This is a genomic window from Pseudomonas agarici, from assembly GCF_900109755.1.
Classification (GTDB): Bacteria; Pseudomonadota; Gammaproteobacteria; order Pseudomonadales; family Pseudomonadaceae; genus Aquipseudomonas; species Aquipseudomonas agarici.
In genome coordinates this window covers 115343-173013 of record NZ_FOAR01000002.1, presented here as the reverse complement: position 1 = coordinate 173013, position 57671 = coordinate 115343, and the positions used below count along the sequence as shown (strand labels likewise).

Annotated in this window: 56 protein-coding genes (2 of these 56 running past the window's edge); 11 read left to right on the top strand and 45 right to left on the bottom strand. The window is 60.0% G+C overall.

Features of this window, described 5'->3' with window-relative positions; genetic code table 11:
- The 25 genes from BMX68_RS02450 to ppsA form a co-directional block, all read right to left on the bottom strand.
- Positions 1-377, bottom strand: partial view of an IpaD/SipD/SspD family type III secretion system needle tip protein gene (locus tag BMX68_RS02450; protein ID WP_074861820.1) — the beginning only. It extends 703 nt beyond the left edge of the window; 377 of the gene's 1080 nt are visible here — the first part of the coding sequence; it begins with the start codon at positions 375-377; its stop codon lies beyond the left edge, outside the window.
- An 8-nt stretch (positions 378-385) separates the two neighbouring features.
- Positions 386-1378 (bottom strand): protein IpaC, encoded by a 993-nt coding sequence (locus BMX68_RS02445; protein ID WP_143063222.1) that lies wholly within the window; start codon positions 1376-1378, stop codon positions 386-388.
- Positions 1379-1400: 22 nt separating this feature from the next.
- Positions 1401-3179: a type III secretion system translocon subunit SseC family protein gene (sctE, locus tag BMX68_RS02440; protein ID WP_026013443.1), complete on the bottom strand. Its 1779-nt coding sequence runs from the start codon at positions 3177-3179 to the stop codon at positions 1401-1403.
- Positions 3176-3667 (bottom strand): type III secretion system translocator chaperone SicA, encoded by a 492-nt coding sequence (gene sicA, locus BMX68_RS02435; protein ID WP_017134222.1) that lies wholly within the window; start codon positions 3665-3667, stop codon positions 3176-3178. The genes sctE and sicA overlap by 4 nt, the downstream gene beginning before the upstream one ends.
- A 113-nt stretch (positions 3668-3780) precedes the next feature.
- A complete protein-coding gene (locus BMX68_RS02430; protein WP_017134223.1) occupies positions 3781-4815 on the bottom strand; it encodes an EscU/YscU/HrcU family type III secretion system export apparatus switch protein in 1035 nt (344 codons plus the stop codon).
- Position 4816: 1 nt separating this feature from the next.
- Positions 4817-5590, bottom strand: coding sequence for a type III secretion system export apparatus subunit SctT (gene sctT / locus BMX68_RS02425; RefSeq protein WP_017134224.1), 774 nt, complete (start codon positions 5588-5590; stop codon positions 4817-4819).
- 7 nt (positions 5591-5597) lie between these two features.
- The gene (locus BMX68_RS02420) at positions 5598-5852 is read right to left on the bottom strand and encodes an EscS/YscS/HrcS family type III secretion system export apparatus protein (RefSeq protein WP_017134225.1); all 255 of its coding nucleotides are present in this window, start codon (positions 5850-5852) and stop codon (positions 5598-5600) included.
- A 10-nt stretch (positions 5853-5862) separates the two neighbouring features.
- Positions 5863-6522: an EscR/YscR/HrcR family type III secretion system export apparatus protein gene (locus tag BMX68_RS02415; protein ID WP_017134226.1), complete on the bottom strand. Its 660-nt coding sequence runs from the start codon at positions 6520-6522 to the stop codon at positions 5863-5865.
- Entirely contained in the window at positions 6512-7465 is a 954-nt protein-coding gene (locus tag BMX68_RS02410; RefSeq protein WP_218165377.1) for a FliM/FliN family flagellar motor switch protein, read from the bottom strand. The genes BMX68_RS02415 and BMX68_RS02410 overlap by 11 nt, the downstream gene beginning before the upstream one ends.
- On the bottom strand, positions 7462-8364 hold the full coding sequence (locus tag BMX68_RS02405) for a hypothetical protein (RefSeq protein ID WP_017134228.1): 903 nt from the start codon (positions 8362-8364) through the stop codon (positions 7462-7464). The genes BMX68_RS02410 and BMX68_RS02405 overlap by 4 nt, the downstream gene beginning before the upstream one ends.
- Complete coding sequence (locus BMX68_RS02400; protein ID WP_017134229.1) at positions 8361-8816, bottom strand: SpaM family type III secretion system protein; 456 nt, start codon at positions 8814-8816, stop codon at positions 8361-8363. Before BMX68_RS02400 ends, BMX68_RS02405 begins: the two co-directional genes overlap by 4 nt.
- Positions 8800-10089: a type III secretion system ATPase SctN gene (gene sctN, locus BMX68_RS02395; protein WP_017134230.1), complete on the bottom strand. Its 1290-nt coding sequence runs from the start codon at positions 10087-10089 to the stop codon at positions 8800-8802. Before sctN ends, BMX68_RS02400 begins: the two co-directional genes overlap by 17 nt.
- Positions 10086-10493, bottom strand: a complete 408-nt coding sequence (locus BMX68_RS02390) for an InvB/SpaK family type III secretion system chaperone (protein WP_017134231.1) — start codon at positions 10491-10493, stop codon at positions 10086-10088. The genes sctN and BMX68_RS02390 overlap by 4 nt, the downstream gene beginning before the upstream one ends.
- Positions 10494-10505: 12 nt before the next feature.
- The gene (locus tag BMX68_RS02385; RefSeq protein ID WP_017134232.1) at positions 10506-12560 is read right to left on the bottom strand and encodes an EscV/YscV/HrcV family type III secretion system export apparatus protein; all 2055 of its coding nucleotides are present in this window, start codon (positions 12558-12560) and stop codon (positions 10506-10508) included.
- A gap of 9 nt (positions 12561-12569) precedes the next feature.
- Positions 12570-13679, bottom strand: coding sequence for a type III secretion system gatekeeper subunit SctW (gene sctW, locus BMX68_RS02380; RefSeq protein ID WP_017134233.1), 1110 nt, complete (start codon positions 13677-13679; stop codon positions 12570-12572).
- 1 nt (position 13680) lies between these two features.
- Positions 13681-15345 carry a type III secretion system outer membrane ring subunit SctC gene (gene sctC / locus BMX68_RS02375; protein ID WP_083400853.1) on the bottom strand — a complete coding sequence of 555 codons (1665 nt, stop codon included), beginning with the start codon at positions 15343-15345 and terminating at the stop codon, positions 13681-13683.
- Positions 15342-16016, bottom strand: coding sequence for a helix-turn-helix domain-containing protein (locus BMX68_RS02370; RefSeq protein WP_017134234.1), 675 nt, complete (start codon positions 16014-16016; stop codon positions 15342-15344). The genes sctC and BMX68_RS02370 overlap by 4 nt, the downstream gene beginning before the upstream one ends.
- A gap of 361 nt (positions 16017-16377) precedes the next feature.
- The gene (locus BMX68_RS02365) at positions 16378-17361 is read right to left on the bottom strand and encodes an OmpA family protein (protein ID WP_017134235.1); all 984 of its coding nucleotides are present in this window, start codon (positions 17359-17361) and stop codon (positions 16378-16380) included.
- Positions 17362-17467: 106 nt separating this feature from the next.
- Positions 17468-18058: an RNA polymerase sigma factor SigX gene (sigX, locus tag BMX68_RS02360; RefSeq protein ID WP_026013444.1), complete on the bottom strand. Its 591-nt coding sequence runs from the start codon at positions 18056-18058 to the stop codon at positions 17468-17470.
- Positions 18059-18149: 91 nt separating this feature from the next.
- Positions 18150-18974 (bottom strand): mechanosensitive ion channel family protein, encoded by an 825-nt coding sequence (locus BMX68_RS02355; RefSeq protein ID WP_017134237.1) that lies wholly within the window; start codon positions 18972-18974, stop codon positions 18150-18152.
- A 2-nt stretch (positions 18975-18976) separates the two neighbouring features.
- Entirely contained in the window at positions 18977-19222 is a 246-nt protein-coding gene (locus tag BMX68_RS02350; RefSeq protein WP_017134238.1) for a hypothetical protein, read from the bottom strand.
- A gap of 64 nt (positions 19223-19286) precedes the next feature.
- Positions 19287-20282 (bottom strand): divalent cation transporter CmaX, encoded by a 996-nt coding sequence (gene cmaX, locus BMX68_RS02345; protein WP_017134239.1) that lies wholly within the window; start codon positions 20280-20282, stop codon positions 19287-19289.
- Positions 20283-20311: 29 nt separating this feature from the next.
- The gene (gene rraA, locus BMX68_RS02340; protein WP_017134240.1) at positions 20312-20803 is read right to left on the bottom strand and encodes a ribonuclease E activity regulator RraA; all 492 of its coding nucleotides are present in this window, start codon (positions 20801-20803) and stop codon (positions 20312-20314) included.
- 414 nt (positions 20804-21217) lie between these two features.
- The gene (locus BMX68_RS02335) at positions 21218-22189 is read right to left on the bottom strand and encodes an alpha/beta fold hydrolase (protein WP_017134241.1); all 972 of its coding nucleotides are present in this window, start codon (positions 22187-22189) and stop codon (positions 21218-21220) included.
- Between the two features lie 103 nt (positions 22190-22292).
- Positions 22293-24668 (bottom strand): phosphoenolpyruvate synthase, encoded by a 2376-nt coding sequence (gene ppsA, locus BMX68_RS02330; RefSeq protein WP_060783854.1) that lies wholly within the window; start codon positions 24666-24668, stop codon positions 22293-22295.
- A 294-nt stretch (positions 24669-24962) separates the two neighbouring features.
- Here ppsA and ppsR point away from each other — a divergent pair, with 294 nt between their 5' ends.
- Entirely contained in the window at positions 24963-25781 is an 819-nt protein-coding gene (gene ppsR, locus BMX68_RS02325) for a posphoenolpyruvate synthetase regulatory kinase/phosphorylase PpsR (RefSeq protein WP_017134242.1), read from the top strand.
- A gap of 45 nt (positions 25782-25826) precedes the next feature.
- On the opposite strand, the gene prpF is transcribed toward ppsR, so the two are convergent.
- The 5 genes from prpF to BMX68_RS02300 form a co-directional block, all read right to left on the bottom strand.
- The gene (prpF, locus tag BMX68_RS02320; protein ID WP_017134243.1) at positions 25827-27017 is read right to left on the bottom strand and encodes a 2-methylaconitate cis-trans isomerase PrpF; all 1191 of its coding nucleotides are present in this window, start codon (positions 27015-27017) and stop codon (positions 25827-25829) included.
- Positions 27018-27088: 71 nt separating this feature from the next.
- On the bottom strand, positions 27089-29671 hold the full coding sequence (gene acnD / locus BMX68_RS02315) for a Fe/S-dependent 2-methylisocitrate dehydratase AcnD (protein WP_017134244.1): 2583 nt from the start codon (positions 29669-29671) through the stop codon (positions 27089-27091).
- A 243-nt stretch (positions 29672-29914) separates the two neighbouring features.
- Positions 29915-31042, bottom strand: a complete 1128-nt coding sequence (gene prpC, locus BMX68_RS02310) for a bifunctional 2-methylcitrate synthase/citrate synthase (RefSeq protein WP_017134245.1) — start codon at positions 31040-31042, stop codon at positions 29915-29917.
- Between the two features lie 57 nt (positions 31043-31099).
- Positions 31100-31999: a methylisocitrate lyase gene (gene prpB, locus BMX68_RS02305; RefSeq protein ID WP_017134246.1), complete on the bottom strand. Its 900-nt coding sequence runs from the start codon at positions 31997-31999 to the stop codon at positions 31100-31102.
- A complete protein-coding gene (locus BMX68_RS02300; RefSeq protein ID WP_017134247.1) occupies positions 31996-32718 on the bottom strand; it encodes a GntR family transcriptional regulator in 723 nt (240 codons plus the stop codon). The genes prpB and BMX68_RS02300 overlap by 4 nt, the downstream gene beginning before the upstream one ends.
- Before the next feature lie 300 nt (positions 32719-33018).
- Here BMX68_RS02300 and rloA point away from each other — a divergent pair, with 300 nt between their 5' ends.
- The 5 genes from rloA (at position 33019) to BMX68_RS02275 (ending at position 38412) form a co-directional block, all read left to right on the top strand.
- Positions 33019-33558: a retropepsin-like aspartic peptidase RloA gene (rloA, locus tag BMX68_RS02295; RefSeq protein WP_017134248.1), complete on the top strand. Its 540-nt coding sequence runs from the start codon at positions 33019-33021 to the stop codon at positions 33556-33558.
- Between the two features lie 5 nt (positions 33559-33563).
- A complete protein-coding gene (rloB, locus tag BMX68_RS02290; protein ID WP_017134249.1) occupies positions 33564-35096 on the top strand; it encodes an osmotic stress tolerance membrane protein RloB in 1533 nt (510 codons plus the stop codon).
- Positions 35096-36082, top strand: a complete 987-nt coding sequence (locus BMX68_RS02285; RefSeq protein ID WP_017134250.1) for an alpha-L-glutamate ligase-like protein — start codon at positions 35096-35098, stop codon at positions 36080-36082. The genes rloB and BMX68_RS02285 overlap by 1 nt, the downstream gene beginning before the upstream one ends.
- A 97-nt stretch (positions 36083-36179) precedes the next feature.
- A complete protein-coding gene (gene pabB, locus BMX68_RS02280; protein ID WP_017134251.1) occupies positions 36180-37523 on the top strand; it encodes an aminodeoxychorismate synthase component I in 1344 nt (447 codons plus the stop codon).
- 154 nt (positions 37524-37677) lie between these two features.
- On the top strand, positions 37678-38412 hold the full coding sequence (locus tag BMX68_RS02275) for a phosphoadenylyl-sulfate reductase (protein WP_017134252.1): 735 nt from the start codon (positions 37678-37680) through the stop codon (positions 38410-38412).
- Positions 38413-38559: 147 nt separating this feature from the next.
- Here the strand turns inward: BMX68_RS02275 and cysB are convergent, their stop codons facing one another.
- The 6 genes from cysB to BMX68_RS02245 all read right to left on the bottom strand — a co-directional run bounded on the left by cysB (position 38560) and on the right by BMX68_RS02245 (position 43422).
- On the bottom strand, positions 38560-39534 hold the full coding sequence (gene cysB, locus BMX68_RS02270) for an HTH-type transcriptional regulator CysB (RefSeq protein ID WP_017134253.1): 975 nt from the start codon (positions 39532-39534) through the stop codon (positions 38560-38562).
- 112 nt (positions 39535-39646) lie between these two features.
- Positions 39647-40147, bottom strand: a complete 501-nt coding sequence (locus tag BMX68_RS02265; protein WP_017134254.1) for a universal stress protein — start codon at positions 40145-40147, stop codon at positions 39647-39649.
- A gap of 81 nt (positions 40148-40228) precedes the next feature.
- The gene (locus BMX68_RS02260; RefSeq protein ID WP_017134255.1) at positions 40229-41140 is read right to left on the bottom strand and encodes a 5'-nucleotidase; all 912 of its coding nucleotides are present in this window, start codon (positions 41138-41140) and stop codon (positions 40229-40231) included.
- Position 41141: 1 nt separating this feature from the next.
- Positions 41142-42119 (bottom strand): putative 2-dehydropantoate 2-reductase, encoded by a 978-nt coding sequence (locus tag BMX68_RS02255; protein WP_017134256.1) that lies wholly within the window; start codon positions 42117-42119, stop codon positions 41142-41144.
- Positions 42116-43090: a putative 2-dehydropantoate 2-reductase gene (locus tag BMX68_RS02250; RefSeq protein ID WP_017134257.1), complete on the bottom strand. Its 975-nt coding sequence runs from the start codon at positions 43088-43090 to the stop codon at positions 42116-42118. Before BMX68_RS02250 ends, BMX68_RS02255 begins: the two co-directional genes overlap by 4 nt.
- Positions 43087-43422, bottom strand: a complete 336-nt coding sequence (locus tag BMX68_RS02245; protein ID WP_060783863.1) for a thioredoxin family protein — start codon at positions 43420-43422, stop codon at positions 43087-43089. The genes BMX68_RS02250 and BMX68_RS02245 overlap by 4 nt, the downstream gene beginning before the upstream one ends.
- A 337-nt stretch (positions 43423-43759) precedes the next feature.
- On the opposite strand from BMX68_RS02245, the gene BMX68_RS02240 reads away from it, so the two are divergent.
- Positions 43760-44836: a 3-deoxy-7-phosphoheptulonate synthase gene (locus BMX68_RS02240; RefSeq protein ID WP_017134259.1), complete on the top strand. Its 1077-nt coding sequence runs from the start codon at positions 43760-43762 to the stop codon at positions 44834-44836.
- 69 nt (positions 44837-44905) lie between these two features.
- Here BMX68_RS02240 and BMX68_RS02235 read toward each other — a convergent pair whose 3' ends face one another.
- Positions 44906-45187 carry a GNAT family N-acetyltransferase gene (locus tag BMX68_RS02235; protein WP_017134260.1) on the bottom strand — a complete coding sequence of 94 codons (282 nt, stop codon included), beginning with the start codon at positions 45185-45187 and terminating at the stop codon, positions 44906-44908.
- 638 nt (positions 45188-45825) lie between these two features.
- On the opposite strand from BMX68_RS02235, the gene oprI reads away from it, so the two are divergent.
- Positions 45826-46077 carry an outer membrane lipoprotei OprI gene (oprI, locus tag BMX68_RS02230; RefSeq protein WP_003172710.1) on the top strand — a complete coding sequence of 84 codons (252 nt, stop codon included), beginning with the start codon at positions 45826-45828 and terminating at the stop codon, positions 46075-46077.
- Between the two features lie 120 nt (positions 46078-46197).
- Here oprI and BMX68_RS02225 read toward each other — a convergent pair whose 3' ends face one another.
- From BMX68_RS02225 to BMX68_RS02215, 3 genes are all read right to left on the bottom strand, one after another.
- Positions 46198-47166 (bottom strand): L,D-transpeptidase family protein, encoded by a 969-nt coding sequence (locus tag BMX68_RS02225; protein WP_017134261.1) that lies wholly within the window; start codon positions 47164-47166, stop codon positions 46198-46200.
- A gap of 121 nt (positions 47167-47287) precedes the next feature.
- Complete coding sequence (locus tag BMX68_RS02220) at positions 47288-47581, bottom strand: hypothetical protein (protein WP_017134262.1); 294 nt, start codon at positions 47579-47581, stop codon at positions 47288-47290.
- Positions 47582-47636: 55 nt separating this feature from the next.
- Positions 47637-48242 (bottom strand): arylesterase, encoded by a 606-nt coding sequence (locus BMX68_RS02215; protein WP_017134263.1) that lies wholly within the window; start codon positions 48240-48242, stop codon positions 47637-47639.
- Between the two features lie 10 nt (positions 48243-48252).
- Here BMX68_RS02215 and BMX68_RS02210 point away from each other — a divergent pair, with 10 nt between their 5' ends.
- Together BMX68_RS02210 and BMX68_RS02205 are read left to right on the top strand one after the other, a co-directional pair.
- Positions 48253-48936, top strand: a complete 684-nt coding sequence (locus BMX68_RS02210) for an ABC transporter ATP-binding protein (protein ID WP_017134264.1) — start codon at positions 48253-48255, stop codon at positions 48934-48936.
- Entirely contained in the window at positions 48936-51440 is a 2505-nt protein-coding gene (locus BMX68_RS02205) for an ABC transporter permease (RefSeq protein WP_017134265.1), read from the top strand. Before BMX68_RS02210 ends, BMX68_RS02205 begins: the two co-directional genes overlap by 1 nt.
- Before the next feature lie 202 nt (positions 51441-51642).
- On the opposite strand, the gene BMX68_RS02200 is transcribed toward BMX68_RS02205, so the two are convergent.
- Positions 51643-52947, bottom strand: a complete 1305-nt coding sequence (locus BMX68_RS02200; protein ID WP_017134266.1) for an MFS transporter — start codon at positions 52945-52947, stop codon at positions 51643-51645.
- Positions 52948-53078: 131 nt separating this feature from the next.
- The gene (locus BMX68_RS02195; protein ID WP_017134267.1) at positions 53079-53591 is read right to left on the bottom strand and encodes a RidA family protein; all 513 of its coding nucleotides are present in this window, start codon (positions 53589-53591) and stop codon (positions 53079-53081) included.
- Positions 53592-53914: 323 nt separating this feature from the next.
- On the opposite strand from BMX68_RS02195, the gene BMX68_RS02190 reads away from it, so the two are divergent.
- Positions 53915-54979 carry a LacI family DNA-binding transcriptional regulator gene (locus BMX68_RS02190; RefSeq protein ID WP_017134268.1) on the top strand — a complete coding sequence of 355 codons (1065 nt, stop codon included), beginning with the start codon at positions 53915-53917 and terminating at the stop codon, positions 54977-54979.
- Positions 54980-55141: 162 nt separating this feature from the next.
- Here the strand turns inward: BMX68_RS02190 and BMX68_RS02185 are convergent, their stop codons facing one another.
- From BMX68_RS02185 to BMX68_RS02175, 3 genes are all read right to left on the bottom strand, one after another.
- On the bottom strand, positions 55142-56074 hold the full coding sequence (locus tag BMX68_RS02185) for an electron transfer flavoprotein subunit alpha/FixB family protein (protein ID WP_026013445.1): 933 nt from the start codon (positions 56072-56074) through the stop codon (positions 55142-55144).
- A 13-nt stretch (positions 56075-56087) separates the two neighbouring features.
- Positions 56088-56834 (bottom strand): electron transfer flavoprotein subunit beta/FixA family protein, encoded by a 747-nt coding sequence (locus BMX68_RS02180; RefSeq protein WP_026013446.1) that lies wholly within the window; start codon positions 56832-56834, stop codon positions 56088-56090.
- A 214-nt stretch (positions 56835-57048) separates the two neighbouring features.
- Positions 57049-57671 carry the 3' portion of an enoyl-CoA hydratase/isomerase family protein gene (locus BMX68_RS02175; RefSeq protein WP_143063221.1) on the bottom strand. It continues 163 nt past the right edge of the window, so 623 of the gene's 786 nt are visible here — the last part of the coding sequence; its start codon lies beyond the right edge, outside the window; its stop codon occupies positions 57049-57051.

Below are 57671 nucleotides of genomic sequence, written 5' to 3'. Positions count from 1 at the left end.
TCGATCAATGCCGTGATTGCCTGCCCTTGCCACTGGCGCAGCTCCTCGTTACGGGGCAAATCGGCTACCTGCTCCGACAACCTGATCCACCCCCTGATCTGTTGCTGCTCCTTGCGCCACGCCTGCTGAGCCATGTCTTTAAGGGCCAGGTCGTACTTGTATTGCCTGAACTCACGCTCCTCTTGATCCGTGGCATTGATCAGCTCTTCGACAGCCCCCTCCAGCCTTTTGCGCATATCCTCGGGCGACCCGGCGAGCGTTTGCCCGCCATGTGCCGTCAACGCCGACTCATGCCGCACGGGTGTCTGCGGACTCTCGACATCCTCAAGGTGCAAGAAGCTCGAAGCCGCATAATGCCTGATACCCAAATCGTTCATCGTTCACCTCACACCCTGCCACCCGTGGCTTCGATCACACGGCCACGCAATTCATCGATCTGCCGCATGATCTCGAATATTTTCTGCAGCAGAGCGGCGGTACTCGCATCGATCTGCGCCTCTTCGTCGCCCAGGCTCTTCTGCACGCTCTGGTTACTCTGCTGCAGGACCTCCCGCTCTTTTTGCGCAACCTCAAGGAGACGGACAGCACTGCTCACCATGCTGCTGAAGACAATCGCCAGTGAACTCAAGCTCCCCCCCGCCGAGATCAACCGATCCCACTGCAGCGAGTTCAGTTGATTATCGAGCGAGGCCAACTCACGGCGTTGCCGGGCATCGTTGATAATATCCATCACCACGTTGGGCTCGCCCGGCGCCACATGTGCCAGGTGGTTGTCGCGCATGTCCCTTTCCAGCTCCATGGCCTCCACCGTCTGTTGCTTCTGGCTAGTCAGGCCGGCGTGCTTCTGCCGGTAGCCATCAATGGTCATGACGGTACCGGCCAATGCCATCGAGCCGGCAATCGCCGCCCCTGCGAAGGCGCCGTACAACGCCGCGTCTCCGCCCTCGCGAATCGCCTTGCCCTGCTCTACCGCAGCATTGGCCGTCATCACGCTGAAATGCCCACGCAACTCGGCGGTGGCTATCCTGGCCATATTCAAGGCAATGATCGCGGCAATCAGCACGCCGGTGTGCTTTTCCCAGGCTGACGGATTGAAGGCCAGCTCCCTGACGTCCTCATCGCTGAGCAGTTTCTTCGCTTCGCCCAGCACCGCCCTCCATTCGGCCTCACTGAAGTCACTGGGATCGAGCAGCCTGGCCAGCTCCTGCGACGTGGGTCGGCGCAGGTCCCAGGTAGCAATGACCTGATCCTCGACGATTCGGCTTAAATCCTCCCCACTGAGAGGCCCCAGGCTTTGCCGAATGGCCTGACCGGCCTCCAACTCGGACAGGGAAGAGGGAGTCGATATCGATGTTGCATGACGAGAAATCTCTACCATCGGAACTACATCCTCTCAACGTTCAGATATGACGGGCGATATGCAGGCTGGCCCCATGGCGATGCTGCATATCGGCCATAAGTTGCTTGAGCTGGTTATCCTTCTGTTCGATCGCCTTGACGAACGTCTCCAGCGACTCCTTGAGGTAGTCGCCCAGCGAATCGACAATCGCCATGCTTACCCGGACATCGGCCAGGTGCTCGGCGCCTTTTTTCTGGTGCACGCCGCTCTGGATCTGCAACCCCGACTGCGTACCGACCCCCGCCACCGAGACGCCAGCCAGGAGTATTTCCAGGCGGTTTTTCAACTGGGCCATGGCGATATCATCGCTCTTCGATCCCACCAGGCCACGCAGTTGCTCCACCAGCTTGGCCAGAGTCTTGCCAATCGCTCCCACCATCTGCTTGAGCAGCGACGGCAGGATCTTGGCAAACACCTCGCCGAGCTTTTCCATGACCTTGTTCAGCACCGAACCGAGTATCGGTCCTGCGGTATGGACGCCGACCACCGCCGCAGCGATAACCACTGCCACGGCGGCGATAGCACCACTGACCGAACCGATGATCTTGGCTATGTCCTCGGACACCTTCAGTACCTCCGTCAGGAACTTGGTGGTCAGGTCACCCAGCAACTTGACCAGCTTCTGGAACTCTTCCATCAGCGGTTTCATGGCCTTTTCCATGTAGGAGGTTCCGGTCGCCTCCTTAACGATCATGTCTGTCAGGGAGGCCAGTACCCCGACAATGCCGACGGCCGCGGACACCAACGCACCGGCGGCGGGAGCGGCAGCCCCCAGGGTCGCGACCGTGCCGACCACCGCCACCACCGCACTGACCGCCATCACCAGCCACCCGAAGATCTTGCCGATGCACCCCATGACCTTCTGGGCCGCCTCAGCCTTGCGCACCTCCTCTTGGTATTCTTCTGACTTGACCTTCATGAATTCCTGGCGCGCGGTCTGCATCGAGAGAAACAACTCCTGATCGGCCTGCATTTGCTTGTCGGCCGCCTCTCCCAGTAACGCAATCAATTGCGCCATCGCCAACGCCAGGGCACCGGCAGCGTTCAAATGCTCCTGGCCGAGTTGATCGACGACCTTGCCATCGATGCCGGCAGCCTGGACCTGCCTGGCCAACGCCTCGGTCCTGATGGCCACGGACTTGGCCGTGGCCAATAGCCCGAGGTGCGCTTTGAGCGCCGCCTCGAAACCCTGTTGCAGACCACCAAGTGCGGCCTTGGCGGCATCGCGCCGGGCCAAGGCATCGGCGTACTCGGGCGAAGACGGATCCAGGGACGCCAGGTGCGATTCGGCGGCTTCGAGTTCGATCTGGGCCTGATCGAGCCTGTCCTTCAACAGTTGCAACTGCTCCTGGCTGGTATCCACCGCCCCCTGGGCCGCCACCAGTTCGCCCAAGGCCTGCTTATAATCGGCGGACAATCTATCCAGCCCCTGCTGGGACGATTGGGTCACTGCCCGCAGCATCGACAAACGGTTTTTCAGGCTTTCCAGGTTGGCATTGCCGAGCAGCTCGATCAGCGAGGCGATCAGGCGCACGAACTCGCCCTCGGCACTTGACTGATCGCCATTGACCCGTGGTGGTGGCGGTTGCAGTCGGGGCCGGCCATCGTTCCTGACGCCATCGACAGATTCATACCCCACCGACTCGATACCGGTCAGCACCTCATGGCTGATCCGCTGAAAATCGGCGGTCCGGGCGGCGGTCCGGGCAGCCTCGGTATAGAGGTTGTCAGTGGTCGCGGCCATCGCCGCGGCGCCTGGAACACTATTGATTGTTGTCATTGTTGATCCTCCGAACCTTGGCTATCGATATGGCGCAAGGCGTCCAGATACACTTGGGCCTGCCTGCGTAAATCGTCATGGGTGACCCGCTCGAGCACATACTCGAAACACAACTTGGCCTTGGCACCCTGCCCCAAGGCGAGTTGGCATTGGCCGGTGTAGAACATCGGACGGCAATCGTCCTTGCCCTGGGCAAAGGCAACGGCATACAACTCGATGGCCTTCTGGTGGTTGTTCCTGAGCTGATGCACCGCCGCCAAGCCCATCCAGTACTGGCTGTTGTAGAAGTCGTAAATGCACAGGAAGTGGAAAAACTTCTCGGCGTCGTCCAGTCGACCCTGTTCGTAAAACTCGTAAGCGTAGGCGTAAAGGCCGTCCATCTGCTCATCGCTGATCCCGCGCACATCCTTGAGCGGCATGCCTTCGAGGACGGCTTGCACCGCCTCGAACGCTATCTGTTCGTCCTCTTGCGTGTCTCTGCGACTCATCGGCCACACTCCTGAAGATGGCGCCAGACTGGCTGACGCGTTGCATTGAGCCAAAATCCCGGATGGCCCACCGCAAAAATGCGCTCATGCGGGCCCCGGCAAACCGGCCAAATTCAGGCCTGCTCGACCTGTTCGAGCCAGATCAGCAGGCGCAAGACATCCTCGATCTCTTGCAACTTGATAAAGCTGTAACGCTGGTGCGTCGTGAAGATCCGTCGGGCCAGGCGGATATCACTGACCACCGCGACCCCGACTTCACGCGCATAGGCGCGTACCGCCAGGGCGCGCTGGTTGGTCTCGATCACGCTGATCAGGGGAATGAAGCTGATGTCCGGGCGAAAGTAGATGCCAATGGCGATATGAGTCGGGTTGGCGATAATCACCCGTGAGCCGCGAATATCGGAGCGCACCTGCTCGGACAGCAGCTCCAGGTGCAGATCGCGACGTTTTTGCTTGATATGCGGGTCGCCGTCCTGCTCCTTGTACTCGCGCTTGACCGAGTGCAAATCCATCTTCAAGTCCTTGATGTAGAGCCAGTACTCACACAAGGCATCGAGCAGCACGATCAATAACGCACACGCCATGAAGGTCAGCAGCAAGGTCAACAACATCCGCCCCCACGCCGGGAACAGATCCAGCGGTTGGGCGAACAATTGCGCGAACAGCAACTGGCGCTCGGACTGCCAGACCATCCATAACGCCACGCCAAAGCTACCCAGGTAGAGCAGCGCCTTCACGCTGTCCTTGACTGTGCGCAGGCTGAACAGCTTCTTGAACCCGTTGATCGGATTCAAGGCGTCCAGATTCAACTTCAAGGCCTCGCTGGCCAGCGCAAAACCGCTCTGCAACAACGCCGGCAGCGCGCTGCTCAACACACAGACCAGCAACAACGGCAGCACGCACAACAGCGCCAGCTTGAGCAAGAGTGCGAAATAACGCTGAGCGTTGTCCTCGAAACCGGCAGCGACGATCCGTCGGTAGACTTCCATGACCTCCAGCAGCGAAAAGCTGTTGACCAGAAATATAATCGCGCACAGGGTCATGCAACTGACCACCAGGTCCTTGGCCTTGAACGTCTGCCCCTTGCGCGCCGAATCGCGCAGACGCTTGGGGGTGGGATCTTCGGTTTTCGAAGCACTGGAAGACATTTCAGAGTGGCCCCGAACGATGCAAATGGGTCGCCGGATCAACCTGTCCCATGCGCCACACTTCATGCGGGAGATGAGCGCCGAAGTACACCATCAGCACCATCAGGGCGACCAGGCTCTTGACCGTCAGCGAGACGGAAAAGGCGTTCATCTGCGGTGCATAACGCGACAACAACCCCAGCAGCGCTTCGCTGATCAGCAAGGCCGCCACCACCGGCGCACTGATCACCAGGATCTTGCCAACCAGCGCGTCCAGTAGCGGCAACAGCGCCGCCAGGCTTATCTCGCAGGCCGACGTCGGTGGGCACAACTGGTAACTGCGGGCGACGGTTTCGACCATCAACAGCATGCCACCGCCTTCCAGATACACCGCCGCCGCGAACAACTGGAGAAAGTTCGCCAGCTCCGAGGTGTCCACGCCGTTGGCCGGGTCGACCGTGTTGCTGAGCATCGCCCCGCGCTGGTTGTCGATCAGGTTGCCCATGCCATGCAATACCCAGAACGGCCAGCACAACAGGCTGCCCAGCAGGACGCCGATCCCGGCCTCGCGCAATAACAGGCCGAAGAACGCCAGACTGTCCAATGCCGGCAGCGGCAAGCCGACGCTGGGCCAAAAACCCAGCGCAACGAGAAGGATCACCGCCTGACGAGGTGCTCCCGTCAATACGCTACTGTTGAGAAACGGCAGCATGAAAAAAATCGGCGCCAGACGGGCGAACGCCATGATCGCCGCCACCAGCCAGGTGTGTAGCTCGAAAAACAGCGCAATCGACATCCGCCCCTCAATCCAGCGCCAGGCGCATGATTTCCCGGCTGAAATCGAGCAGCGTCTCGCCATACCAGCCCGACAGCAGGAACAGGCAGACGGACACCGCCAGCAGCTTGAAACCGAACGGCAGGGTCTGCTCCTGCAATTGGGTCACCGTCTGGATCAGGCCAACCAGCAGGCCCACCACGGTCGCCACAATGATCGGCCAGGCCACCATCAGCAAAATCAGGTACAGGGTCTTGTTGCCGGCATACACCAGGTCGTTCATCCCACTGCCCTCATTCCAGCAGCGTCAGGTATTGCCTGACCAGCCCGGTGGATAGCAAGGCCCAACCATCGAGGGCGACAAACAGCACCAGCTTGATCGGCACGGAAATGATCACCGGACTCATCATCATCATGCCCAGGGCCAACAGGATGCTGGAGATCACCAGATCGACGATGACGAACGGCAGGTAAAGATAGAAGCCGATCTTGAAGGCGCTCTTGATTTCGCTCAGCGCGTAAGCCGGCAACAGCGCGAACAACGACGGCTCGACCTCCTCCCGAGCCAGGGGGTCCGCCTCGTCCGCAGCGACCTGCTGGGCACGTTCGAAAAAGAATGCCAGTTCAGGATCGGTGTAACGCCGCAGGTAATCCTTGTAGCTGCCCAAGCCGTTTTCACTGAACTCGACGACTGCTTCGATGTTGTCGAAACGCACCTGGTTGTCCTGGTAGTAGCCATACCCCTGCTTCACCACCGGGGTCATGACAAAAAGCGCCAGCAACAGGGCAATCGCGTTGAGCGTCATGTTCGACGGCACCTGCTGCAAGCCCAGGGCATTGCGCACGATCACAAAGACGATCGAAAACTTGATGTAGCAGGTGCCCGCCGCCACTAGGAATGGCAGCAACGAAGCAAACGCCAGCAAGGCGATCAGCGAGACGTCATTGTTCATCGATACTGCCTCGGCGGACCTGCAGCAACTCCACGCCCAGCTCGTCACCCCACTGCACCAGTTCGCCCCGCGCGACCGTTTGACCGTTGGCGCGCACTTCGATATCGCGCAGCACCGTCGGCGCAAGCGTCAGGACTTGCCCTTCGATCAGCGCCGCCAGCTCGGCCAGGCTGATCGCCTGCTCCGACAAGACAAACTCCAGGCGCACGGGCAACCGCCCGAGTGAGGGGCCGGGCTCGGAGTCATGCTCAGGCGGTCTATCCGGTGCAGCGGGAGACAAGGTCATCTGCAAGCCTTCTTCGATAAAGGTGAACTCACCGACCGGTTGGCCCGCGAGATGCCACTGCCGCGTAGGCTGGCTGATTCGCAGCACATCGCCCTCGGCGAAGGTACGCAAGGCCGTCCTGGCCAATTCGCTGTAGCCGAGCGTCGCCCGCACACACTGCGGCAGGCTCGACAACCAGGCGCTCGGCAGCAAAGGCGCCTGCGGTGCCGGTGTCTCGGGCAGACCGACCACCCACAGCGAACCCTGCGCCGTGGCAATCCGTGGCAACGGGCGCAGCTCCAGCGCCGGCGGGGCGATCAGCTCGACCGATAACAGCCGCTCGTAGTGCAACTCCTCCAACGTGATGTTCAAAGGCCGTGGCACCGCCTGGAACAACTCGGCAATGTGCTCAATGGCACACGGTGCTTTCAGTAACGAGCGCAGTTGCGGGAACAAGCCATCCAGCCACTCGCGGGCCTCGACCAGCCCCTGCCAGCCAACGCCCCGGCCCAGGGCGCAAAAACTCAGGTAATCACCGGGAACAACCGGGGGACTCAGTTCGGCCTGATATCCCGCGCGCCGCCAACGTTCGATCGCACACTGGCATGCGTAGCGCTGCGGATCGACCCGACGCAGTCCCAGGGACGATCCCGTCACGCGCACAGAGGCCCGGTTCAAGATCGCCGCCCCCCATCATTCGGAGCCCCCGGTGCCGGCCACTCATCCAGCCACCAGTGCGGTTGCCGGCTTTTATCGAAATGCGCCTGAAGCTGTTCGAACACCTGCTCATCACTGGCGCGAATCAGCACGTCGGACGACCCGCTGCCTTCGCGGGTAATCAGGACTTCACCCTGAGCACGCTCATTATTGAAGGGTACCTGCAGGAAAGGTCGTCCCGTGTCATCGCCATCCTCGCCGGCTGGCTCAGGTGGCGCACCATCATGCTGCTCGGACGTCGATCCCGGCTCAGTGCCCTCCCCGGCAGACGGGGCTTGTGCAGCCGGGAGCTGGAACTCCGGCCTGGCCGGCAGGGTAGCAGGCGAGCCATCGGCAGTAGCTCGATGCTCCGCCGCCGGGACAGGCTCTCCCACCTCCGGGCACACAGACGTAGCGTCCACGTCCGTTTCTGCCGCCCGTCTTTCGCCACTGATAAACAGCGCCGGCGGTGCGACGCCCATGCCCTCTCTGAGCGGACCGTCGAACCCGGCGCTTACCCTGTCCCGTCCAGCCCTGTCGTCTCCGATCGCGACAGCGCGTATCCGCACGCCCTCGGAATCGCCCTTTTTCAGCGACCGATTTGCCGGCTCGACGCCAGGTGTCGCGCTTTCCCTGGGAGGTTCTGCCGGCGAATCGGCGCCTGCCGCCATCCCGCGCAATCCATCCGGATTCGCGGTTATCTTGCCCGGTCCGCTACCCACCGGCTCCACTCGTTGAAGCACCGCGAGCAACGTCGCGGCACCGGCGGGCAGCACTTCATCCTCGACGACTCCAAGACGCTGCTCGAACTTGTCCGGCCTTTCATCCTGGAAATCCGATACGGGCTCAAGAGCGGGTGATACGCGGGAAATATCATTCATCCGTTCATTCCAATCAGATCCTCGATTTCACCTTCATCGCGGCGCAAACGCTCAAGTCGGTGCTCGCGACCGAGGCGCTGGCGCAATCCGACGTACTTCGCATGCTTGCGCCGTAACACCAGCATTTTCCGCTGCCAGCGATGCACGTCCTGATCCATCTGTGTCCGTTGCTCATGCAGCGGACCACGCTCAAGCACCAACAGCTGAATCTGCCGACGAATCACCGCCTGTCGCCGCAGTGTCTCGAGTAACTGCCAGTGATCGAGCACACAGTTCTCGGCGCGATGGCTGCCGAGCAAGGCCCGTAGCGAAGCCTCATGCTCGTCCAGCGCGCACAGCTCCCGTTGCACCTGTACCAAGCGCTGACGGGCCGACTGCAAGTTGCGCTCGCCCTGGCGCTGGCGCCAGACACTCAAGTCCAACAGGCGATCGATATCAGCCAATGAGCTCATGCAGGCTCCGCAGGGTTTCATCGGGCCGGCTCATCTCGTCGGCATTCTGGCGCAGCCAGTGGGTCAGTTCATCCCGGCAGGCCATGGCGCGATCATTGGCCGGATCGATGCCTGGGGTGTACTCGCCAAGATCGAGAAAAACCTGCAATGCCTCCAGGCGCGCCAGCACCTCGCGGGTCCTGGCCGCCAACTGTCGGGCCGCGGCACCGGTTACCTGATGCGCCACCCGACTGGCGCTGCGCAGCACGTCGATTGCCGGGAAATGCCCTTTGGCGGCAAGGCTGCGACTCAAGTAGATATGCCCGTCGAGAATCGAGCGAATCTCCTCGGCGATCGGGTCCGGTTCGTCATCACTCTCGAGCAATACGGTGTAACAGGCGGTGATACTGCCCCGCGCCGTGATGCCGGGACGCTCCAGCAAACGCGGTAGTGCATCGAATACGGACGCCGGATAACCGCGCCGCGCCGGCGTTTCGCCCGCTGCCAGGGCCAAGTCACGACGGGCGCGGGCGTAGCGGGTCAGTGAGTCGAGCAGCAGCACCACGCACTGCCCTTGATCGCGAAAGTACTCGGCGATGGCCGTCGCCTGCAGCGCCGCGTTGCAGCGATCCACCGACGACACATCGGAGGTGGCATAAACCACCACGCAACTCGACCGTTTATGCGAGCGGCGCAGATGATCGATAAACTCAGTCACCTCGCGCCCGCGCTCACCGATCAGACCAATGACAAAGACGTCGGCATCGGTATGGTTGATCAGCATGTTGAGCAGCGAAGTCTTGCCCGCCCCTGCGCTGGCAAAAATGCCCAGGCGCTGGCCGATACCGAAGGTCAGCAAACCGTCGATGGCACGGATACCGGTCATCAGCGGCTCGACCACCGGACGCCGTTGTTGATAGGACGGCGGATCGGCATCCACCGGATACTCCCTGCCGTCGAATCCCGGTGCCGGCGCCAGGCGCTCGACGATAGCCCCGCGCGGATCGACCACACTGCCGAGCATCTCGGCACTGCAATACAATCGTAGCGCCGAGCCGGTCGGCACGATCATCGACTCACGCGACAGCCCGCGAGCCTCCCCCAAGAGACTGAGCACCACCGTATCGGGCTTGAAGCCGATCACCTGGGCCCTGGCCAGCAGCTCAGCCGCTGCCCAGTGCCGGCGGATCTCGCAGACCTCGCCAATGGACACGCCCTCCAGCGCCGCCTCGATCAACGGCCCACTCAGGCGGCGAGGATGGGCACCGCGCCGTTCGAGCCGCAGCGCATTCATTGGCGAATGATGCCGCAGAGCTCTTCGATGGCCTCCATAAACCCATCGATAGCCTCGGCAAAGGCCCGGTCGCTGGCCAGCGCCGGCTCGCCGAGCATCAGCCGCACTTCCAACTGCCCTTCATTCTTGAACAACTGCAATTGTCCGGTACGGGCATGAGCATTGCCCTTGAGCAGAAACTGCATCAGGTTCTCGGCGCAGTAGGCGAATGTAGAAGGCGTCATCTGCGCCACAACGCTCCATAGCCAGACATCTTCGTCGACGACGTTGAGGCTGATGTTCGGTTGCTCGATCATCTCCATTTCGATCGTACTGTGGCTGTCGAACTGTCCCAGTTGCGCCGGGGTGCAGCCGCTGTACAACAGCGCGCCGCGCAAGCGTTCGGCAATATCCATATTCCGCATGGGTGTTTTTCCTTATAGCGTCTTGATGACATTGACTGAAATGGTCTCGCTGAGCTCGCCAAAGGACATCACGTCCAGTTCGCGAAAGCGCCCTTCAACCAGCTTTTTGATGTAGCGCCGCACGTCCACCGAACACAGCAGCACCAGGTCTTTTTGTGGCACATGCAGGCTCTCCAGACCCAGGCTCAAGCGGTCGATCAGGTCCTCGGACTGCGCCGGCTCCAGGTTGAGAAAACTGCCGCCGGAGGTCTGGCGGACACCATTGCGCACCACCTCCTCGAACTCCGGCGACAGCAGCAGTACACGCAGGTCGTTGCCATAGGCAAACTTATTGCTGATGTAACGCCCCAGGCCACCCCGTACATGCTCGACCAGGGCAATCGTGTCCTTCTCCCGAGAGGCCCAGTGGGCCAGGGACTCGAGAATCAGCTTCATGTTGCGCACGGAGATCCGCTCGCCAACCAGCCGTTGCAGGACTTCGGCAATCTTCTGCACCGTGACGTGGCGATAGACCTCCTTGAGCAGGTCCGGGTAGCGCCCCTCCATTTCATCGAGCAGCGCCTTGGTTTCCTGCACGCCGAAAAACTCATTGATATTGCGCGCCAGCAAGACCACCAGGCAGCAGTAGCATTCGTCGTAGGCCGCACGTAGCCGATACCCCAGCTTTAGCGCGGTAGCCTTGCCCTCGGCACCGATCCAGACACTTTCGAGCTTGTTGCTGTCACGCCCGCGCACCAGCGACAAGCCCATGGCGGCCAGTTCCGGCGAATAGTCAAGTACCCGCCAGTGATCGAAATGGATATCGAACTGGTCGGCCCGTACCTCGTTGATCAGCACTGCCACCTGATGCCCCGGCAACGCTTCGGAACCGCGCAACTGCGGCAGCGGGATTTTCAATCCATAGTCGACGAAAAACTGGCTGCGAAAACGCTCGGCGAGCTTGGCGACGCGCAACTCCTGCAGCCGTGATGCGGGCACCAGGAACATCAGGGCGACCGTTTCGGTGGCGATATCATCAAGGTTGTCGAGCATCCCCAGCTCGCTATCGGTTGCCGTATCGGGCGGTGCTTCTGGCGCGACCTCCCGTGACTGCGGCGCCGCCACACGACTCTTGCGCCAACCCATGAACACCACCAGGGCCAATGCACCGGCAATCAGCACGAAAGTCGGCAACGGAAACCCCGGCAGCGTCCCCACCGCCACCGCCAACAACGCGGTCACCCCGATCACGAATGGATTGCCGAACATCTGAGTGAGCATGTTACGCCCCAGGTTGGCTTCGTCGCCGTTGACCCGGGTGACAATGAAACCGGCACCGATGGCGATCAGCAGCGCCGGGATCTGCGCGACCAAGCCATCGCCGATGGTCAACAGGGTGTAGGTGGACAGGGCCGTGGCGAAATCCATGCCCAACTGCCCAACGCCAATAGCGATTCCTCCCAGGAAGTTGACGAAGATGATAATGATCCCGGCGATGGCATCGCCTTTGATAAACTTCATCGCCCCATCGAAGGAACCATAGAGCTGGCTCTCACGCTCCAGCACGCTGCGTTTCTCGCGTGCCTGCGCAGCGTCGATGGCCCCTGCCTTGAGATCGCCATCGATACTCATCTGTTTGCCCGGCATCCCGTCCAGGGAAAACCGCGCCGCGACCTCGGCCACCCGCTCCGAGCCCTTGGTGATGACGATAAACTGGACGATGGTGACAATCGCGAAGATCACAAACCCCACCACCAGGTTCTCACCGATCACAAACTCGCCGAACGAGGCAATGATCTCGCCGGCATCGGCCTGGGTCAGGATCAGTCGGCTGGTACTGATGGACAACGCCAACCGGAACAGCGTGGTCAACAACAGCAAGGCCGGGAATGTCGAGAACGCCAAAATGCTCTCGATATAGAACGACCCCATAAAGATCAGCAACGAAATCACGATGTTCAGGCCGATCAAAAAGTCGACCAAGAGCGTGGGCAAGGGAATGATCAACATCGCGATGATCATCACCATTAAGGACAAGATCAACAGCTCGGGGCGGGCCGAGACACTACGCAGAAGTTGATTGAGCATGGCCGGCCCTTAGTCCCCAAACCCATCAGCGGACACCCTGGCGCGCCGTCGCTCGATCTGCTCGTGGGCGTAGGCGATATCCGCCAAGGCAGCGAACTGCTCGGCCAATTGTTCCCTGGCAGCGCACTCGGCGAACAGCTCGGTGGGCAACTGCAGGCACCTGCGACGGACTGCCTGTAGCAGCATCGAACGCTCGCGATGCAACGCCAGCCACACCTGTTCGCCGAGAACGCCGGATAACAGTTGGTCGAGTTCTTCGGGGTGCTTCAACACACCGAAGAAGAACACCAGCCAGTCGAGTTCCTCCGGGTTGTATTGGCGGATCAGCGCATCGTCCAGCAGGCCACCGACAAACATCGCATCCGCCGAGCGCAAGCGTTTCAGATCAGCCAGCCGGGCCAACAACGCGCCAAATTCGCCGCGTGAACAACTAGGGTCCTGGGCATCGATATCGGTCAGCAAAGCGGCCTCGATAAAGGCCAACACCGCTGCCCGCCGGCTTGGCCCGAACAGTGCCACCCAGTCCTCATAGCAGCAGGTTGCGCGGTCATCGCTTTCGAGAAAGTCGCGATAGGCCTCGCGCAGAAAACTCGCCCGCAAGGCCATCGCGCGACCAAACAGCCGGGCTTTCAGGGCACTATTGATACCGGCCTTCAGCCGCCTGGGCGAAGCCTGGGCGATCACCTGTTCCAGCAGGCTCTCAAGCCGCTGACGGACAGGGGCTTGCAGTTGCCGGCGACGTAGCAGTTCGCGCAGCACCAGCGCCAGATCGCTGTCATCGGGAAACAGGCTGCGGGCCATCTGCAACAGCCATTCGACCGGTTTGTCGGTGACCTTGCTCAGCGCCAACAGCTGGCGGGCCTTGGGTACCACGTCTTCGTCGAGCACCGACTCGAAACTCTCGGGCCGACTGTCGGTCTTGAGTTCGAACAGGCGCCGATTGCGAAACTGCGTCAGGGCCGCCGACATCTCATCGCTGCTCTGGATAAAGCGCTGGAGCGCCGCCGCCGGGCTGGCATCCTGGTCGGTGGAGTCGGCATCGGGCTGTGCCTGCGCCTCCTGCCTGGCAAGGTCGAGGCGGGCCATGGAGGCACGGGTGGCAGGATTGAGCAACACCATGTCAGTGCTGCGCCGCCCGCATGAAGGCCCGACGCACCGCTTCCTGTTGCTGCGCGGTCATCAAGCCTTTGCCCAGGTGCTCAGTGCTCTCCTGCAAGGCACCGAGAATTTCCTTGGGCTGGATCAGGAACACTCGCGCCGTGTTGGCCGAACTGCTGACCCGGTAACGGAACAATCCACCTATCAGTGGAATCGAACCCAGCAGAGGGACACGCGCCACCTGTTCCCGGTAATCGTCACGGGTGAAACCGCCGACCAGCAGACTCTTGCCCTGCGGCACCCGGGCGACAGTGCTGATCCGGGTGCGTCCCACGGTCGGGATCGGCTGCACCTTGCCGTCATCCCCGCCACGTTCCACCTCGCTGCCGTCCTCGATATTCAACGACATTTCGATTTCATCGGCCATGGCAAAGCGCGGCAGCACGCTGATCAGTGTACCGTAGGTCACGCTTTGCAGGTCCACACTGCGTTCCCCCAACAACTGCGTATAGAAGGTCCGGTTATTGTCGAACAGTGCCGGGACGTTTTCCTGGGTCAGGATCACCGGACGCGCCACCACATTGGCACGGTTTTTCTGCGCCAGGGCCATGACCTGGGCAATAAAGGACACGCCATCCAGGGTCGTCGCCGATCCGCTGTTAAGCGACACACCCAACTGGCCGCCCGCATTGATCCCACCTTGCCAGTTCACGCCGAGCTGATTCAGTTCATCTTTGTTCAAATCAATGATCCATAGCGACAACTCGACATGCCGCTTGGGGATATCAAGCGCCGCCACCAGGTTTTCGATGAAGCGCACCTGCTCGGGCAGGCCCTTGACCAGCAAGCTGTTGGTATCCGGATAGGCCACCACGCGAATATTCCCGGCGGCAGTTTCCCGTGCCAGCACCCGGGGAGCGGTGGGATCATCCGGGGCAATCGGCGTGGCCAGCCCTTCAAGGGGAAACTGCGGCATACGCAGCGGATTGCCCGCCACGGTCGAGACCTCCACCCGTGGCTCGACACCGCTCTGCTCGCCCTTGAGCAGGCTCTCGATCACCGTGGCCATACCTGGGATCGAGACCTTTTGTTCCCGTTGCTCATAATTGCGGTCGCCGACAAAGGTGTTGAGCAGGTGAATCACACCGATCCGTTGTTGCCCGAGCAACAGCTCGGAGGGCTGGTTGTCCATCAACTGAGCCGCCTGCATCACCAGATCGACATAGATCGGTGGGCCGGAAATATAAAAGGTCCGGCGACCGTCATTACGCAACGGGTAACGCGAGTCCTCCAGGCCCGACTGGCGCAGAAACTGCTTGAGGGTCTCGACGCTGATCACCCGCAGCGCTACCACCGAACTTTTCACCTCGCCAGCGTCATACAGATAGATGGCCTGTCCGTCGCTGTACCAGATCAGCCCCATCTGGGCGACGATGCGGTCGAATGTCTGGCGCGCCGAATGCAGCGGGAACTCACCACTGATGCGTTTGCCGGCGGCGGCTTTGCTAACGATGATCGGTTTGCCCAGAGGCGCCGATAACGCCGAGAAAAAGCTGCGCAGACCTTCTTCGCGCGCCACGTAGTCTTCTGTTTTCGCCGGTGCGCCAGCCGCCAGCGGGACCGTCAGGCAGGCCAGCAGCAGCACGCCGAACCAACGACGCGAGGCGCGTGCCGGCGCCGCTTTCAACCTCGCTGCTCCATGAGATCGAGCAACCGGCTCGGCGCAACGCCCAGCAGCTCGCGCACCTCCTTGGAGAAATGCGACGAGGAGGCATAACCGTACTCCAGTGCCACATCGGTGAGCGAGCCCCCACCGCGAATCATCCGCAGCAGTGCCTTGGCCGTGCGCCAATCACGCAGTTCCGGCTTGGCTGCGCCGCCCAGAGCCTGGTGGCACAGGCGGCGAAAATGCGAGACCGAGACGCCATAACGCCGGGCCAGGCCGATCAGCTTTTCACTGGCGGTTCCCTGCTCCAGCAGAAACAGCACCAGCCAGTAGCTCGCACTCTGGCGCAACACGCCGGCAAACCGACGATAATCGGCGCCACCGCGCAATGCGCGCTCGATATACCACCGCTCCAAGCCCTCCTTGCTGGTGGTGGCTGCCGCGCTCACCGGCAAGGCTGCCCAGGATTCGGCGGACGAGCGGCGCCGTTCGAAACAACCGCCCATATCGATGAACACCTGCAACTTCATCAGGCAGGTCCCCGACAACGTCTCGCAGGCCAACCCGCCGGAGACGACTTTCATCGCACCACGCCCAACCACCAGGCCCTGCCAGCCGGCGGGCAAATACCAGCAAACCTGCAGGTCATCGTGGGACAGGCACACACCGGTGTCGCCGGCCCGTACATACAAGACCCGCTCTGCGGATAGAACCCCCGGACACGTTATCGCGAAGCGTTCGTCAACCTGCACCCTGCATCCCACCCGTCTGTCGATGAATCGTCAGCGATCATCGCGTGCTCCCAGCGACAGATCATGATGAGAAGTTGATGATTCGTGCGCGACAATAAGGGCTACCGGCATATGACCTTGCCCCATCACTGAAAACCCTTACCAACGGTGGTTCAGGTACAACGGCAATCTACGCCGCAACGCCAGCAGCTGTATTAGCTGAGCGGCTGATAATCCACGCCCTTGAGCTGCAGAACTTCAGGCAAATCGCGGACAAAGAAAAGCCCGGCATGAGCCGGGCTTCTCGGTACGACCAGGCTAATTACTTAGCTTGGGCTTCAACTTCAGCTTCTACGCGACGGTTGATAGCTTGGCCTTCTTTGGTGGCGTTGCTGGCAGCCGGATTGTTCTTACCGTAGCCCAGCGAGCTAACGCGAGATTGCTCAACGCCATACTGATTGGTCAGCACTTGTGCGACAGCATGAGCACGACGCTCGGACAGCTTCTGGTTGTAGGCATCGGTACCGACGTTATCGGTATAGCCTTTAACCACGGTGCTGGTCTGAGGGTACTGCTTCATGAAGTCAGCCAGGTTCTTGATGTCGGCATAGCTGTTAGGCTTGACGACCGACTTGTCGAAGTCGAACTTCACGTCCAACTGAACCTTGACCATTTCAGCGACTGGAGCTTCTGCAACCGGTGCTGGCTCTTCGGCAACTGGAGCTGGAGCAGGTGCTGCAGCAACCTTGCCACCGCTACCACCGAAGTTCACGCCCAGACCAATGCTAGGGATGTAGTCCCACTGACCGTTGTCCAGCTTGTAGTCGGCTTCAACACCGGCACGAGCGTACAGATTGTCGGTGATGTACCACTTGGCGCCAGCGCCAGCGGTCAGGAAGGTCGACTGGTCACGACCGGTGTGGCCGGTAGCAGCCACGTTGGTCAGGGTGCCGTACTTCACGCCACCTTGAACGTATGGACGGATCGCATCGCCAACGCTACCGAAGTGGTACTGGCTGTTCAGACCGAACTGATCGCCACGGATCTTCTGATTGCCAGTGCCGTCGTTCGAACGAGTGTGGTTGTCCTTGCCGTAGGTCAGGTTGACGGAAACGTCGTCGGTCAAGAAGTAGCCAATGCTCGCGCCTGGCTGATAGCCGTCTTCAACGTGGTTGACGCTGTCGTTGTACTTCTTGCCGTAGAACAGCTCACCCTCGACCGCGCCTTGGCCTTGTGCCAGGACGCCGAACGAAGTTGCGGCTACAAGTGTACCAACGGCAATGCCCAAGGTGTTTTTCAGTTTCATCCGTTAAATCCCCATCTGGTGATTGTGAATCAGTCCCCAAACCGGGGGACAACTCGGCGACAAGTCTAGCAGAACTTGCCTGAACGTAAGAGATATTTGCGTCGAACTAAGTTTCAGCAATACCCGCAAATTTCTCACGCAATTTATCTAGCGCCCTTTTGTAGCGCATTTTCGTAGCACTCAACCCCATGTGCATGATGTCCGCGATCTCCTGAAACTCGAGCTCTGCGACAAAACGTAGCACCAGGATTTCCCGGTCGATCGGGTTTACATGCCCCAACCAGCGATCAAGTCCGGCCTTTTCCTCAGGTACCGGCGCCTTCTCTTCCGACGCCTCCTCGAGCGGGTCGAGACTCAAGGCGTCCATCAAGCGACGCTTTCGCCGTTCTTTTCGATATTGCGTAATGCACTCGTTGTACGTGATGCTATAAAGCCATGTCTTGAACTTCGATTTACCCTCAAAGTTCTTGAGGCCATACAAGACCTTCAACATCACTTCCTGACAGACATCGTCCGCATCACGATCGTTCCCTAAATACCTTGAACAAACGCTGAACAAAGTTCGTTGATAGCGACGCATTAACTCTTCGTAGGCACGCGTCACGTGAAAAAGCTCCGCATGCGAACGCGCAACAAGCTCCTCATCGGAGAGCTCGCGGGGATCGTAGCGCATGGATAGCGATTGGGTTTTATTCAAAACGAGTCATGCCGACAGTCAGGTCAATGTACGCCGCGGCCCAAAAATCGCGGGCTTTTTGCGGCCGCATACATTAGCAGGGTTTGCCGGATTAGCGGCTACTCACATGCTGCTCCAACAGAATCCGATTGGAGAGAGAGACTAGCTCACCCTCATCGGTCAGCAATGTGGTTTTAACCGTGCCGATCTCTTCGATCTGGCCTTCGACCTCGCCAACTCGCACTTGTTGCCCAACCTGATACAACTCACGCACATAGATTCCCGCAAGAATCTGCCCGGCAATCTCCCGACTGCCCAGGCCCATGGCCAATGCAACGGCCAGACCAACGGTAATCAACACGATCACAATCACATGGTTCAGCAGGTCGGTCTTGACCTCCAACTGACTGATCGCCACTGAAATACTGATGATCACCACCAACCCCTGGGCCACCCGCCCCAGGCCGCTGGCATAGTCCAGGCCCACGCCTTCGGCGGCACCGCGCACCAGACCGTTGACCAGTTGCGCCAGCAATACACCCACCAACAGGACCAGCGCCGCGCCAAATACCTTCGGCAAATACAGAGCCAACATGTCGAGCGTAGCCGAAACTCGCTCAAGTCCAAGGGATTCGGCGGCAGAAACCAGGAAAATAAGCAAAATGAACCAATAGACAATCTTGCCGATCAGGGTCGAGATCGGTACCTGAATGCCCGCGCGACTCAACAACTTGGTCAGCCCGGTGCCCCCCATGAGGCGATCCAGCCCTAGTTTGGCGAGTAACTTGGACAGCAGGGTATCGAGCAGCTTGGCCACCACAAACCCCAGCAGCAGCACAACCAGGGCACCAAACAGGTTGGGGATGAAGTTTGCGACCTTCGTCCACAACGCCGTCATCGCCGCTACCAGGCTCCGGGTCCAGAGATCAAGTTCCATATTCAATCAGCCTTATCCGTAGAGCGAGCAGTAGGGGTACGACGGGAAACCGGCATGACATGCGCCGATCCACTGTTCAGCGCGATCAGCAGCGCTTGCAGCCAACGCCCCAGCAAACTGAAGAGATCACCTGCGCCGACCTGACGGTTGGCGGTTTTCAGGACACGCCCCAAACACGCATCGTCGTCACGGCTGGACGGCGAGGCCCTGAGCATGTCACGCAGAGACTGTTCAAACGGATCGTGCATACGCACCTCTCGGAATGTCTTGGAAAGACGCGATCAGAATTTCCCGAGTCACATCAAACATGTTTTACAGCCAGCGCAAACGGCGAAACAACCACCATTGGCCAAGCGCCAGGGCGGCGATCAACAGGCAAGCGATGGCAAATCCATAGGGGTCCTGGGACCCTGGAATCCCGCCGACATTGATTCCCAGCAAACCAGTGAGAAAACTCATCGGCAGGAAAATCCCGGTGATGATCCCGAAGCGATACATGATCTTGTTCATGCGCACGTTCAGACGCCGGTCTTCGGCCTCAAGCACCAGCCCCAGGCGCTCTCGAGTCAATTCGAGCTCTTCCAGATAACGGGTCAGGCTGTTGTTCAACTCGTTCCAGTAGTCGGCGTCGTCGCTGGCAAACCAGGACAACCTGATGCGCGTCAGTTGGCCAAAGATATCCCGCTGCGGGGCCAAAAAGCGTTTCAGCCCGACTGCCCGGCGGCGTATCTGTACGATCGCCCCATGCTCGGGACTATACCGTTCGTCGGCATCTATCTTTTCCTCCTCGTCATCGACCACTTCCGACAGGTCGCTGACCAGATCCTGAACCTTCAGCGTCAGGTATTGGGCCAGGTAGAGGATCAGCTCAGAGGCGGTTTTCGGCCCGTTGCCCGCCTCCAACTGGACCAGCAGTTCATCGGTCGCGCGCAACGGTCGCAAGCGCAGGGAAATCACCCGCTGGGCCGAGGCGAAGATGCGCACCGAGACCATGTCCTCGGGCTCGGCGCCTGGATTGAGGTTGACCCCGCGCAAAAACAGCAGCAATTCACTCTCTGGCAACGGCAACAGGCGTGGGCGGGTGTTTTCCTCCAATAGCAGGTCGCAGCTGAATTCACTCAGGCCACTGGATGCACGCAACCAGGCCTGGGTTTGCGGGTGGCTGCGATCCCAGTGCAGCCAAAGACTTTCCTGCGGCCGCAACTGCAGATCGTCCAGCTGCGTCCGAGCAATCGAGCGCGCACTGCCCTTACCATCGAGAACCAAGGCATGGACCAGCCCCCATTGCGCGTTGTCTTCCTCGAACATCCTTACTCCTGTAATTCCATTTCGAAAAACTACTCAGGCATCTTCAACGGACTGGCTGAGACGATCACCCCGTTGTTGTCCGCATAGACATATTCGCCCGGACGGAAGGTGACGCCGGCAAAGGTGACCGGCACGTTCAGGTCGCCGATGCCGCGCTTGTCGGTCTTCATCGGATGGCTGGCCAGTGCCTGCACACCCAGGTCGGTTTGCGCAATCACATCGACATCGCGGATGCAGCCGTAGATCACCAATCCTTCCCAGCCGTTCTTCGCCGCCCTCTCAGCCAGCAGGTCACCGAGCAATGCCCGGCGCAGCGATCCACCGCCATCGACCACCAGCACCTTGCCGGCGCCCTTGAGTTCGACCTGATCCTTGACCAGCGAGTTGTCCTCGAAGCACTTGATGGTCACGATCTCGCCACCAAAGGAGTCTCGACCGCCGAAGTTGCTGAACATCGGCTCAAGCACCTGCACCTGCTCCGGATAGGCATCGCATAGGTCGGGAGTGACGTAATGGTTCATGGGTAAACTCCTGTAGGTGAGAGAACACGATCGTTGTGTCGACCCTCTAGTGGCCTGTACGGTGAGTTCGTTAGCTCAAGCTCGGATGCCACCCGTCCATGGCCAAGGCGCTGTGACCCGGCTAGCCGGGCTATGGCAAGCAATGGCAACACCGGCCAGGGGCGGGTGGCGCCGAAACTGACTCATAGAACTCACCACACAGGCCACTAGAGCAGCTTGCTTAGAGAAGCGCTCCCCCGAGCGGATGTTTGGACGATGACCCAAAATGCGCAATGCCGCTTATCTTAGCCGCTACCACTTCGAAGCGAAATGCCCTTCTTAGAGCGTTTGCTGAACCTAGTAGCCGATAAGGTAGCAACGCCGGCACTGGCTGGTGGCGCCGAAATTGACTGACAGAACTTGTCACACAGACCATCAGACTGACTCAGACCGCAATAAAGACGGCTGATCACGCAACCAGTCGGCCACCAATGGCCAGACTTCGGCTTGTGCCGGTTTGCTGACCAGCATCTGGATATGACCGAAATCCGAACCGAACCCGGCCTTGCGCCCCAGACAGATAAACCGCTTGAGTGGCGAGCCTATCTGCTCGTACAACTGACGACAGGCCCAGTCCGGATCCTGGCGATCACCCGCGGCACTGACCGCCAGCACCGGTACGTCGACTTGCGCCAGGCCCTCCCACCAATTGTGTTCTTTATCCCCGAAACGTCCGCACAAGCCATGCCAGCGCAGACTTTCAAGGGCCAGGCCGATCGGCTCATCCTCCGGCCCACGCTTGAGACGTGAGCCGGACAGGTGGGTGAAGGACTTGAGCAGCAAGCGTGCGCTCCACTCCACCGGGGGAATCTTCAACGGCCAATAGATACGACTGACCTGGCAGCCGAACAGGGCCACCGAGGCCACGTCCGGCGCCCTCAGATGCTGACCACCGAGGGCCGCCGCCAGGGTGGTGCCGCCCAGGGAATGGCCGATCCAGTGGGGCACCTGCCCGCTCCGCTCGCGGACAAAGGCGGCGATGGCCGGCAGATCGTAGCGCGCATAGTCGGCCACGCGGTTCTTGCGATAATCCTGATTGCGCGCGGACAACCCGTGCCCGCGCATTTCCGCGATCCACACATCGAATCCGGCACGCGCCAGATAGGCGCCCAGGCCGATGCCCTTGGGGGAATACCAGAAACGCCGGTTGGAAAAACTACCATGCAGAAGAATGACCGGCATGCCACGCACTTGCAGTTGATCGGCCAGGCCCAGACGGGTCACCGCCAGTTCAACCGTACCATCGGGGCTGTTACCCGGTTTTAAACGATAGACGTCTTCGCTCAGATCACCACAACGCTCGGCGCTGAGCAAAGCCACGGGAAAAAGATGACTGCTGCTTTGCATAATGCTCTTGCACAAAAAAGGGCGACTCCTGTGTGGCCTCGCCCTGCACATATAAAAATGCCTGCCAGCTCATAAAGCCGGCAGGCATTTCATTTCACTTGAATCAGGCCTGAGTCTGAGCTTCAGCCAGGAAGAACCAGGTTTCCAGTACGCTATCGGGGTTCAGGGAAACACTCTCGATACCCTGCTCCATCAACCAGCGCGCCAGGTCCGGGTGATCGGAAGGACCTTGCCCACAGATACCGATGTACTTGCCGGCCTTGTTGCAGGCCTGGATGGCATTGGACAACAGCTTCTTCACCGCCGGGTTACGCTCGTCGAACAGGTGCGCGATGATCCCCGAGTCGCGATCCAGACCCAGGGTCAGTTGGGTCAGGTCGTTGGAACCGATGGAGAAGCCGTCGAAGTACTCGAGGAACTCATCGGCCAGGATCGCGTTGGAGGGCAGTTCGCACATCATGATCACGCGCAGGCCGTTCTGACCACGGGCCAAGCCGTTGGCGGCCAGCAGCTCGACCACCTGGCTGGCTTCGCCGAGGGTACGGACGAACGGCACCATAATCTCGACGTTGCTCAAGCCCATCTCGTTGCGCACACGCTTGAGCGCGCGACACTCGAGTTCGAAGCAGTCACGGAACGATTCGCTGATATAGCGCGAGGCACCACGAAAACCCAACATCGGGTTTTCTTCTTCCGGCTCGTAGAGCTTGCCGCCGATCAGGTTGGCGTATTCGTTGGACTTGAAATCCGACAGCCGCACGATGACCTTTTTTGGCCAGAACGCGGCGGCCAGAGTGCTGATGCCTTCGACCAGCTTCTCGACATAGAAACCGACCGGGTCGTCGTAGCCGGCGATGCGCTTGTCGACGCTGTCCTTGATTTCCTGCGGCAGACTGGCGTAGTTCAGCAGCGCCTTGGGGTGCACGCCGATCATGCGATTGATGATGAACTCCAGGCGGGCCAGGCCCACACCGGCGTTGGGTAACTGCGCGAAGTCGAAGGCGCGGTCCGGGTTACCGACGTTCATCATGATCTTGAACGGCAGCTCGGGCATGGCATCGACGGAGTTCTTCTTGATATCGAAGCCCAGTTCACCTTCGAAGATATAGCCGGTATCGCCCTCGGCACAAGACACGGTGACGCCCTGGCCGTCTTTCAACAGTTCGGTGGCATTGCCGCAACCCACGACTGCGGGAATCCCCAACTCACGGGCGATGATTGCCGCGTGGCAAGTGCGCCCACCACGATTGGTGACAATGGCGCTAGCACGCTTCATCACCGGCTCCCAGTCCGGGTCGGTCATATCGGAGACCAACACATCACCGGCCTGAACCTTGTCCATCTCGGACACGTCCTTGATGATCCTTACCTTGCCGGCGCCAATACGCTGGCCGATGGCGCGGCCTTCCACCAGCACGGTGCCGGTTTCCTTGAGCAGGTAGCGTTCCATGACGTTGGCCTGGGTACGGCTCTTCACGGTTTCCGGACGAGCCTGGACGATATACAGCTTGCCGTCGTCACCATCCTTGGCCCACTCGATGTCCATTGGGCACTTGTAGTGTTTCTCGATGATCATCGCTTGCTTGGCCAGCTCGCTGACTTCGGCATCGCTCAGGCAGAAACGCGCGCGGTCGGCCTTGTCGACATCGACGGTCTTGACCGAACGACCGGCCTTAGCCTCGTCGCCGTAGATCATCTTGATCGCCTTGCTACCCAGGTTACGACGCAGAATGGCCGGACGACCGGCTTCGAGCGTGCCCTTGTGAACGTAGAACTCATCCGGGTTCACCGCGCCCTGGACGACGGTCTCGCCCAGGCCGTAGGCGCCGGTGATGAACACCACATCACGAAAGCCCGACTCGGTGTCGAGGGTGAACATCACCCCGGCGGTGCCGGTTTCCGAACGCACCATGCGCTGCACGCCAGCGGACAGGGCCACCAGCTTATGGTCGAAGCCCTGATGCACCCGGTAGGAAATGGCACGGTCGTTGAACAGCGAGGCGAACACCTCCTTGGCCGCACGAATGACGTTTTCCACGCCACGAATGTTCAGGAAGGTTTCCTGCTGACCGGCGAAGGAGGCGTCCGGCAGATCTTCGGCGGTGGCCGAGGAACGCACAGCCACCGCCATGTCCGGATTGCCCGCCGACAGGATAGCGAAGGCGCTACGGATTTCGGCGTTGAGCTTTTCGGGAAACTCGGCCTCCATGATCCACTGACGGATCTGTGCGCCGGTTTTCGCAAGGGCATTGACGTCATCTACATCCAGCGCATCCAGCGCCGCATGGATCTGATCGTTCAGGCCACTGAGTTCGAGAAAATCACGATACGCCTGAGCCGTAGTGGCAAAGCCGCCGGGGACCGACACGCCGGCACCCGCGAGGTTACTGATCATCTCGCCCAGGGATGCGTTCTTGCCCCCTACGTGCTCTACATCATGGACGCCGAGCTTATCGAGGGAAACTACGTACTCTACCAAGGTGATCTCTCCACTAAACTGTGTTGGAAAAGCTCGGAGCGAGCTGCAGAGTTGCCTGCGACGATCATACTGCGTTAAGAACAGGCTCGGAGGCTCATTAGCGGGCTCAAGTCGGACGCGACTCCAGCCGTTCCTTGCCTGTTCTTACCTTGCCTGATCGCCGCTCGGCGAACGCTTATGCAGACGCTATGTGGCCTGGACCTGGAAAATAAGTGAGAATGCCGACCATTCTGGACTGGCAAATCGCGCCTATCATATCCAAGAATCGTCATCAGCTTAAGGCCCAAGGTGCAAATGAAACGATCTGCTTTCTTTATTTCCGATGGCACCGGCATTACCGCCGAAACCCTGGGTCAAAGCCTGCTGGCGCAGTTCGAGAATATTACCTTCGCCAAGTTCACTCGTCCGTATATCGACAGCGTGGACAAGGCCAGGGCCATGGTACAACAGATCAATCTCGCCGCCGAGAAGGACGGATTTCGACCGATCATCTTCGATACCATCGTCAACCAAGACATCCGTGAGATCCTCGCGACTTCAAATGGTTTCATGATCGATATTTTTTCCACCTTCCTCGCTCCACTGGAACAGGAGCTGAGCGAGCACTCCTCCTACTCGGTGGGTAAATCTCACTCCATTGGCGGCAACTCCAACTACATGGAACGAATCGAGGCAGTGAACTTCGCCCTCGATAACGACGACGGCGCCCGCACCCACTACTACGACAAGGCCGACCTGATCCTGGTGGGCGTATCGCGCTGCGGCAAGACCCCGACCTGCCTGTACATGGCGATGCAATTCGGCATCCGCGCGGCCAACTATCCACTGACCGAGGACGACATGGAGCGCCTGCAACTGCCAGCCGCCCTGCGTGCCCACCAGCACAAGCTGTTCGGCCTGACCATCGACCCGGACCGCCTGACCGCGATCCGCAACGAACGCAAACCCAACAGCCGCTATTCGAGCTACGCCCAGTGCGAATTCGAAGTGCGCGAAGTGGAAAACCTGTTCCGCCGGGAAAATATCGCGCATATCAACTCCACGCATTTTTCCGTAGAAGAGATTTCGGCGAAGATCCTCGTGGAAAAAGGTGTGGAGCGGCGCTTCAAATAACACGACTGTCGTTTGCGCCGGCTTATTACTGCTTGCCGTCTCTCTTCAGAACGCATCGCCGGGCACACGTACCCACCCCTCCATCAGCACCCTGGCACTGCGGCTCATAATGGCCTTGACCACGCGCCATTCACCGTCGGCCAGGATCGCCTCGGCGCCGACACGCAAAGCACCCGAAGGATGTCCGAAGCGCACTGAACTGCGCTCGCCACCGCCCGCCGCCAGATTGACCAGGGTGCCGGGAATCGCCGCCGCCGTGCCGATAGCCACTGCCGCCGTGCCCATCATGGCGTGGTGCAGCTTGCCCATGGACAATGCCCGCACCAGCAGATCAAGCTCACCCGCCGCCACCGGCTTGCCGCTCGAGGCGGTATAGCTGGCTGGCGGGGCGACAAAGGCAACTTTGGGCGTGTGCTGGCGCTGAGCCGCCTCGTCGATATGGGCGATCAGGCCCATACGCAGCGCACCATAGGCGCGGATCGTCTCGAACATTGCCAGGGCCTTGGGATCGCCATTGATATCGCCCTGCAACTCGCTGCCGGTGTAGCCGATATCCGCCGCATTGAGGAAGATGGTCGGGATACCGGCGTTGATCAGGGTCGCCTTGAAGGTACCCACACCCGGCACGTCCAGGTCGTCCACCAGGTTGCCGGTGGGAAACATCGAACCGCCCGCACCCTCCTCCTCGGCCGCCGGGTCCATGAACTCGAGTTGCACTTGAGCGGCGGGAAAGGTCACGCCGTGGAGTTCAAAATCGCCGGTTTCCTGAACCTCGCCCTCGGTGATCGGCACATGGGCAATGATCGTCTTGCCGATATTCACCTGCCAGATCCGCACCACCGCCACACCATTACGTGGAATACGTCCCGCCTCCACCAGACCCGCATGGATGGCGAACGAGCCGACCGCCGCCGACAGGTTGCCGCAATTACCGCTCCAGTCGATAAACGGCTGGTCGATCGACACCTGGCCGAACACATAATCGACATCGTGATCAGTCGTGAGGCTCCTGGACAGAATCACCGCCTTGCTGGTGCTGGAGGTCGCCCCGCCCATGCCGTCGATCTGCTTTTCATAGGGGTCTGGGCTGCCGATCACTCGCAACAACAGCGCATCCCGCGCGGCACCTGGCAATTGCGCCGCTTCCGGTAGGTCGTCGAGGTTGAAGAACACGCCTTTACTGGTGCCGCCACGCATATAGGTGGCGGGAATCTTGATTTGCGCTACGTGGGCCATAAAAGCTCCTGCGGAGTCTGAACACCTATTTTTGATCGTTGCCACGCCAGCGTGGCAACGATCGTCCTCGTCTAGCCGGCCAGAAAGTCCTGGGCAAAACGCTGCAAGACCCCACCGGCCTCGTAGATCGAAACCTCTTCGGCGGTGTCCAGACGGCAAGTCACCGGCACCTCGACACGCTCACCGTCGCGGCGCCGGATCACCAGGGTCAGGGTCGCCCGCGGCGTGCGCTCGCCGAGCACATCGAAGGTCTCGGTACCGTCGATAGCAAGGGTCTTGCGGTCGGTTCCCGGCAGGAACTCCAGCGGTAACACGCCCATGCCCACCAGGTTGGTGCGGTGGATGCGCTCGAAGCCTTCGGCGGCAATCGCCTCGACCCCGGCCAGACGCACGCCCTTGGCCGCCCAGTCACGGGACGAGCCCTGGCCGTAGTCGGCACCGGCAATGATGATCAACGGCTGCTTGCGCTGCATGTAGGTCTCGATGGCTTCCCACATACGCATGACCTGGCCTTGCGGCTCGACCCGCGCCAGGGAACCCTGCTTGACCTTGCCGTTTTCCACGACCATTTCATTGAACAGCTTGGGGTTGGCGAACGTCGCGCGTTGCGCGGTGAGATGGTCGCCCCGGTGGGTCGCGTAGGAGTTGAAGTCCTCTTCCGGCAGGCCCATTTTTGCCAGGTACTCGCCAGCCGCGCTATCGAGCATGATGGCGTTGGACGGCGACAGGTGGTCGGTGGTGATGTTGTCCCCCAGCACCGCCAGCGGGCGCATACCCTTGAGCGGTCGCGCACCGGCCAGGGCGCCTTCCCAGTACGGTGGACGGCGGATATAGGTGCTCATCGGCCGCCAGTCGTACAACGGCTTGACCTTGGGGCCGGTGTCTTCGTGGATGGCGAACATCGGGATATAGACCTGGCGGAACTGCTCGGGCTTCACCGACGCCTTGACCACCGCGTCGACTTCTTCATCGCTTGGCCAGATGTCCTTGAGGCGGATTTCCCGGCCCTCGGCGTCCAGACCGAGCACGTCCCTCTCGATGTCGAAGCGGATGGTGCCGGCAATCGCGTAGGCCACCACCAACGGCGGCGACGCCAGGAAGGCCTGCTTGGCATAGGGATGGATACGTCCATCGAAGTTGCGGTTGCCGGACAGCACGGCGGTGGCATAGAGATCGCGGTCGATGATTTCCTGCTGGATCAGCGGGTCCAGGGCGCCGGACATGCCGTTGCAAGTGGTACAAGCGAAGGCCACCACGCCAAAGCCCAACTGCTCCAGTTCCTTGGTCAGCCCGGCTTCGTCCAGGTACAGCGCCACGGTCTTGGAACCCGGCGCCAGCGACGACTTGACCCATGGCTTGCGGGTCAGGCCCAGTTTGTTCGCATTGCGGGCCAACAGACCGGCGGCGATCACGTTGCGCGGGTTGCTGGTATTGGTGCAACTGGTGATGGCGGCGATGATCACCGCACCGTCGGGCATCTGCCCCGGCACATCGCTCCACGGGCCGGCAATGCCTTTGGCCGCCAGATCGCGAGTGGCGACACGGGCGTGAGGGTTGCTGGGACCTGCCATGTTGCGCACCACCGAAGACAGATCGAACCGTACACCGCGCTCGTACCGGGCGCTCCTGAGGCTGTCGGCCCACAGGCCTGTGTGCTTGGCGTAGCTTTCGACCAACCGCACCTGTGCGTCTTCACGGCCAGTCAGTTTCAGATAGTCGATGGTCTGCTGATCGATAAAGAACATCGCCGCAGTAGCGCCGTACTCCGGTGCCATGTTGGAAATCGTTGCGCGGTCGCCCAGGGTCAGTGCGCCGGCGCCCTCGCCGAAGAACTCCAGCCAGGCACCCACCACCTTCTGTTGACGCAGAAACTCGGTCAGCGCCAATACCATGTCGGTGGCGGTGATGCCCGCTTGCAGCTTGCCGGTCAGTTCGACGCCGACGCTTTCCGGCAGGCGCATCCACGACGCCCGGCCGAGCATCACGCTCTCGGCCTCCAGACCGCCGACACCGATAGCGATCACCCCCAACGCATCGACGTGAGGCGTATGACTGTCAGTGCCGACACAGGTGTCCGGGAAGGCCACGCCATCACGCGCTTGGATCACCGGGGACATCTTCTCCAGATTGATCTGGTGCATGATGCCGTTGCCCGGCGGGATGACATCGACGTTCTTGAAGGCCTTCTTGGTCCAGTCGATAAAGTGGAAGCGGTCTTCGTTGCGCCGGTCTTCGATGGCGCGGTTCTTGGTAAAGGCCTGCGGGTCGAAACCGCCGCGCTCCACGGCCAGGGAGTGATCGACGATCAACTGGGTCGGCACCACCGGATTGACCTGGGCCGGGTCGCCGCCCTGGACCGCGATGGCGTCGCGCAGCCCCGCCAGGTCGACCAGGGCGGTCTGGCCGAGAATGTCATGGCAGACCACACGTGCCGGGAACCAAGGAAAATCCAGGTCGCGCTTGCGCTCGATCAATTGCTTGAGGGAGTCGCCGAGCGTCGCCGGATCGCAGCGCCGCACCAGGTTTTCGGCGAGAACGCGGGAAGTGTAAGGCAGGCTGTCGTAGGCGCCGGGCTGGATGGCATCGACCGCCGCGCGGGCGTCGAAGAAATCCAGGTGGCTGCCGGGCAGGCGTTTACGGTATTGAGTATTCATGATATCGGACTCGCTCACGGTAAGGTCAACGACGGGTGCAAAGTCTCTGGAGCCGGACTGTAACCGGTGGCAAGTGGGCTTGCCCACGCTCGACCGCGCAGCAGTTGCAAAACCATTGAACGCGTTCTATATGACACACCGCGCTGTCTGGATTCGGGGTCGCCGCGCAACCCAACGGAGGACAAGCCTGCTCGTCACAAATCGGGCCAGTCACAGCCCCTGAAACGGTTTGCGCCTGCTCGGTCAGCGACGCTCGATTGGCACGAACTTGCGCTGCTCGACGCCGATGTACTCGGCACTCGGACGGATGATGCGGTTGTTCGCACGCTGCTCGAACACATGCGCCGCCCAGCCGGTCAGGCGCGAGCAAACGAAGATCGGCGTGAACAGCTTGGTCGGGATACCCATGAAGTGGTACGCCGAGGCATGGTAGAAATCGGCATTGGGGAACAGCTTCTTCTGCTCCCACATGGTCTTGTCGATGGCTTCGGAGACCGCGAACAGCACGCTGTCACCCACCTCGTCGGCGAGCTGCTTCGACCAGCCCTTGATCACTTCATTGCGCGGGTCGTTGTCTTTGTAGATCGCGTGGCCGAAGCCCATGATCTTGTCCTTGCGCGCCAGCATGCCGAGGGTGCCTTCGACGGCTTCTCGCGGCGAGCTGAAACGCTCGATCATTTCCATCGCTGCCTCGTTCGCACCGCCATGCAAGGGTCCGCGCAGCGAACCGATGGCCGCGGTGACGCAGGAGAACAGGTCGGACAGGGTCGAAGCACAGACTCGCGCGGTAAAGGTCGAAGCGTTGAATTCATGTTCCGCATAAAGGATCAGCGACACGTCCATCACCTTGCGGTGCAGCTCGCTCGGCGCCTTGCCGTGCAGCAGGTGCAGGAAATGCCCGCCGATGGCAGCCTCGTCGGTCACACAATCGATGCGCAGGCCTTCGTGACTGAAGCGATACCAGTAGCACACGATGGCCGGGAACGCGGCCAACAGCCGGTCGGTGGCTGCGTGCTGGCGGGAGAAATCGCCTTCAGGCTCAATATTGCCGAGGAACGAGCAACCGGTACGCATCACATCCATCGGATGGGCGTCGGCGGGAATTCGCTCCAGCACTTCTTTCAGGGCCTGGGGCAAATCGCGCAGGGTACGCAGTTTATCCATGTAGGCACTCAACTGGGCCTGGCTCGGCAATTCGCCGTACAGCAACAGGTAGGCGACTTCTTCAAAGCACGCCTCGCTCGCTAGCTCACGCACGTCATAACCGCGATAGGTCAGGCCAGCACCGGCCTGGCCCACGGTGGACAAGGATGTTTGCCCGGCCACCTGGCCACGCAGGCCGGCGCCAGTCAGTACTTTTGCTTCAGCCATTGCTCTCTCCAATTGTTGAGTTTATTTGGGGCCCGGCAAGTCGGGGGGGGCCAGGCCTCAGCCCTGCTTTTGGCTAAACAGCGCGTCGAGCTTGCGCTCAAAGGTGTGGTAGTCGATACGATCGTACAACTCCATACGAGTCTGCATGGTCTCGATCACGTTGGCTTGGGTGCCGTCGCGACGAATCGCGGTGTAGACGTTTTCCGCCGCCTTGTTCATGGCGCGAAACGCCGACAGCGGGTACAGCACCAGCGACACATCGGCACCGGCCAGTTGCTCGACGGTGTACAGCGGCGTCGCGCCGAACTCGGTGATATTGGCCAGGATCGGCGCTTTCACCCGACTGGCGAACAGCTTGTACATCGCCAGCTCGGTAATGGCTTCCGGGAAAATCATGTCGGCACCCGCCTCGATGCAGGCGGCGGCGCGATCCAGGGCGGACTCCAACCCTTCCACGGCCAGCGCGTCGGTACGCGCCATGATCACGAAGCTATCATCGCTGCGAGCATCCACGGCGGCCTTGATGCGATCGACCATTTCCTGCTGGGAGACGATTTCTTTGTTCGGACGGTGGCCACAGCGCTTGGCGCCGACCTGGTCCTCGATATGAATCGCCGCCGCACCGAACTTGCTCATCGACTTGACAGTGCGGGCGACGTTGAACGCCGAGGAACCAAAGCCAGTGTCGACATCCACCAGCAGCGGCAGGTCGCAGACATCCGTGATGCGTCGTACATCGGTCAACACGTCATCCAGGCCGCTGATACCCAGGTCCGGCATACCCAGGGAGCCGGCGGCGACACCACCGCCCGACAGGTAGATCGCCTTGAAACCGGCACGCTTGGCCAGCAACGCATGGTTGGCGTTGATCGCACCGACCACTTGCAACGGATGCTCGTTGGCGACCGCATCGCGGAAACGCTGACCGGGCGTGTTTTTGTTGGAACCCTGACTCATGACTCACCTCGTGGAGTGGCTGTCGGTTTCGCGCTGTCCTGGTAGTAACGCGAAATATTGCGTTTCGACGCGCCGATATGACGACGCATCAACAACTCGGCCAGTTCGCCGTCGCGATCGGCAATGGCATCGAGAATCCGGTGGTGTTCGGCAAAGGCCTGGCGCGGCCTGTGGGGCGTAGCGGAAAACTGGATGCGATACATGCGCACCAACTGATACAGCTCGCCGCAGAGCATTTGGGTCAGGGTCCGGTTGCCGGCGCCCTGAATGATCCGGTAGTGGAAATCAAAGTCGCCCTCCTGTTGGTAATAACCGACACCCGCTTGGAACGCCGCGTCACGCTCATGGGTGTGCAGCACCTGACGCAATTCTTCGATCTCTTCGCTAGTCATCCGCTCGGCCGCCAGGCGGCAGGCCATGCCTTCGAGGGACTCGCGGATTTCATAGAGTTCGACCAGCTCGGCATGGCTCAGGGACACCACCCGCGCCCCGACATGGGGGATCCGTACCAGCAAGCGCTGACCTTCGAGGCGATGGATGGCTTCGCGCAGCGGGCCACGGCTGATGCCATAGGTGCGCGCCAGCTCCGGCTCGGAAATCTTACTGCCGGGGGCGATCTCGCCCTTGACGATGGCTGCCTGGATGCGCCGAAAGACATTCTCGGATAGCGTCTCGGAATCTTCCTGGACAGTCACGACCGGCTCCAGCTCTCCCAGCATATTGTCGACACCTTTCTAACCAATAACGCTAAAACTAGCCAATACGACCCTTTCAGTCAAAGAATTAATTAGCATTGTCGACAATAGTCTAAGAGCTGACGCAAACACCCCTTGCCGGTGGAGACAACCGACAGGAAGCGTCCCCAGCGCTGGCGCCATAAAACCAGCGTGCTAGAATGCCGCGCGCACCAGACGATGCCATGCCTGTCATCTTTATCTGAATCTGACAGACGCACGAGGAAGCTTGCGCTGTATTGCCAGTCACCTTGAATCAAGATTGCCCGATACGCGCCAGGATTTATGAGACTCAAGCCCTTCTCCCTACTGCTTTTGTTGCTGCTCGGTCTGCCAGGCTTGAGCCTCGCCACCGAAAAGACCGTCTACGGCCTGAACGAGTACGCGAGCCTGGTGGGAATCGACCTGGAAGTCGCGGCCAAACTCGACACCGGGGCCAAGACCGCCTCCCTCAGTGCCCGTGACATAAAACGTTTCAAGCGCGACGGCGAAAGCTGGGTGCGCTTCTACCTGGCCATCGACGCCGCCCATTCGCACCCCATTGAGCTGCCGCTAGCCCGTGTCAGCAAGATCAAGCGGCGCTCCGGCGACTACGACCCGGATGAGGACAAGACCTATACCGCCCGCCCGGTGATTACCCTGAATATTTGCATGGGGGCGGCTTTACGCAGTATTGAAGTGAACTTGACCGACCGAAGCACATTCCAATACCCGCTTCTGATTGGCTCCGAGGCGCTCAAGCGCTTCGACGCGCTGGTCGATCCGAGTCTTAAATACGCTGCCGGCAAACCCGCCTGCACCGACGACGCTCAAACCGCCGAGTAATTCGCATGCGTGCTCTTACCCTCCATCTGAAAGTTCTGATCGCCGTTCTGGTGGCGTTGGGTATTTCGGTCACGGCCTATCAGATTTTCGTACTGGGGATTCCGGTTACCGAGGATGCCACGGACGACCTGTGGAACATCGACGCCAAGGTCGAGTTCCTCGCCGCCAGCAAGGACCCGGTGAAGATCCAGATGTTCGTGCCGCCACTGAGCCGCGACTACGTCAGCCTCAACGAGAGCTTCATTTCCAACAACTACGGTGTCAGCGTCAATCGCATCGAAGGCAACCGTAAGGTCACCTGGTCGGCACGGCGGGTCAGCGGTAAACAGACCCTGTATTACCGCCTGGTATTGACCAAACGCTATACCGGCGAAAAACCCAAGGTCAAAGGCCCGACCTTCCGCGACAGCATGGCCATCGAAGGCCCGGAAAAGATCGCCGCCGAAGCCCTGCTCGCGCCGATTCGTCAGCACTCGGCGGATGTCGAGACCTTCATCGGCGAAACCATCAAACGGGTCAACAACCTCAACGACGACAACGTCAAGCTGCTGTTGGCGGGCGATCCGTCGACGCCGCGCAAGGCACAGATCATCGAGCTGCTGCTGTCCATCGCCCACGTACCGCTGGAAAAAGTCCACACCATCCGCCTGGTAGCCGACCAACCGCAGGCCCCGGAACTCTGGTTGCGCAGCTTCAATGGCAACGACTGGCTGTACTTCAACCCGGATACCGGCGAGCAGGGCCTGCCCAGCGACCGCCTGTTGTGGTGGACCGGCGACGAGAACCTGATCAGCGTGGAAGGCGGCAAGAAGGCCAGCGTCAATTTCAGCCTGAACAACAGCGAAATGAACGCCATCCGCCTGGCCAAGCTGACCGACGAAAACTCCGACGCCAACTTCCTCGAATACTCGCTCTACGGCCTGCCGCTACAAACCCAGCAGACTTTCATGATCATGGTGATGATCCCAATCGGCGTGCTGGTGATCCTGATTCTGCGCAACCTGGTCGGCCTGCAGACGCTCGGCACCTTCACCCCCGTGCTCATCGCCTTGGCCTTCCGAGAAACCCAACTGGGCTTCGGTATCATTCTGTTCACCATCATCACCGCGCTCGGCCTGTCGCTGCGCTCCTACCTGGAACACCTGAAACTGCAGATGCTGCCGCGGCTGTCGGTGGTGCTTACCTTTGTCGTGGTACTGATCGCCGTCATCAGTCTGTTCAGCCACAAGCTCGGCCTGGAGCGCGGCCTGTCGGTGGCGTTATTCCCGATGGTGATCCTGACCATGACCATCGAGCGCCTGTCCATTACCTGGGAAGAACGTGGCGGCGGCCATGCGATGAAAGTCGCGATCGGTACCCTGTTCGCCGCCTCCCTGGCACACCTGATCATGAGCGTGCCGGAGCTGGTGTACTTCGTCTTCACCTTCCCGACGACCCTACTGATCCTGGTGGGCTTCATGCTGGCCATGGGACGCTATCGCGGTTACCGCCTGACCGAACTGGTGCGCTTCAAAGCCTTCCTCAAGGAAGACGCTTGATGTTCGGCCTGTGGAAAACCTGGAAGGCCTTGGAAGCCAAGGGCATCATGGGGATCAATCGGCGTAACGCCGACTATGTGCTCAAGTACAACAAGCGCAGCCTCTACCCGATCGTCGATGACAAGATCATCACCAAGGAACGGGCGATCAAGGCCGGTATCCATGTACCGCAAATGTACGGTGTGATCTCCACGGAAAAGGACATCGACAAGCTCGGCGAGATCATCGGCGGGCGCAACGACTTCGTGATCAAGCCGGCCCAGGGTGCCGGCGGCGACGGCATCCTGGTGATCGCCGACCGCTTCGAAGGACACTATCGGACGATTTCCGGGCGGATCATCAGCCATGAGGAAATCGAGCACCAGGTTTCCAGCATCCTCACCGGGCTCTACTCCCTGGGCGGTCACCGTGATCGCGCACTGATCGAATACCGGGTGACCCCCGACCAGATCTTCAAGAGCATCAGCTACGAAGGCGTGCCGGACATCCGCATCATCGTGCTGCTGGGCTACCCGGTGATGGCCATGCTACGCCTGCCAACCCGCCAGTCCAACGGCAAGGCCAACCTGCACCAGGGTGCCATCGGCGTCGGCGTGGACCTGGCAACCGGCCTGACCTTGCGCGGTACCTGGCTGAACAACATCATCCGCAAACACCCCGACACCACCAATGCGGTGGATGGTGTGCAACTGCCGAACTGGGACAGTTTCATGCAACTGGCCGCTGGCTGCTACGAACTGTGTGGCCTGGGCTATATCGGCGTGGACATGGTCCTGGACCAGGACAAAGGTCCACTGATCCTCGAACTCAACGCCCGGCCCGGGCTGAATATCCAGATTGCCAACGACTGCGGCCTGACTGACCGGACCCAGGCCGTGGAGGCCCATCTGCAACGGTTGATGGCTGCCGGGATCGACGAAACCCCGCAAGAGCGGGTACGCTTCGTCCAGGACATGTTCGGCCATGTACCGCCCAAGGATGCCTGAGTCCAGCGGCATCGAACGCCATTGACATGCCTATCAACGCCTACCCTCCAGGAGGGCTACACTTGCCGTCCTCGCGCCCAAGACCGATTCGTCCCGTATGCTGACCTGCTCCGTACACCCACTGCCCTATGCTCCTGATCCCGCTCATTACTTCGCGACGATTCGTCATGCCCCTGGTGCCGTGCTGCTCGACAGCGGTCGCCCGGTCGCCGAGCGTGGGCGGTATGACCTGCTCAGTGCCTGGCCGCTTGAGCAACTGACGGTCTTGCCGGACGAGCCGGCGCAAGCGCTGCTACGGCGCCTGCGGGATAACCTGAGACGGCTGGGCGAAGCTGCCCTGCCCGCACCTTATGAGCTGCCGTTCGTCGGCGGGTTGATCGGCTATCTCAGCTACGACTTCGGTCGCCATCTCGAAGCGCTGCCCAGCCAGGCCCAAGACGACCTGCAACTGCCCGATGCCCGCTTTGGCCTGTACAACTGGGCGTTGATCAGCGATCACCAACAAGGCAGCAGCCAACTGGTGCTCCACCCTAGCATGGCCCCCACCGAGCGCGAACGCCTGATCGACCTGTTCAACCAGGCCCCATCGGACCTACACGACGGATTCCGGCTGACCACACCGATGACGGCGGACCTCGACGCTAATGCTTATCACCAGGCCTTCGAGCGTATCCAACGGTACATCCAGGCGGGCGATTGCTATCAGGTGAACTTTGCCCAGCGTTTTCGCGCCGCCTGCCAGGGTGATCCGTGGATCGCCTACCGAGCCTTGCGTGCGGCCTGTCCAACGCCATTCTCCGGGTTCCAGAGCCTGCCCGATCAGGGTGCGGTGCTGAGCCTGTCACCGGAGCGCTTTATCCGGGTCAGCGCCGGCCAGGTGGAAACCCGACCGATCAAGGGCACCCGGCCACGGGGCAAAGACACCACCGAAGACGCGGCGAATGCCGCCGAGCTGCTGACCAGTGTCAAGGACCGGGCGGAAAACCTGATGATTGTCGACCTGCTGCGCAATGACCTGGGCCGTAGTTGTCGGATTGGCAGCGTGCGAGTGCCGGAGCTGTTCAGTCTGGAGAGCTACCCGAATGTGCACCATCTGGTCAGCAGCGTGACCGCCGAACTGGCCGAGGGCCGTGATGCCTTGGACCTGATTGTCGGTAGCTTTCCCGGCGGTTCGATCACCGGCGCACCGAAAATCCGCGCCATGCAGATCATCGACGAACTCGAACCGACGCGGCGCGGACTGTACTGCGGCTCGCTGCTGTACCTGGATGTACGCGGCGAGATGGACAGTTCGATCGCCATCCGCAGCCTGCTGGTCAAGGACGGCCAGGTGTGTTGCTGGGGTGGCGGCGGGATTGTCGCGGACTCCGACTGGCAGGAGGAATACCAGGAGTCGATCACCAAGGTGAGGGTGTTGCTCGATACCTTGCAACGCCTCTAGGCCCGGTATGAAATATATCTGCGCTGGCCCATGCGGCGTTGCCGTTCCTCGCCATCGCCGGCTATGAGCGGCGCAGACGGCCCGCGTCGGCAGGATTTTGTTACTATTGCCGTCTATACGAGCGCAAAGCGCCACTGACTGTAGGAACCGCCTGATGAGCCAACCGTTCGACGTCGCTGAACTTGCCGCGACATATGCCAACAAATCTGCCCAGGACATCCTCAAGCTGGCCTTCGCCCAGTTTGGCGACGATCTGTGGATATCGTTCAGTGGTGCCGAGGACGTGGTGCTGGTGGACATGGCCTGGAAGCTGAACAAGAACGTCAAGGTCTTCAGCCTCGACACCGGTCGCCTGCACCCGGAAACTTATCGTTTTATCGATCAGGTCCGCGAGTTCTACAAGGTCGATATCGAGCTGTTGTCCCCCGACCACAGCAAGCTCGAACCCCTCGTCAAGGAGAAAGGCCTGTTCAGCTTCTACAAGGACGGTCATGGCGAGTGCTGTGGCATCCGCAAGACCGAACCGTTGCGGCGTAAGCTGGCCAGCGTGACCGCCTGGGCCACCGGCCAGCGTCGCGACCAGAGCCCAAGCACCCGCAGCCAGGTAGCGGTGCTGGAAATCGACAGCGCCTTCTCGACCCCGGAACGTACCTTGTACAAGTTCAATCCACTGGCGCAGATGAGCAGCGAGGAAATCTGGGGCTACATCCGCATGCTCGAACTGCCCTACAACAGCCTGCACGAACGCGGCTTCATTAGCATCGGCTGCGAACCCTGCACCCGCCCGGTATTGCCCAACCAACACGAGCGCGAAGGCCGTTGGTGGTGGGAGGAAGCCACCCAGAAGGAATGCGGCCTGCACGCCGGCAACCTGATCGCCAAGAGCTGAAGGCCGAACACGGTCCTTGTAGGAAGCTGGCTGGCCGCAGAAGAGGTTCTTAAGAGACCGCTAAAAGCTTCGCGGGCAAGCTTTGCTCCTACAGGTACGCGCCCCAGCGGCCTTTGCGGCTAATTCTGCTCGCTGCCAGCCGAGCGATCAATGCACTGGCAACTCAACGCCGGCGAACAGCTCTTCGAGCTCCTGCTTGTTGTGGCATTGGATGGCCTTGGCCATGACTTCACGGGTCAGGTGCGGCGCGAACTTCTCGATGAAGTCGCACATGAAACCACGCAAGAACGTCCCACGCCGAAAACCGATCTTGGTCACGCTGGACTCGAACAGCTCACTGGCATCGAGTACTACCAGGTCCTTGTCGAGCACCGTGTCGACTGCCATCTTCGCCACGATCCCGACGCCCAGGCCCAAGCGCACATAAGTCTTGATCACATCGGCGTCGGCGGCGGTGAACACTACTTTCGGAGTCAGGCCGCGATGGCTGAAAGCCTCGTCCAACTTGGAGCGCCCGGTGAAACCGAACACGTAGGTAACGATCGGGTATTCGGCCAGGGTTTCCAGGGTCAGCTTGGGCAGCTTGGTCAGCGGATGCCCTTGGGGCACCACTACGCAGCGGTTCCAGCGGTAGCACGGCATCATCACCAGGTCGCCGAACAGTTCCAGCGCCTCGGTGGCAATCGCAAAATCCACGGTGCCGTCCGCAGCCATTTCGGCGATCTGCATCGGTGACCCCTGGTGCATGTGCAACGCCACATCCGGGTACTGCTTGATGAAATTACTGATCACCAACGGCAAGGCATAACGCGCCTGGGTGTGGGTGGTAGCGATCGACAGGGTGCCCTTCTTCTCATTGGAGAACTCCTGGGCGATCTGCTTGATGCTCTCGACCTTGCGCAGGATCTCTCCGGCGGTGGTGATGATACGCTCACCGGCAGGCGTGACGCGGGTCAGGTGCTTGCCGCTGCGGGCGAAAACCTCGACGCCCAATTCGTCTTCGAGCAAGCGGATCTGTTTGCTGATACCCGGCTGTGAGGTGTAGAGGCTTTGGGCCGTCGCGGAAACGTTGAGGTCGTGGTGCGCCACTTCCCAGATGTAGCGCAGTTGTTGAAGCTTCATATGTATCCCTCAAAGCAGGTAGACGCCACAGGCAGCAGTGGCGATATATAACTATATGAATGGTTTGAATAATAAATCTAGAACTTTTTCATCAATTCGTCGAATTTCTGGCTCAGCTCTCGCTGTGCCGACGACGCTGCAACAACGGCACGAGATAGACCGGCACCTGGGACAACTGCAAGACTCGCGCAGCGGTACGCCCCAAGTGTGCCTCCGTTCCGGTGCCATGACTGTGACTTCCGACAATCAACAGATCGACCGCCAGCTTTTGCGCCTGGTCAAGGATGACTTGTGAAGGATCCCCCAGGATCACTTGAACCGACTGGATCATTGCCAGGTCCTGCCGCCCTTCTCCCAACTCCTCACGGATGCTGTCCAATACCCGTCGCTCGATATTGGCCATCACGGTGTTAAGACCCTGGCTGTGCAATTCGTTCAATGCCTGCTCATCCAGATAACTCTGCAGCACCGACTCCGCGAACAACCCCAAAGGCTCAACCGCATGGACGACATATAACTCAGCCGTGAACGTGCGAGCCAACCCCAACGCATGCTGCATGACATAAGGCGCATACAGGCCGAGGTCTGTGGCATACAGCATCGAACGAATCATGGGGCCTCCTCGATTGCCAGAATGGCGGAGATGGATTGAGCTTAGCAGTGTGCCGGGAAGTTCGACGCCCGGCTGGTCGAGCTAATCCAGAGGCCGTTGCTCATTGCTGATGCCATGGGGCACATGCCCCGTCGCGACCACTTCGCGGGCTTTCTCGCAATGCCCGGCCTGGTCGTCGAAAAACACGTCGGCGGCGAAGGCTTCGAGGAACGCGGATTTTTCCAGGCCTCCGAGGAACAGTGATTCGTCCAGGCGAATATCCCACTCGCGCAAGGTCCGGATCACCCGCTCATGGGCCGGAGCGGAACGGGCCGTGACCAGAGCGGTACGAATCGGACAGGCCTGATCCGCAAACTCGCTCTGCAACAGGTTGAGCGCCGCCAGGAAGCCCTTGAACGGGCCGCCGCGCAACGGCTCGCGCGCCGACTCACGCTCGCTGGCCTGAAACGCCTCCAGCCCGCCCAACTGGTAGACGCGCTCCGATTCATCGGAAAACAGCACCGCGTCGCCGTCGAAGGCAATGCGCAGTTCGGCGCTGGCGGCCCGCCGGGCGCCCCCGGAAAGAATCGTCGCGGCGGCGAAGCCGGCATCCAGGGCACTGCGCACGTCCTCGGCGTGGGTCGACAGAAACAGGTGGCAGCCAAAGGCCGCAAGGTACGGATAAGGACTGCGGCCTCCGACAAACGCCGCACGGGAAATATCCAAGCCGTAATGCTGGATCGAATTGAAGACCCGCAAGCCAGTGTCCGCACTGTTACGCGAGACCAATACCACCTCGACCCGGGCGCGACCGAGGCTGGCATTCAGGCTCAACAGTTTCTTCACCAGGGGAAAGGCATCGCCCGGTTCGAGGATTTCTTCCTCATGCTCGATCTGGTACTTGCGATAGGCTTCGACCCCCAGCGTCAGATAGACCTTATGGCTTTCACTCAGGTCGAACAGCGCCCGCGATGAAATCGCCAACACCAGCTTGTCGCTCAAGCCCTTTGCCATATCAGCTCTCCTGGCTGTTTCGGCCGTTGCGCGCCTCGATGAAAGCCAGGGCCTGGTACAGCGCACGGATATTCGGCAGCTCACACCCAACCGCACGAGCGGCAGCCAGTGGTCGGGCATACACCGCATCCAGCTCCATTGGGCGCTTGTGGACGAAATCGTAGTACATGCTCGGCCAGTAATCCGGCATCTTTTCCGTGGCCTTGAACAGCTGCTCGGCGTACCCAGCCGGCACTGCATGACCGCATGCCTGCGCGCCTAGCACCACTTCGGCCATCAATGCCTGAATCAGCTCGCGGCTGCTGGCATCGTTCATCAAGGGCGTGGTACTGGCCCGCAGCAACACCGACAAGCCGTTGTAGGGCACGTTCCACACCAGCTTCTGCCAGCGCGCCTCTTGCAGGTTACGCATGGCCTGGGACTCGATGCCGGCCCGGTGGAACAACTGGCATCCTTCCTCGACCACCGCCTGGCGGGCACTTTCATCATCACCTGACGGACCGCTGTGATAACCGATTTTCACCGTCCCGAGCACCTGGTGCACGACAGCTGCGGGAGCTGCGCGATGCGCATAGATGAAGCACAGTCCACCGAGCAGGTGCAGCGCATTGGGCAACAATGGCCGCAAGTGCTCCTCGACATCCAAGCCGTTCTGTAGCAACAACACCTTGGCCCCCGGCGCGGCCACCTGGGCGATCAGCGGGGCAAGGCTGGCATTGCTGGTGGTCTTGGCGCCCACCAGCAACCAATCGCACGGCGGCATATCGTCGGCCGAGGCATAGGCCTGGACGGGATCCAGGTACAGCGAGCCGTGGACCGCGCTGTCGATATGCAGGCCGCCGTCAGCCACTGCCGAGAACTCGCTGCGTAGCAGGAAATGCACATCGAAACCGCCACGCGCCAACATCACGCCGTAGAACCCGCCGATGGCGCCGGTTCCGATCACGCCGATACGCGGCCCGGTCACTGAAACTGTCATGGTGACTCCTTGGAGGAAAGCTGTCGTGATTCGAGAAAACTCAGTGCCTGGAGCAGTGTCTGCGTCCTCGGCATGTCACACCCGGCCCGCCGCGCGGCAGCCAGCGGGCGCGCATAGATCGCCTCCAGCTCCATGGGCCGACGGCAGCGATAATCGTGATACATGCTCGGGTAATAATCCGGCACCGCAGTCGCCATTTGCATCAATTGCTCGATAAAACCTGATGGCAATGGGCTGCCGCAAGTAGCGGCGGCATGAGCCACTTCCTCCATCAGGCCGAACACCAGCGCCCGACTGTCGGGATCGGCCATCATCCGTTCGGTACCGCAGTCGAGCAGCACCGACAAACCGTTGGTGGAAATGTTCAGCACCAGCTTCTGCCAGCGCGCCTGCCGCAGATCATCGATCACCGCGGACTCCAAACCGGCCTGGTGAAACAACCCTGTCGCCGCCGCCGCTACGGTTCGGCGTGCCCGCTCGTCCGTCGCCGGACCACTGTGATAGGCAATGTTCACCCCGCCCATGGCCTGATGCACCACCACGCCGGGCGACTCGCGGTGTGCGCAGTTGAGGCACAGACCACCCAGCAGGTGCAATTCATCGGGCAGCGCCAGGCGCAGTTGCTCTTCGACCTCCAGGCCGTTCTGCATCAGAAGGATGCTCGCTCCGGGAGCCGCGATACCGACAATCGATGCAAGCAACCGCGGATCATCCAGCGCCTTGGTACAGACCAGCAGCCAGTCGCACGGCGGCATGTCCTGCGCGGCGATATAAGCCTGGACCGGATTAAGGATCAGCCGACCATGGATCAGACTGTCCACCAACAAGCCATGGGCGGCCACCTGTTGAAATTCGCTGCGCAATAGAAAATGCACATCGAAACCGGCACGTGCCAGCATCACCCCGTAAAAAGTACCAATGGCCCCCGTACCGATAATACCGATACGCGGGGCAGCCACACGCTCGATCATGGCAACTCCTCAGCAATGCCCGCCAATGCCTGTTGCAGCCCCTCGGCAAGCTCGTTCAAGACCAACCGCGAACGCACGGCTCCATAGAACTCACCGTCCTTGACCACGAACAACGCCGGCAAGTGAAATACTTCATAGCGCTGGACCAGCCCGCCGTTGTCACCAGCATCGATCCAGCATAGACGCTCGACCGCCAATTCCAGGCCCGGCAGCACCTCTCGGGCGAAACGGCAGCTAGCGCAGCCGGCGCTGGTGAAGATAATCAGGGAAACACCTGGCAGAGCCAATAAACTCCGATCTGCGTCAAAATCCGACAATTCCAGACTCTTCATTATACGGGCGCAAGGTTTTTGCGCTGATCGACAGCCGAAGTGGTTTGGCATGCTGCGTTTTCTACCTGATCCCGTAGACGTCCCGGTAAAACTCACTGTGCTTGAGCCTGCCGGCATTTCCCGTAGGCGAAGCTGCATGTTACTCCAGCTACCCAGCCCGGTGCGTGAAACGCAAGCCTCGGCTAGCCATTTATAAGGACCTTAGCGGATGAAACAGGCCGTGCCCATTGCCCGCCCACGGTCTAACGCGCTAAGGTTCCGCTCCCCGACACGCTCAATCGCTGTGTACCGCCGCGCGGGGCTGGCGGCCGGCACCTGTGACCTGACGAGTAACACGATGGCTGATTTACCGATCAACGACCTTAACGTCGCCTCCAACGAGACGCTGATCACGCCTGATCAGCTCAAGCGTGATATTCCCTTGAGCGACGCTGCCCTGCGCACCGTGACCAAGGGTCGCGAGGTGATTCGCAATATTCTCGATGGCACGGACCATCGCCTGTTCGTCGTTATCGGGCCCTGCTCGATCCACGACATCAAAGCCGCCCACGAGTACGCCGAGCGCCTCAAGGTACTGGCTGGCGAAGTCTCTGACAGCCTGTACCTGGTGATGCGTGTCTATTTCGAGAAGCCGCGGACCACGGTCGGCTGGAAAGGCCTGATCAACGACCCTTACCTGGATGACTCGTTCAAGATCCAGGACGGCCTGCATATCGGTCGGCAATTGCTTCTGGACCTGGCCGAAATGGGTTTGCCCACCGCCACCGAAGCCCTTGACCCGATCTCGCCGCAGTATCTGCAGGACCTGATTAGCTGGTCAGCCATCGGCGCGCGCACCACCGAATCCCAGACCCACCGCGAAATGGCCTCCGGCCTGTCCTCGGCGGTCGGATTCAAGAACGGCACCGACGGCGGCCTGACCGTAGCGATCAACGCCTTGCAATCGGTTTCCAACCCACACCGTTTCCTCGGTATCAACCAGGAAGGTGGCGTGTCGATCGTCACCACCAAGGGCAATGCCTACGGTCACGTGGTACTGCGTGGCGGCAACGGCAAGCCCAACTATGACTCGGTGAGTGTCGCGGTCTGCGAGCAGGCGCTAGCCAAGGCCAAGATCAAGGCCAATATCATGGTCGACTGCAGCCACGCCAACTCCAACAAGGATCCGGCCCTGCAACCGCTGGTGATGGAGAACGTCGCCAATCAGATTCTCGAAGGCAATCAGTCGATTATCGGCCTGATGGTCGAAAGTCACCTGAACTGGGGCTGCCAGGCCATTCCCAAAGACCTCGCCGACTTGCAATACGGCGTGTCGATCACCGATGCCTGCATCGACTGGCAAAGCACCGAGAAAATCTTGCGTAGCATGCATGCCAAGCTCAAGGATGTGCTGCCCAAGCGCGCACGTACCTGACGGCGGATTAATCCCCCGCACACAAAAACGCCGGGCAATGCCCGGCGTTTTTGCAGATGTTCGGTTGACTCAGATCTTCGCCGCGTGCCGCTGATGACGTTCCATGTAGCGCTCTACATAGGAGCAGGACGGAATCACCGTATACCCCATGCGATCGGCGTACTCGAGCGCCTGCTCGGTCAGGGCCGCCGCAATGCCACGGCCACGCAAGGCGTTGGGCACAAACGTGCGGTAGATATCCAGGGTCTGCTTACCCAGATCCATATAGGTCAGGTAGGCACGGTAACCGTCCACATTGGTCTCGAACTGATGACCAGCCTGGTCATGGTGGATGGACAACGCCTCGCTCATCACTACTCCTCGCGGGTCTTGGTATGGGACCCTACCTTACCGATCTTTTTCCGGCGAAGAAACCACTACGCCACCTCGTGCCGGCTTGGACAACGAGAAAAGCCGAACGCTCCCTGGAAAACCGAACACGTACCAAATAGTAGGCACTCTTGGTTCAAATGCTCAAGACACGCTCGTCACATGACCTATCAGCATTTCGATGATAGCGCGACCACTACCCTTTCGGCGAAAAAACTGAACACAAATTGAAGATCGCCGGAGTGTTGCGCGATTACGACGAGCCCCCTTGATTAAAGTCACTTTTCATTTAACACAAAGAGCGTCCCCGCAGCACGGACGGTAGAGAACAAGAGTCATCCGCTACAGTTAGAACGACTCTTAGTACACACTGGACACTCGTCGGTGATGGCACACTAGCGCACTTGAAGATCACCTCATGCGCTCGAAACAGGGTCTATCGCGACATATTTTTTGACAGAACCATAAAAAGTTAGCCGAAAAATACTCTCGGCCAAAATTTTTTTTGCTTCTTGCGCTACGTCAGTTTACTTACTACAAGTAATGGGTAGTATGTGCGTCGGCTATTTCCTCACTCTGGGGTTATGGTCATTAATAGAAAGTCCTTGAAGGGGAACACGATGAACAACGTTCTGAAATTCTCGGCTCTGGCCCTGGCCGCTGTTCTGGCTACCGGTTGCAGCAGCGTATCCAAAGAAACCGAAGCTCGTCTGACTGCTACCGAAGACGCCGCTGCTCGCTCCCAGGCTCGTGCTGACGAAGCTTACCGTAAAGCTGATGAAGCTCTGGCTGCTGCTCAAAAAGCACAACAGACTGCTGACGAAGCTAACGAGCGCGCTCTGCGCATGCTTGAAAAAGCAAGCCGTAAGTAATAGTCCTTCGGGGCCGTTACCCAGCCGATCCATGCTTGGATCGGCTTTTTTATGTCCGTGGGTGTGCCACGGCACATAAACCCGCCTGGGTGCCCAGGCCTGGCGGGTCGATTGCAACCGTTACTGGAGCAGGTCGATCGGTGCGTTCGACACCAGCGACGGCGCACCCGGCACAGCGATTTCGGTCGGCAGGCCATCTTCGGCCGCGACCACGTCACGCACCTCGTCCCAGTTCACCCGCAGGTTTTTCGCCAGGTCTTCACGCTTGAGCAGGGCATTGATCACCGCCGTGTGCTTGTCGACCACCGACGGGTTACCGTTATCATCCACCGGCGTATGCGCCTCCAAGTAGACCTTGCCACCGCTAATCCCAAACTTGTAGGCCTCATTGATGATCCGCACCGAGGTGCCGACCGGCACCATACCGGCCATCTCCAGCACATTGTTATTGAACATGCGGAAGCAGCCGTGGCTGGTTCGGGTACCGATACCGAACTTCATGTTCGAACCGTGAATCAGATAGCCAGGCGTGCCGAGGGTGAACTTGAACGGCCCTAAAGGGTTGTCAGGGCCGGCTGGCACCACATTGGGTAACGGATCGCCGTTGGCGGCATGTTCGGCCTTGATCGAGGCCGGCGGCGTCCAGGTCGGGTTTGGCGTCTTGGCAATAATGCTGGTATGGGCGATCGGTGAGCCCCAACCCTCGCGACCGATCCCCAGCGGGAAGGTATAGACCACGTCCCGGCCTTTCGGGAAGTAGTACAGGCGATATTCGGCCAGGTTGATCACAATGCCTTCGCGTGGCCCCGGCGGTAGGATGAAGCGGGTCGGCAGGACGATATCGGTGCCCGCCCCCGGCAACCAGGCATCGACACCCGGGTTAGCTGCGACCATCTCCGAATAGCCCAGGTCGTAGGTGGTGCCCAGGTCGGCGAAGGTATCTTCATACTTGGCCTGGATCACCTGGACCTGGCCGACGATATCCTCGCCCGGCGGTGGCAGCGGCAATTCCAGCGCGCTAACAGGGCCCGCCGCACACAGCGCGGCAACGGACAGATAACGGGTGACGGCAGGAAAGCGCGACAACATCCGGGGAATCCTTCGCATGATCAACGGTGAAATAAGCACTCATTATACACCGACGCTCCCCCACAACGGGAGCTCGTCCCCGAGGACATTGGCAGCGCTTGAGCGAGGAGACAGACAGGTTTTACAGCTCGAAACGCAATTCCGGCCAGATCGGCGGCGTACCGCGTTTCTGCGATTCGAGAATCGCCCGGCAAAATGGGCACAGGCGCTGGTCGCGGAAGATCGACTTATCCACTCCCGACCAGCGTGGTTGCGCTGGCAGCAAAGTGCCGCAGAGCGTCCGGTCGGCGGAGCCACCCAACTCCAACTGACGCGTAACCAGATGTACCCGCACTTCCTGGCAGGCGAACAGGTCCAACTGCTCGTCAGGTTCGATCAGTTGATAAGCAAATAGGGACCAGGCGGGACGCTGCATCGGCGGCTCCAAATCGGGGGCGCCACCTTAGCCGAAAAATCGCTGCTAAAAAAGCTCAAAGCAGCGGTTTCAAGGTCGGCCAGACGTTATCGAGCAACTTGCTCTGACCCGCCGGTGCCGGGTGAATGCCGTCGGCCTGCATCAGTTCTGGATGACCGCCCACGCCGTCGAGGAAAAACGGTACCAGCGGGATGTTCTTCTCCTGAGCCAATGTCGGATACACCTCGGCAAACGCCTTGAGGTAACGCGCACCATAGTTGGGCGGCAATTGCATGCCCAGTAGCAGAACCTTGGCGCCGCTGGCTTGGGATTGGTCGATCATCGATGCAAGGTTTTGTTTCAATTGCGCCGGCAACTGCCCGCGCAGGCCATCGTTGCCCCCCAGTTCGAGAATCACCAGGTCCGGTTTATGCTCGGCAAGCAGCGCGGGCAGCCGTGCCTGGCCACCGGCACTGGTGTCGCCACTGATGGAGGCATTGACCACTTTGTCCTTGAAACCCTCGTCCTTGAGGCGCCTTTCGAGCAATGACACCCAACCGACACGGGTATCCAGGCCGAAAGCTGCGCTGATACTATCGCCAACAATCAGAACTGTACCTGCCGCCGCGCTCTGGGCCATGCACAGCAAGGCCAGGCCGGTACTCAAAAACCACACTCGCATCGGATTCTCCATGAGCCAAAGCATTCTCACCGCGCAGAACCTTAGCAAAGTGGTTCCCAGCGCGGAAGGTGAGCTGACCATCTTGCACCCTTTGAGCTTGACGTTGAACAAGGGCGACAGCCTGGCCATCGTCGGTGCCTCGGGCTCCGGCAAATCCACCCTGCTTGGCCTGCTGGCCGGCCTCGACCTGCCCAGCAGCGGTGAAGTCACCCTCGCCGGGCGTGCCCTGAGCAGCCTGGACGAGGATCAACGTGCGCGAATCCGCGCCGAACACGTCGGCTTCGTGTTCCAGAGCTTCCAGTTGCTCGACAGCCTCAACGCCCTGGAGAACGTCATGCTGCCGCTGGAATTGGATGGCCGCCACGACGCCCGCGAGCGTGCCCGCCACCTGCTGGAACGGGTCGGCCTGGGCCAGCGCCTGACTCATTCGCCGCGCCAGTTGTCCGGTGGCGAGCAGCAACGGGTGGCCATCGCCCGGGCCTTTGCCGCCGAGCCGGAGGTGCTGTTCGCCGATGAACCGACTGGCAACCTCGACAGCCACACGGGCGAACGTATCAGCGACCTGTTGTTCGAATTGAACAAGGAGCGCGGTACCACACTGGTGCTGGTGACCCACGACGAACGCCTGGCCCACCGCTGCCGGCGCCTGATCCGCCTTGACGCCGGCCAACTGGTCGGCCCCCTGGAGCCTTGATGGCACGCTTGCCGCTGTTACGTCTGTTTAGCCTTGCTGGCCGCCAGCTCATGCGCGACGCCCGTGCCGGCGAGCTGCGGGTATTGTTTTTCGCCCTGCTGGTCGCCGTGGCAACCAGCACTGCCATCGGCTATTTCGGCGCCCGCCTGAACGACGCGATGATGCTGCGCGCCACCGAATTCCTCGCTGCCGACCTGGTGCTCGAGGGTACCTCGCCAGCGCACCCGGAACAGATCCGCAGTGGCCGTGACCTGGGCCTGGAGCATGCGCGGATCGTCGAGTTCGCCAGCGTGATCGCCACCGACAACGGCATCCAACTGTCGAGCATCAAGGCCGTCGACGACCGCTATCCCTTGCGCGGCGAACTGAAAAGCGCCGCCGAGCCGTTTGGCACCGAAACCGCCGGTGGCGAACCCCGCCCCGGCGAGGCCTGGGTCGAAGCCCGGCTGATGACGGCGCTGGGCCTGAAAATTGGCGACAGCATCGATGTCGGTATGAAGACCCTGCGCCTGGCACGGGTACTCACCTATGAGCCAGACCGGGCCGGCAACTTCTACAGCCTGACTCCCCGTGTACTGATCAACCTCACGGACCTGCAAGCCACCGGCGTGGTGCAGCCCGGCAGCCGGGTCAGCTATCGGGAACTCTGGCGGGGCCCGGCCAGCGCCCTGGCCACTTATCGCGACCTGCTCAAACCGGGACTGGAGGCGAACCAACGCCTGCTGGATGCCCGCGACGGCAACCAGCAGATCGGGGGAGCCCTGGGCAAGGCCGAGCGCTACCTAAACATGGCAAGCCTGGTGGCGGTTCTACTGTCCGGGGTGGCCGTGGCCCTCAGTGCGGCACGCTTCGCCGCCCGCCGTTTCGATGCCAGCGCCCTGCTGCGCTGTCTCGGGCTGTCGCGCCGGGAAACCATGGCACTGTTCAGCCTGCAGTTGGCGATCCTTGGTCTGCTCGCCAGTATCGGCGGAGCCCTGGTCGGCTGGCTGGCACAACTGGGGTTGTTCTATCTGCTGCACGACCTGTTGCCCGCCGATGTGCCGCCTGGCGGCCTGATGCCAGCCGTGGCCGGTATCGGCACTGGCCTGGTGGCCCTGGCCGGTTTCGCTCTGCCGCCGCTGGCCGCGCTGGGCCGGGTACCGCCGCTACGGGTACTGCGCCGCGACCTGCTGCCGATCCCTGCCAGCACCTGGCTGGTCTACGGCGCGGCGCTGCTCGCTCTGGGCTTGATCATGTGGCGCCTGAGCCTCGACCTGGTGCTGACCTTTGCCCTGCTCGGCGGCGGTGTGATGGCCGCGCTACTGCTCGGGGGCCTGCTACTCCTCGGCCTGCAAAGCCTGCGTCGACTGCTGGCCGGGGCAGCACTGCCCTGGCGCCTGGGACTGGGCCAGTTGCTACGCCATCCGCTGGCAGCCGCCGGCCAATCCCTGGCCTTCGGCCTGATCCTGCTATCCATGGCGCTGATCGCGCTGCTGCGCGGCGAGTTGCTGGACACCTGGCAGAACCAATTGCCCAAGAACGCGCCGAACTATTTCGCCCTGAATATCCTGCCGGCGGACAAAGACGGCTTCCGTGACCACCTGATCAAGCTGTCGGCGCAATCGGCACCGATCTACCCGGTGGTGCCGGGTCGCCTGATCAGCATCAACGGCAAGCCGGTGCAGGAGATCGTCAGCAAGGACTCCAGCGGTGACCGCGCGATCCAGCGCGACCTCAGCCTGACCTGGGCCGCCGACCTGCCGCCGGGTAACACGCTGACGGCCGGCAGTTGGTGGTCGGCGCGACTGGGAGGCGATATTCCCGGTGTTTCAGTGGAGGCCAAGGTTGCCGACAGCCTGAAACTCAAGCTCGGCGATCACCTGGTGTTCACCGTCGGTGGCGCCAACCGCGAAGCGCGGGTGGCCAGCTTACGCAGTATCAACTGGGACAACTTCCAGCCGAACTTCTTTATGATCTTCCAGCCCGGCACCTTGCAGAACCTGCCGGCAACCTACCTGACCAGCTTCTATCTGGCACCGGGGCATGACAAGGACATCGTCGAGCTGGCTCGGGACTTCCCGGCGGTGACCGTCTTGCAGGTCGAGGCCTTGCTCGAACAACTGCGCAGCATCCTGGCGCAAGTCACCATCGCGGTCGAGTACGTGTTGCTGTTCGTCCTCGCGGCGGGCATGGCGGTGCTGTTCTCCGGCTTGCAGGCAACCCTCGACGAACGTATTCGCCAGGGTGCGCTGTTGCGGGCGCTGGGGGCGGAGCGACGATTGCTGGTCAAGGCCCGGCGGATCGAGTTCGGCCTGCTGGGCGCGGTCAGTGGCCTGCTGGCAGCGCTGGGCGCAGAGCTGGCGAGCCTGGTGTTGTACCGGTTCGCCTTCGACCTGCCCTGGCACCCTCATCCATGGCTATTGCTGCTGCCAGTGATCGGTGCGTTGATGATCGGCGGCGCGGGCGTATTCGGTACCCGTCGGGCACTGAATGCCAGTCCGCTGACAGTGCTGCGCGAGGGTTGATCGACTCGCGTCCCTGTTCACTTGATCGATTGACGATGGGCCGTTACTCACAACGACCTGAGCAACGGTGCCATCATCGACCACCACTCACAAAATCGATAGGGATGTTCAGCGTAGAGACAAGCGATAGCCGCGACTAACAGTTGCGATCACCCAGCTTTATTATCGCAACTGTTAGCCAAACCTTCCCTGGCAAACGCTGCTACCTGCGGACAGGTTGCGCTTGTTCTGTTAAATCCGTCCGCTGGTAGGCGTCGTCGATAGGCGCAATGTTCGAGAGATCCCGACCGCGTGTTTCCGGTAAGAGCGCCAGGGCAACCAATGCGATGAAATACCCCATGAAGCAGAAAAGAGCGATTGAACTCAACAGGCCGAGATATTCAGCGGTTACCCCCACCAGCGCAACGCTCATCGCCCCCATCGACTTGCCAACGTTGTAGGAAAAGCCCATGCACGTCGTTCGAATCCGAGTTGGAAAAAGCTCCGACAACATGGGACCGACACCTGCAAATACGCCATTGATACCCATACCCACCGGCAGCCCCAACAACGTCAACAGCCATGCATTCATTGGCACGAGAAGGTAAACGCCGGTCAGGAATGCGGAGAACAGACAGAACGCCATCATGGTGAACCGACGCCCCAGGGAATCGTTCAGGTAAGCGAAGCATACTTGCCCGATAAAGGAGCCAACGCTCATCATCGTTATCATCATGGCAACAGACGATGCAGGCAAGTGGCGGACCTGGGCCAGCATCGTCGGTAGCCAGACCATGATGGCGTAGCTGCCCCCTTGCAGCCCGGTAATCAGCAATGCGGCGAGAAGACTGGAGCGCCGAACATCCTTGTGAAACGAGGAGCGCCATGTCGCCTCTGCTACCCCGCCCGTCACGGCTTTGGCCTCGCTGAAGATTTTCGGCTCAGGAATATATCGGCGCAACATCAGCACAAACACGGCCGGAATAACACCAATCCAGAACGCCATCCTCCAGGCTATGGACTCCGGGAAATACGCCAAAAGCAAACCGGTAACCATCGCGGCGAGCGCCCATCCAATGGAGAAGCCGCTTTGCACGAGACCTAGCGCTTTTCCTCGATGCGCTGGGTTGATGACTTCAGCCATCAGTGCCGCCCCGACAGCCCATTCCGCACCGAACCCTATCCCCTGCAACGCTCTCACGACCAGCAATTGATGATAAGACTGGGTGAACCCGGCAACGACACTGAAGCCGGTAAACCAGATAATTGCCCACGTTAGGATACGTACCCGCCCATAACGATCGCTCAGAATACCCGCCACCCATCCTCCCAAGGCAGTGGAGAGCAAAGAGGAGGTTACAATCAATCCCGCTTCCGGTTTAGAGAAATGCCACGTTGCCATCAGCACAGGCAGCAGAAACGCCAAAACCTGATTATCAAACGTATCCAGAGTCCAACCGCCGAAGCAGCCCCAAAATGTTCTCCGCTCTATCGGGCTAGCCGCTTTGTACCAGTCAAAAGCCTTCATAATCGATCTCCTCCTCGGATGAGACAGGCTGCGCTTGCCACGCTCGCAGTACTGTCTCAACGGCATTTCCTCAGGGCAGCGCGACGTACAGACACTACTTTCGCGCGACATTCATTTAATTGTTCTTGTCTTTATGAAACGTCACTGCATAGGGCAACCGCACTAATCTCCACCATCGCCCCATAATGGAGTTCACCGCACGGCACCACCGTTCGAGCCGGTGCCGGATCACCGATAAACTGTCGATAAAGCTCATTGACACGCGGCCAGTTATCAATGTTTGAAACATAAATCTGGACGCTCACCAGCGCTCCCACATCGGTCCCTGCCGCGAGGAGCACTTCACGCATATTTGAAAGGGCTTGCAGGACCTGTGCATCAAGTCCTTCTGGAAGGGTGAGAGGGGTGTCGGTTGTCAGCGGTAGTTGACCCGATACGAAAACAAAGCCATTCGCCTTGGTTGCCTGGGCATAGTGCCCCCTCGGCAAAGGAGCTTTCTGAGTGAGGATGTGTTCTATCAAAGCGTTCTCCACCAATAGAAATACAGAGGAATTCCGCTCCGTCGCGCTCGCAGCACTCAAGGTTATCGATGCGCAATGGAATTTTTGTTTTAACGAAATCGATTTCGATAAGAAATCTACCATTGCTTTCTGAAAAGTTCAATCGCAAAAACACAGATTTACGAAAACGTTTTCTGTCTAAAATTCAAACAGCCACCTGATATGGCAAAATTGATTCTAACTCACTGATAACCATATTTTTTTCTTTGAAATAATTCGTAATAACGATGCGTCATCGGCGAAAAGCAAATCACGATATTCGTCTTTTTATGCCGAGAGCCTGTCTTTATTTCGAAAACGTTTATCTTGTGGAGAAACAGCCGCATTCGTCGGTTTCACCCTAACGGAGTCAGGGGTGATAAAATCGTTTTCGATGCATCAATCACGGTTGCTCCAGTAGAGGTGAAATGAACATTCAAGCATTTGCAGCCACGCTCAACCTCTCCATCAGCACTGTTTCGAAGGCGCTCAATGGGCGGGAGGACGTCAGCCCCGCAACCCGTAAGCGCATACTCGAAGCGGCAGCGTCACTCGGCTTTTCTCCGGATCCTTCCGCACGCCGCTTGCGGCGCAAAGCGGCCGACACCATCGCGTTCGTCCTCTCGCCTCCCCAGACATCATTCGCTCACCCCTTCTTTCTGGACATGCTGATGGGCGTGAATGAAGCAATGGACGATACCGGTCATCAGGTTATCGTTGCTTCCGCACGAAGCGTGGAAGCGGAAATGGATCTGTTTAAACGACTGATCAAACGCCAGCGTGTCGACGCCCTGCTCTTCGCACGCACGCGTCGACACGACGAGCGCATCGCCTACCTTCTCGAACAGGACATTCCTTTTGTCGCTTTCGGCAGAAGCGAAACATCCAACAGTTTTCCCTATGTCGATATCGATCATTACGTCGTCGGCCGCTCCGGGTGTGCACGATTCATCGCATTAGGTCATCGCCGGATTGCCCTCGTTCATGCTCCCGAGTACCTGATGTTCAGTCACCTCGAACATGCGGGGTATGTAGAGGCTCTGCGTGCCGCGGGAATCCACTACGATGAAACGCTTTGTGTAGAAGCCGAGATATCTGAAGAAGGCGGGGCGGACGCCGCGCGTCGGCTGCTTACACTCCCAGACCCACCCACGGCCATCGTGTGCGGCCATGACTTGATAGCGCTAGGCGTGTTACGTGGCATTGCCGAAACAGGCAAAGCAGCGGGGCGCGATGTCGGCGTCATTGGTGGCGACAATCATCCAATCGGCCGCTTTGTACAGCCCTCGCTGACGACCTTTTCGGCTGAGACGTATCGTGCGGGTAAGCGAATGGCGCAAATGTTACTTGAGCGACTAGCGGGCAAGCCCCCTCAGGAACTGCAGGAAGTCTGGACACCGGAACTGATCATTCGCGCTTCCGACGGTCCTTACCGTGAGCAAAGTCAGAGCTCTGCGAAGGACAAACTTGTATCGCCTAAGCAATCAGCCTGAGCCACGTCATGCCGGTTGATGAGGGGTATAGCAGAAGAGCGGATACATTTCGTACAGAGCCTAGAAGAACAAGAGGCTCAACACTCACATTGTGCCTCTTGCTTCTACTGACCGACTTGCGGCCCAAGCCGATCTAACCACGCATGGCCATTTGTCGTGCAGTCAGATGGACGCGGTCAACTCAGGTACGATCTCAAACAGATCGCCTACCAGACCGTAGTCAGCCACTGCGAATATCGGTGCCTCTGGATCTTTGTTGATCGCCACAATCACTTTGCTGTCTTTCATACCCGCCAAATGCTGAATCGCCCCCGAAATGCCGATAGCAAAATAAAGATCAGGTGCAACAATCTTCCCCGTTTGTCCCACTTGATAATCGTTCGGGACAAAACCGGCATCCACCGCCGCACGGGAAGCGCCCAGTGCCGCACCTAACTTGTCTGCCAGCGGGCGCAGCATATCCTGGTAATACTCACCATTGCCCAGGCCACGGCCGCCCGAAACGACGATCCGTGCAGCCGTCAACTCCGGACGGTCCATCTTCGCGATCTGTCGGCTTATAAATGTCGACAGGCCCTGGTCCGGTGCGGCTGGTACCTGTTCGATCGGTGCATCTGCGCCCGTGGCTGCGACGGCTTCGAATCCGGTGGTCCGGACCGTCACAACCTTCACGCTATCTTCGGATTGCACCGTAGCGATCAGACCTCCCGCGTAGATCGGACGCTGAAAGGTGTCCGGACTTTCAACCGCGATCACATCACTGATCTGCGCCACGTCCAGCGCTGCAGCAATACGCGGCGCGATATTCTTGCCGAAGGCAGTCGCGGGCGCAAAAATATGGCTGTAATTCCTCGCCAGCTGCATCACGGTAGCTTGAACATTTTCTGACAACTGATCCGCAAGGTGTGCTGCCTGGGCAACCAGAACCCGCCGAATGCCGACGATCTTCGATGCCGCATCGACCGCCTGCTGCACATCGTGCCCAACAATAAGCAAATCGATATCGCCGCCCACCATTTTTGCCGCGCCAAGCGTATTCAGCGTTGCTGGTTTGACTGATGTATTGTCATGTTCGCCAATTACCAGAATAGTCATTTTCTACCCCGCTCTATAGAACGTTAGTTTCATTCAGTTTTTCGATCAACGTCCGGACATCCGGCACCTTGATGCCTGCCGCCCGATTCGCCGGCGCCGCCACGCGCAACGTTTTCAATCGCGGGGTCACGTCCACGCCGAGTATCTGCGGGGTGATGACGTCCAAAGGCTTCTTCTTGGCCTTCATGATGTTAGGCAGGGTGGCATAGCGCGGATCATTGAGTCGCAGGTCCGTCGTTACCACCGCGGGAAGCGTAAGCGAGAGCGTTTCAAGTCCACCATCGATCTCACGGGTCACTTGAAGCTGACCCGCCGCGAGCGAAATTTCTGAAGCGAAAGTTGCCTGCGCAAGCCCGGCTAAGGCAGCGAGCATTTGGCCAGTCTGGTTACTATCGTCGTCAATGGCCTGCTTGCCCAAAATGATCAATTGTGGGGATTCGCGAGCGACGACTGCGTGGAGAAGCTTGGCCACGGCAAGCGGTTGTAATTCAACTGAAGAGTCGACGAGTATTGCCCGATCAGCCCCCATTGCGAGCGCGACCCGCAGTGTCTCCTGGCATTGCGACGGTCCACACGAGACCACCACCACCTCGCTCACCGCGCCGATTTCCTTCAACCGGACAGCTTCCTCCACCGCAATTTCGTCGAATGGATTAATAGACATTTTCACGTTGGCGAGTTCCACACCGCTTCCATCGGCTTTGGGCCGAACTTTCACGTTATAGTCGACAACACGCTTAACTGATACTAGTGCTTTCACTACTCTGCCCTCCGCAAAATAAACAACAAGTTTGCACCTGTGGCCCGAAGACTCCACTTCGAATCAACGATTCGATGTGCGCCAAGTTGCTATCGAAGTTGAACCATCCGCTCAATGAACCATCCACGACTTATTCGTCCCTGAATACATAGAATAAATGCAGTAACTGACACTGACTTTGGATGGGATAACAACAAAGTCCACCTTTTGCCGACTAGGCCGATCCGGTCGCGTGCCAAAAAGCTTCGAAATCCGCGTCGCGTTTTTCAGTAAACGCATCCAGCCCTTCCTGCCATTCGGCGCGTGGAACGTCGCTTACCGAACGCTGCACCCGCGCCCAGTCATATGCCGCATGGGCATGCAGATTGCGCTTCGCGGTCAAAAGTGCGCCAGGAGGTGCCTTGGAAACAATCTCCTGTGCCCATGCAACAGCTCTTTCGACAACAGACTCACGTGGCGCCAGTGCATTGATCAAGCCCCGGGAAAGCCCCTCGGCGCTCCCCACTCGTCTGCCGCTCACAATCAGCTCCAGGGCGACACGCGACCCCACCATCGATTGAAGAAGTGCCAGAGCGGTATTGGGAATGACCCCGCGCGATACTTCCGGCAGGGAGAACCATGCCTCTTCGGCGGCGACGACCAGGTCACACGCAAGCGAGAGTTCAAAACCGCCACCTAACGCCGCTCCTTGTACCGCCGCAATAACGACCCGAGGCTCCTCAACCAGCCGTTTGAACAACAGCGCGGGATCGGTCGCGGGGTCAGCGCGCTCCATCCATCCATCGCGCAAATCGTCGATATTCGCACCGGCGCAAAAGGCCGTGCCACTCGAAGCAA

Bases quoted from the DNA above. Each gene is read 5' to 3' on its own strand.
- BMX68_RS02445 (WP_143063222.1), bottom strand. From the start codon at position 1,378: ATGGTAGAGATTTCTCGTCATGCAACATCGATATCGACTCCCTCTTCC.
- sctE (WP_026013443.1), bottom strand. From the start codon at position 3,179: ATGACAACAATCAATAGTGTTCCAGGCGCCGCGGCGATGGCCGCGACC.
- sicA (WP_017134222.1), bottom strand. From the start codon at position 3,667: ATGAGTCGCAGAGACACGCAAGAGGACGAACAGATAGCGTTCGAGGCG.
- BMX68_RS02430 (WP_017134223.1), bottom strand. From the start codon at position 4,815: ATGTCTTCCAGTGCTTCGAAAACCGAAGATCCCACCCCCAAGCGTCTG.
- sctT (WP_017134224.1), bottom strand. From the start codon at position 5,590: ATGTCGATTGCGCTGTTTTTCGAGCTACACACCTGGCTGGTGGCGGCG.
- BMX68_RS02420 (WP_017134225.1), bottom strand. From the start codon at position 5,852: ATGAACGACCTGGTGTATGCCGGCAACAAGACCCTGTACCTGATTTTG.
- BMX68_RS02415 (WP_017134226.1), bottom strand. From the start codon at position 6,522: ATGAACAATGACGTCTCGCTGATCGCCTTGCTGGCGTTTGCTTCGTTG.
- BMX68_RS02405 (WP_017134228.1), bottom strand. From the start codon at position 8,364: ATGAATGATATTTCCCGCGTATCACCCGCTCTTGAGCCCGTATCGGAT.
- BMX68_RS02400 (WP_017134229.1), bottom strand. From the start codon at position 8,816: ATGAGCTCATTGGCTGATATCGATCGCCTGTTGGACTTGAGTGTCTGG.
- sctN (WP_017134230.1), bottom strand. From the start codon at position 10,089: ATGAATGCGCTGCGGCTCGAACGGCGCGGTGCCCATCCTCGCCGCCTG.
- BMX68_RS02390 (WP_017134231.1), bottom strand. From the start codon at position 10,493: ATGCGGAATATGGATATTGCCGAACGCTTGCGCGGCGCGCTGTTGTAC.
- BMX68_RS02385 (WP_017134232.1), bottom strand. From the start codon at position 12,560: ATGCTCAATCAACTTCTGCGTAGTGTCTCGGCCCGCCCCGAGCTGTTG.
- sctW (WP_017134233.1), bottom strand. From the start codon at position 13,679: ATGGTGTTGCTCAATCCTGCCACCCGTGCCTCCATGGCCCGCCTCGAC.
- BMX68_RS02365 (WP_017134235.1), bottom strand. From the start codon at position 17,361: ATGAAACTGAAAAACACCTTGGGCATTGCCGTTGGTACACTTGTAGCC.
- BMX68_RS02355 (WP_017134237.1), bottom strand. From the start codon at position 18,974: ATGGAACTTGATCTCTGGACCCGGAGCCTGGTAGCGGCGATGACGGCG.
- BMX68_RS02350 (WP_017134238.1), bottom strand. From the start codon at position 19,222: ATGCACGATCCGTTTGAACAGTCTCTGCGTGACATGCTCAGGGCCTCG.
- cmaX (WP_017134239.1), bottom strand. From the start codon at position 20,282: ATGTTCGAGGAAGACAACGCGCAATGGGGGCTGGTCCATGCCTTGGTT.
- rraA (WP_017134240.1), bottom strand. From the start codon at position 20,803: ATGAACCATTACGTCACTCCCGACCTATGCGATGCCTATCCGGAGCAG.
- BMX68_RS02335 (WP_017134241.1), bottom strand. From the start codon at position 22,189: ATGCAAAGCAGCAGTCATCTTTTTCCCGTGGCTTTGCTCAGCGCCGAG.
- ppsR (WP_017134242.1), top strand. From the start codon at position 24,963: ATGAAACGATCTGCTTTCTTTATTTCCGATGGCACCGGCATTACCGCC.
- prpF (WP_017134243.1), bottom strand. From the start codon at position 27,017: ATGGCCCACGTAGCGCAAATCAAGATTCCCGCCACCTATATGCGTGGC.
- acnD (WP_017134244.1), bottom strand. From the start codon at position 29,671: ATGAATACTCAATACCGTAAACGCCTGCCCGGCAGCCACCTGGATTTC.
- prpC (WP_017134245.1), bottom strand. From the start codon at position 31,042: ATGGCTGAAGCAAAAGTACTGACTGGCGCCGGCCTGCGTGGCCAGGTG.
- prpB (WP_017134246.1), bottom strand. From the start codon at position 31,999: ATGAGTCAGGGTTCCAACAAAAACACGCCCGGTCAGCGTTTCCGCGAT.
- BMX68_RS02300 (WP_017134247.1), bottom strand. From the start codon at position 32,718: ATGCTGGGAGAGCTGGAGCCGGTCGTGACTGTCCAGGAAGATTCCGAG.
- rloA (WP_017134248.1), top strand. From the start codon at position 33,019: ATGAGACTCAAGCCCTTCTCCCTACTGCTTTTGTTGCTGCTCGGTCTG.
- rloB (WP_017134249.1), top strand. From the start codon at position 33,564: ATGCGTGCTCTTACCCTCCATCTGAAAGTTCTGATCGCCGTTCTGGTG.
- BMX68_RS02285 (WP_017134250.1), top strand. From the start codon at position 35,096: ATGTTCGGCCTGTGGAAAACCTGGAAGGCCTTGGAAGCCAAGGGCATC.
- pabB (WP_017134251.1), top strand. From the start codon at position 36,180: ATGCTGACCTGCTCCGTACACCCACTGCCCTATGCTCCTGATCCCGCT.
- BMX68_RS02275 (WP_017134252.1), top strand. From the start codon at position 37,678: ATGAGCCAACCGTTCGACGTCGCTGAACTTGCCGCGACATATGCCAAC.
- cysB (WP_017134253.1), bottom strand. From the start codon at position 39,534: ATGAAGCTTCAACAACTGCGCTACATCTGGGAAGTGGCGCACCACGAC.
- BMX68_RS02265 (WP_017134254.1), bottom strand. From the start codon at position 40,147: ATGATTCGTTCGATGCTGTATGCCACAGACCTCGGCCTGTATGCGCCT.
- BMX68_RS02260 (WP_017134255.1), bottom strand. From the start codon at position 41,140: ATGGCAAAGGGCTTGAGCGACAAGCTGGTGTTGGCGATTTCATCGCGG.
- BMX68_RS02255 (WP_017134256.1), bottom strand. From the start codon at position 42,119: ATGACAGTTTCAGTGACCGGGCCGCGTATCGGCGTGATCGGAACCGGC.
- BMX68_RS02250 (WP_017134257.1), bottom strand. From the start codon at position 43,090: ATGATCGAGCGTGTGGCTGCCCCGCGTATCGGTATTATCGGTACGGGG.
- BMX68_RS02245 (WP_060783863.1), bottom strand. From the start codon at position 43,422: ATGAAGAGTCTGGAATTGTCGGATTTTGACGCAGATCGGAGTTTATTG.
- BMX68_RS02240 (WP_017134259.1), top strand. From the start codon at position 43,760: ATGGCTGATTTACCGATCAACGACCTTAACGTCGCCTCCAACGAGACG.
- BMX68_RS02235 (WP_017134260.1), bottom strand. From the start codon at position 45,187: ATGAGCGAGGCGTTGTCCATCCACCATGACCAGGCTGGTCATCAGTTC.
- oprI (WP_003172710.1), top strand. From the start codon at position 45,826: ATGAACAACGTTCTGAAATTCTCGGCTCTGGCCCTGGCCGCTGTTCTG.
- BMX68_RS02225 (WP_017134261.1), bottom strand. From the start codon at position 47,166: ATGTTGTCGCGCTTTCCTGCCGTCACCCGTTATCTGTCCGTTGCCGCG.
- BMX68_RS02220 (WP_017134262.1), bottom strand. From the start codon at position 47,581: ATGCAGCGTCCCGCCTGGTCCCTATTTGCTTATCAACTGATCGAACCT.
- BMX68_RS02215 (WP_017134263.1), bottom strand. From the start codon at position 48,242: ATGCGAGTGTGGTTTTTGAGTACCGGCCTGGCCTTGCTGTGCATGGCC.
- BMX68_RS02210 (WP_017134264.1), top strand. From the start codon at position 48,253: ATGAGCCAAAGCATTCTCACCGCGCAGAACCTTAGCAAAGTGGTTCCC.
- BMX68_RS02205 (WP_017134265.1), top strand. From the start codon at position 48,936: ATGGCACGCTTGCCGCTGTTACGTCTGTTTAGCCTTGCTGGCCGCCAG.
- BMX68_RS02200 (WP_017134266.1), bottom strand. From the start codon at position 52,947: ATGAAGGCTTTTGACTGGTACAAAGCGGCTAGCCCGATAGAGCGGAGA.
- BMX68_RS02195 (WP_017134267.1), bottom strand. From the start codon at position 53,591: ATGGTAGATTTCTTATCGAAATCGATTTCGTTAAAACAAAAATTCCAT.
- BMX68_RS02190 (WP_017134268.1), top strand. From the start codon at position 53,915: ATGAACATTCAAGCATTTGCAGCCACGCTCAACCTCTCCATCAGCACT.
- BMX68_RS02185 (WP_026013445.1), bottom strand. From the start codon at position 56,074: ATGACTATTCTGGTAATTGGCGAACATGACAATACATCAGTCAAACCA.